We start from the raw sequence: 57,671 nt of genomic DNA, 5'->3' as shown, positions 1-57,671 counted from the left end.
TCACCGGTACGGCCAAAATTGTTGAAGTCTGCAGTGATCGCACCGGTCTTCTCATTGAGAGTGGCGTCGCTGAAGAGTGCGTCAACGCCAAACGGGAAGATGAAGCGGGACGAGCTGCGACGATTGGATTCGTTCTCCAGCGTGGTCTGGCGCACCAGACCAACTAGTTCGGCGAAATCGCGAAAACTGCTGAAGCGATCGCGCAGATAGTCGAAGTCAGTGCCTGCACTCAGGCCCTGCATCGTTGCGAGCCATTCCGTCCACTGGCTTTCACTGTCATCGGACGCTGCTGCGATCCGTTCCATATCATCGTTGCTGAAAAGAATAGCGCGCAAACCCAATCGGAAGCGCATTTTATAAGGGTGAAGCTTGTCGGGTGCCCTCGGCGAGAACGCGGTGTCCGCATCCGTGCGATGGAACGCTTCCGCAACGTTCAGAAACTCGAGAAACAACAGCCATGGCGTCTGACGTGGCCACAAGCGATGACCAAATAGCGCCTCCTCCACCCAAACGGAACTCTGTCCAGGCGCGCCGGATGCGCCCGCGACTTCGGCTCTATTGGCTTGCGCCAGGAAATTCATATCCGAATCCCCAGCTGTCGTGTGGCGAGAGCGCCATCCGTGCCTGCGCTTAGGATCGACAGCAGTACCGAACGCCCCGCGTTGATCTCATAGAAGTCGGAAAGCACGCGGGTCTTGAAGGAAATAATGTCCTCGTAGCATTCTTTCGAAAAGCTTGAGGGCAGCGCACCTTGGGCCACACGCATTAGAAATTCGAACCGCATCAGGGTGAGCGGAAGTGCGGCATCATGGTCTTTGCGCAGATGAACATGCAAGACGGGTACGTGGCGATCGGAATCGAAACTGAAGCTCAACCCAGAGCCGTTGAAATCGAGCTCGAGCGGGACAGCGTTGAGATAGAGGTCGCTAACCCGCGCGGTCGTAAAATCAAGACCGGTCGTCAGAAAGAGTCTGTCCAAAGTGCCAGCTAGCATGCCTGTCCAGACACGATTAAGGCCCTGAACCAGACGCGAGAGCAGCGCCGGATTAACGACGTTGCCCGCGCGGAGGGGAGCGAGCATTTGGCTGCGATACACGCCGGCTGACTGGAACACACTCAGCTGCCAGGGGTCGAACCTCGGATGGTCTTCGGTCAAACGAAAAAAAAGCCGTATGCGCTCCCCAATTAATCCGGCATGGAATTCATCGGCGGCGCCGCGATCCTCCTCGGCCTCAAGATAAGCTTCTCGCAGTCGCTCGAAGCCTGGATTGACCCCATAGAGTGGGTCGTCGCCCACGAGCCGTTGATGATGGGCTTGGAGATCGGTGTCATTTTGGCCAAATACCAGCAGCGCATCGAGCGCGTTGCTGGTCTCGAGCCCGATACGAAACCCGGTGAAGAAGCGGAAAACCGCATAACGCTCGCGCCGCGCCTCGGTCAGATTTGCGCCAAGCAGATTGTCGTAGAGACACGCCTCATGGTGCCGGCCGTCACGCACCAGTTCGCGAAGTGCGTCTGGGCGTGCCACCCCGTCGCCTCCTTTGTAGCCAAGCAAGGCATTTACCAGGAGCAGCAGGATCTCGCGAATCGAAACGTGAAACCCATTGCTGTCACACAACTCGCCTAGCGCTTGCAGCCGTTCGCGAATGCGAGGCTCATGGAGCAACCGAAAATTTTTGGTCAGAGGCGACGAAAAGCTAAAGGCCGGGTCGCTCGCCTCAACATCGAAGCACTTCCACTCCGGTCGAGCGAGCAAGCAGTCGAGTGCGCGTTCCAGCAGCTCTCGCGTCGACATGCGGCTCAGGTTCAGGAACAGCAAAGCCGCGCCTGTTTGGCTGCGCTGATCGCGCGTCAGCAGCGTTTCGATAAGCGGCTTTAGCCGTGTGTCGGCGCCTTCAGGTAGCGAATCGAACGCCTGCACGAGCTTGCCGTCGTTGCCGGCTACCACGAAAAATTCCAGAGGTTCGGGATCAAAGACCGAACGAGCAAAGCGGTTTAGCAAGTCAATTTGATCGGTCGTCCACGGCTGGCGCTGTTCGGGCGTGAAACCGCTTAACTCAAATATGAAGTGAAGGGTTCGTTCGCCATCTGGCGTCTCAAGTATGACCTTGCCGTAATTGCTACGATCCGTTCCTGCCTTTCGGCTCTCGTCGCCGGTCAGCCGGTACCACAACTCGCTACACAGGCTTGTTTTTCCATCGCCTGCCGTGCCGGTTAGGATGACGTTAGTTAGCTTTCCCTGCGTCGGTGCGATCGCCTTGGAGAGCGCGTCCGCCTCAGGATGTTCGAAGGCGAGCGGCGCTACGCCATGCGCCTGAGCCTGCTGTGAAACAGTTTCGGCATACATACCTTCAAGCTTGTTGATAGGACCATAGCTGCGCAGGAAGGAAATCCAGCGCTCGCCTGACGAGCCACGGTCCTGTAGGGAACTCGTCACAGCTGGCAAATCATACAGCCGTCGCGCGGCGTGGGTTCTGTCTCCAAGCCGCCAAGCACATCGACAAGCGGTCGCTGGCTGCGCCGCGCGCGTTTACGCTCCTGAGTGCGTTCCCAATTCTCTTGGATCGCAGCCATACGTTCAGGCCGCTCGAGCTGTTCCAGTGGCTCGTCGGTCCAATAGAAGACCTGAGCGTTCACGCGGTTGGGCTTCTCGTAGCTCTTGGCTTCTTCGAAGAGCTCCGGATAATGTTGTTTGAGGCGCACCCACTCAATCTTTTGCTGGTAAAAGCAGAAGAAGCAGCCCGAACGGGTGCGCCCCCACTCGGTATAGGGCGGCATACCAAGCCCGGAATCAGTCAGGATGCGCACCACACCGGCGTAGTCGATCCCGTCGTCGCGGAATGGAAAAACCGCGCGAATGTTTGGCTTATGGCTGATATACCCCACGCGATCCTCGTCGGCACGAATGCCGACATAGTTGATGCAGGGCTCGTCTCCGATATACGCCTCAAAAGGCTTGAGCTTGAGGTAATCGGTGCACCAGCGCCGCCGCGCGGAGGGAAGCACTCCTCCCTTGCTGCGCAGGATATCGTCGAATCCCTGACGCGTGGTGGTACGGATTACCCGCTGCCCAAGATAGGATTCGAGCCGCTCAATATAGGCGACCGTATCGGGCAATTCCTTCCCCGTATCGTGGAAGATGTATTCCATGTTGGGTACGCGGTCGCGCAGGTGGATTGCCAGCGCGGTGCTGTCCTTGCCGCCCGAAAGGCTTAAAATATGGCGGACTGACGGGCCGTCCCAATTGATCACGATGTCCATCCTGTCTTTTGTGAAGTCGCTGCGTCGGCGTCTTCGTCGCTGGTGGCGGCCAGAAGCAACCGCGCGGCCGCGATCCGGCCGATCCGGCCTGTTCGATCAAGCAGCGGCGCCAGCTCAGCCTCGGCACGCTTGATCGCCGCCTCCTGCTCGACGGTGGTGCGGAAAACCCGCTCGACCTGACGGCCATCAGCGCAGGTCACCGCGATGCGATAGGCACTATCATCATCGCCTTGACCCGGGAAGTGGATCGTCTCCACCTGACGGAACCGTCGCGCAAAGAAGGCGAGCCGTTGGTGAAACTCCTCTTCATCGCTGTCGGTCCAGCGTTCGGGCGGCTTGCGCGCGACGAAGCTTGCGATCGACTCGAGCCAAGCGGTGTCGTCTAGCTTTTCGTCAGCAAGCCGCAGCACGAATGCACGCAATTCAGGTTCGACCAGAGCGCGAACGAGCGCGCGGCCCCGCAAGAGTACCGGGGCGCGCAGCTTTTCGAGATCCTCATCGGCCTCAAGCGCCGCACCGAGAGCCGAGGACAGGCGATTGAGCAGACGCGGATAGGCGTCGCGCAGCTCGCGAATTGCCCCTGCCATCGCCTTCACATACCGGACCACTGCTTCACTTCCAGGAAGGGTCTGCGGGCCAATCGCCTCCAGATCGAAAGCTTTGGGTAGGTCAGTGAAAAGGAGGGCGCTGGGGTCGCGTCCGCTGAGTAGCGCCGTGCGTGCAGAAAGCGTCGCGGGAGCCAGTCGGCGGGTCCGGCGCGAATAGTCGGGAAGCTGCTTACCCACAAACGTCATCAGCGGCCGAACGATATCAAGCAGCGCCGGGCGTTCGCTCAGCCGGGCTTCAAGCGCTGCCCCGAGCTGGACATAAAGCTCAGCCCGCACCCCTTCGACTGCGCAATGCTGGAACTCGAAATGCTCTGGCTCCTTTGTTATGCGAGTAAATTCAGGGCCGCCGACCTGCTCAAGATAAGTGCCGTCTTCGTAGACTGCAGTCTCGTGCCAGCGCGCGCGCAAATAGATCGCGATCACCAGCGGTATGAGTCCGTCGCGCATACCGAAAGTCGCGCCACGCAGGAGAGCTGTCAGCACTTGATAACCCACGGGTTTGTCCGTGGCCTTTAGGGTGTTACCTATTGCATTGAGCGCCGGCCCGAAATTCAGGCTGTCCTCATCCGGGTCTGGAATACGAATTTCCCACCGGCCCTTGTGCTGAACATGGATGCCGCCCTGCTGCAGCACAGACAAATAGATTGCGCGTTCGGGCGGGGTGTTGTGAGTTGGCAGGCCAAGGCCGGGCTGATCGGCACTGGTGGCTAGCGCTTCGATGAGAAGGCCCCGTGCGCGCGCAGCAGCCGTGCTCAAGGTCCGTCGATTGATAAGTTCGTTGCTTACCCATGGGCACTGCGAAAAGGCACGATCGCACAGATCGGAGAGATGCGAGACGAAGCTGCGAGACGACGCGAACTGCCGCTCACCGTCGCGGTCACGCCAGCGCATTCCGATGGCCGCGCTGCCGCGCACATCGAGCAGGCCGCCGAGCGTGCGAGCGAGTCGCTCCTCGGCGAGTGCCAGCTGCCGCGAGACCTCCGTACGGGCGATACGGTCGCCAGCCAGCGCGGAAGTATGATCGCGCACCCAGCGCCAGGCGAGTACGTCGCGTAGGAGTGGGTCGAGACCGGATGTGTGGCCCGGCAGACCTACAAGGGTTGTCTCAGGAAGCGTGCAATGCGCGAGGCGATCCCAGGCCTCCTCGCGTGCTTGCTCCGTGGTTGAAAGCAGCAGCACCACTCGACCGTCCGGAGCCTGAGTGTCCGGTACGATTGCGCCTTGAACCTCCTCCTCGAACCGAGCGCTGTCGACACAGACCAGCTCGAAATGCCGAAGTGCGCCGCGCTCGACATAATGGCGCCTGGCGACGATCGGGTCATTGCGGATCAATCGCTTCAAATGGTCGAACGTCTTGTCGATTGGACCGATCGCACGCTCAGCCGCGGCGAAGGCCTCATCTAGATCAACGCTCGTATGCGGCCACAAACACAAGGCACCAGCAGCACCCCTGTCATAAAGGATGCGAGCTTCGTGCGAGAGACGGGTGATCGCCGTCTTCGCGCGGTCGTTGGCGCGCTTGTCCACCCCGGCCACCGCGAGAAGCACGGCCTCACGCGTCGAAGGGAGTGATGGGTCATCGATGAGGTTGAGAAGTGCCACCGTCTTGAGAACGGCTTCTTCGTCCGCCCCGTTCGTCTCGGCTGAACGCAATATTTCTCGGATCTGGTTCCAGCGCGTCGCAAGGGCGCCTGAACCAAGTACGCTGGCGAAATTTGCAGCGAGATAGTCGAAAAAATCTTGCAGTCGATACGGCTTGAACCCTTCGATCGCATGCTGTGCATGCGCCATTAATCCGCAGGGTTCAGAGGAGGACAGGAAACTAAACAGCGACCGCTCATTCTGGCCGAAGCGGCGCATTGCACGGCTGATCACGGGCAGCAACGTCGCGTCGAGTGGAAGCAACGCCGGTGCGAGGTCGATCATCGCCGCGCGATTGACGCCGCTGCCATACCAATTCTGTTCGAGAGCGTTTGCCATGGTGCGCTCTGCCGCACGCACCAGGGAGGGAGGGCAAGCGTCGACATCCACGTCCAACGCAGCCGCAATCAACGTTGCGGCCTGCTCCAGGGGCGGCGCGAACACCACCTCCTCGTAGCGGCCGGCCACCTTCTCCCATTCGCGCCGATGCGCGCTTGTCAACCGGCTCGCATAACCGGCGATCGCTTGGTGTACGATTGCCATAACCATCACCGGCTGATCGCCGCTGCGGGCAGCATATTCGGCCAGATGCTGCAGCAGATAGATGTCGTCGGCTTCAGTCTGGGCGGCTGCAAATTCGAGATTTTTGCCGAGCTCATCGAGGATCACAAGAATGCCAGCAGCCTTGCCCTGCGCTACAAGCGCCGCACGCAATGCGTCCAGTGCAGCTATCACGCATTGTGGCTCGGGGCCTGCATCGAGCGCGCTGCCAAGCGCGCGAGGGATGCGAGCGAAGCACCGCTCGGCAGAAGCACGCAACGCGCGCATGACGCTTTGGCCTACTGGCTCACGCTCGCCAACAACAAGCACGGGTTCGAGGCGCTGCGCCGCGCTATAATCCTGCAGGTCCCGTGGCAGCAGTTTCTTGTCGGCGAGCCCTAGTCGGGCGAGCGCCAGTGCGAAACTTGACTTGCCCGAGCCATAGTCGCCGGTCAAGCGCCAAGCCCGCGCGGTCGAACCGCTTCGAAAGCCATCGGCAAGTCGCTTCGCGATGTCACGGATGAATGGAGTTACGACGTAGTAAAGACTGGCCTGAGGGTCGCCAAAATCCCGCTCTATCTGCACCGAACGCAGATGGTGTGGGCGTACCTGAAGCAACGCTGCGAAACGACCCTCCGGCGCGAAAGTCTCGGTTTTAAGCATCGGTCAGCTCCGCAGCGGATTGATGGCGAAACAAGTCGCGCAACAACCCGGTTGCAGCCGGGACCGCCGGCCGGCGCAACATAAATTGGTTGAAACTCTCGATGAGCTCGACTCGGGCGCCGCGGCCAGACGCAAGTCGCATCACACGCGCTAACACCTCATCTTCCGGCATCCGGAAAACACGGCCTGGTGACCTGTGGCCAAAAGCGATTGACGAGAGCGAGACGGTCTCTTCGAACTCGAAGGAGTTGCTCCACCAGTCGTGCAGGCAATACGAAAACAGAGCGTCGCTAATCATTGGCTTGGGATCGAGATCGAATGCGAACACCGGTTCGCGTCGACCCTGTAGTGTCTCGCGATCGCCGGCACGCGCCACCAGCCCGAGCGACGACAAGGGACTGTCAATCCCCTCCTCGCCGCGGCCATTGCGGCCCCGCAAATAGGTGTGAAGCCAAACATCGAAGTGTTGCCGGGCGCTAACACTCGAGAGGGGGCGGGCGGCCCGCTCTGCTTCGCGCGCAAATGCAATCATAACCTCAGACGTGGTGAAGAACCGCTCGCTCCAACGGTTGATCAGCAATTCCCAGGCGAAGAACGGACCTTCGCGTAGCGTGGCGATGTTCCAGTGGAGCAGCCAAAGAGTTTGTTCATCCTCGAGAAACCGGTCATAACCGCCAACGCCGAGCAACGCTTCGCCGAGCTGTGTGAGCCTCCACTTGCCGTCGTGGCGGGTGGCGATGCCATAGGCCTCCACCCAGACTCGCAGTGATTCGACCATGTTCTTCCCAAGGCCAAGCCGCACCACCCCGCGCAGCGGATCACTGAATACGTCGTCGCCATCCTGGATGGCTTGCGCCGCCTTGGGCAGCCAAGCAGTCCTGAGTGCGAAGCTCTGGTGCCCACCAAACCGGTAGGTCAAAGAATCCGGTGCAGACTTGTTCACGTTTTATCCATTACCCTCATACCGCGAGGACGCTATCAGGCCTATGACCTGACCACCACCCTCGATGGCAGAATCCTGTGCATCACCGGCGTCGGCGGCACTGCGCCAATCCGTTGGAAACCCTTGATTCGCGGCAAGCTGCGCGAGAGGGCGAATGAGCTGATCATAGCGATCCTCGATCCATTGCTGGGTAAGCCCTACGAGTTGCGGCGGATCGACGCCGAAAAAGCCAGCGTAGGCCTCGGCTAGGCCGGGCGGCAAACCGGGCTGGCGAAGAATGCCGGCATGCAGGCCGGCAAGCCTCGGCAGATATAGGTCAAGCGCTGGGAGATGATCGGATTTGTTGCGGTTTGCGGCCGGAATGATTGGAGCCAGATTCCAGAATTCGTCATGAACGACAAACGACCACGGCAGGAAATGGTCGACTTCGAACCGTTCACCGACTGTCTCGCCGCTGAAGATGTCCACTACTCCCGCATCGCCGGCCTGGGCGATCATCTGACCCCACTAGGCGCGAGCCGGGCCAAGCGAACGACGGCGCGGCAGTTCGAGCTTGTTAATGATGCCAGGAACATTCGGGTTGCGCGCCTGAAGGTACCGAGCGAGCTGCTGCTCGGCAAAGCCAAGCACGAGTGCACGGTTCGCCCCGAGCCAATCGCGCCAGCCCGGTGCGAGCTCCACCAGCACAGAGTCGCGCACCTCGATGAGTCGATAAGGACCGCTATGGGCTTGACCAAAGGCCCGATCGGACACTGCCATGAGTTCGCGCGAGCCGCGCCGATCATACGGGGTCTCGCGGGCTGCTTCGGGAAACCAGCTGCCCAGGAAGCGGCCGGGCACGAAGCGGGCAAGCTCATCCTCCCACTTCGGCAGCGCTGGCCACGCGCCGAGCGCCCTTGATAGTCGCGGTGCCGAGGTTCGCGCTCCCAGACCCGAGCTTGCCTGAAGAGAGCGCACGCAATCCTGGAGCCGATCCACCTTGCCTAGCGACAGGCGGAATAGTGCCACCGCCGCCCACCCGCGCATGACCATCGCCTGTACTATCCTTCCCGCGGGCAACGCGCGTTCGAATTCCGGTAATAGATCGATGATCGCGAGCAGCCAGAAGAATTTGTACGAGGAGGTTGTGTCCCGGAACACGGTCCCAAGCTCCCCCGTCCTTAAGGCGGGGGCGGAGAGCGGACTTGATAACGGGATTTCGGTAACTGGAGGACCTGTCGTCGCGTCCGACATCAGTTGAACCTTGCAGGCAAGCGGACGCTGCCAATCGCCACGCCTTGAGCCACGGCCAAGCGCTCACGCAGCTTCGCATCGGCCTTTCGTTCACCGAGCATATATTGCAGAAGTGCAAGGGCGAGAGTGGCGTTGGCGGTAATCATTCGGTTGCGGCGATCGTCCCAGATCAAACCCTTGAACGGCGCCTTGGTCAGTTCGAGTGGGACTTTCTTAACAAGCTTGAAGGTGGCGGCGAGCGTATGCTCCTTCTGCATAGAGGCAATCAGCCGCATTATGATCGTGAGGCCAACGGGGCGAAACATCAGCCGATGCTTTGGTGCGGCGCGGCCCGCCGGTATTAGGTCGCGGAATGTCTTGCTGCGCATCGCTCTGTCAAGCTCGGCATCGAGTGCGATGAGCCGCTCGAGATAATCCAGTACTTCGCCCGCATAGCGGTTTATGATGCGGTCGGGCAGGCGGACGCGCGTGGCGCGCTTCAGTTCGTCGTCGCCACGTCTCGCGCCGATGTCACTCAGCACCAATTTGATAAGATCGTAAAAATGACCAATCGAAGTCAGTGCGGGTGCTTGGGCGGGAATGCTCGGCGTGAAACGGTCGATGTCGATCTGTCCTCGATTGAATAACATCTGCTCATCTACGAACCGACGGGTGAGGATCGCGGCCAGATCGACCTCGTCGAGCGCAATTATATCGCGCTTTGCCACCGGGACCGCTTTCTTGTTGATCGCAACGAATAAGCTGCGGGTTCGCCGCACCCCCTTGGCGTCGGTTCGGTGCGCCACGAACAGGACCGACACGCGATCATCACCAATCTCGGCGTTCGTCTCGAGCGCGCGTCTGATGCCCGCCAGCCGATGTTGACCATCGAGCGCGAAAAGATTCTCGTTACCGTTGAACTCAAGATAGCCGAGAGCATCGCGATCGGTGTCGTCGATATCCGAGAGGCGATGCGCGTTATTGCGCACCTCCACGTCGAAAGGGTGCCATTGCGGATGTCCACCATGGACACCCACCACGAGTGAATTGAAGAACCGATCCTGGGTCTTGATCAGATAGTCCGAAATGTCTTGGGCTCGCGTTTTGTCATCTAGGCTGCGCTGAATCATCTCGCTGAGCTTGGGATTGTCGTGGATTTCCCGGGCATAGCGCACCCGCTCTTGAAGGTCGGCCAGCCTCATCAGCGTTGCGTAATAGACCCAACTGCCGAACTGGCCCTGAATGGCCGGAAGGTAAAGCGCGCTACTCATTGCCATGCATTTCGGCTTGCTTTCACCTCAGCGCTGAAATCCCGCACAGAGTAGGGAGGCATCAGACTGTCGTTCAGTGCGCGTTCGATCTCTCGCAATCGTGCCTTGTCGGCGTCATGCTGCGCGAAGCAGAATTCTGCCTCACCCCAGAAAACGTTCAAGAATTTGCGGATCTGCTTGCGGCCATGTGCACTGTTCCGCTCGATCAGATATTGCCTGTAGCGGCTTCGTAGATTTTCGGTCTCTCCAGCGTATAGCGGAAACTGAACTTGCGGCAGGCCGCTCAACGTGTGACCCACAATAAAGCAGTATAGCCCTGACGTCTCCGGAACCGCCGTGGCACCGCCATTGCGGAATGGGACTACCTCCCAGTTGAGTGTATGGTCCTGCGAGAATTTCGTCCATCGGCCTGGATAAGGAGCGCATCGGATGATCCGCATTTCATCAACTGCGATTTCCTCCAAGAATGCTTCCACGATTTGCCCCCCGGCAGCACTCCCCAGTGATTCTCACCAGAGGGTCAAGTTTTTTCGAACCAAATAAAAGTCCGCGTATCGGTGATAGTAGGATGTTCTACCCTGGCGCAAGTATCACTCAGTTGGTTACTTGTGCAACCACCCCGTCTCGCCCTGCGAGGGCAGAAGGGAGCGGCAGGTGCGAATGATCCCCAGGGGCATCAAAACAGGGAAGCTGGCGGGCCTCTTCTGGCTTCTAAAACAGGATAGCGACCTTTCGGCCCAATGATCTAAATGTCTGAGCCGACCAAGATGAACTTCATGTGCAATTCGTTTTGGTAGATCGACCTATCCACTCATCCATGCAAGTCTACATTTGACGCGGATCCAATTAGAAATGTTCACATGAATCGGGCAAGAACGTTCCAGCAGAAGGTCGATCTTCCGGGGATTCTCGGACAGTTTTTAGGCAACGCCAAGCTCGAAGATCTAGTTGTCGAACTCGTGCAAAACGAAGTTGACGCTGCCTCGTCAAAGACAGTCATCAGCTTTTCCGACACAGCGCTCATCTGTGAAGGTAATGGGGCCTACATCGACGGTGAGGGCTGGGAACGACTAGAACTCGTCCTCGGCGCCGGCGGCAAGACTCGTGCCAAGCATGACGGGATCGGCGCGAAGAATCATGGTCTGAGGACCGGCTTTCGGCTTGGAGACGAGATTCAAGTCCGCTCGAACGGGGAGCGAGTGGACCTCGTCCTCTTCCAATTCCCTAAATCACGAGAGCTGGATCCGGGGGTCTGGCCGCGCATCCCCGACTTGTCCGGCCCGCCGCAGGGAACGCGGATTACCATCCCCTACCGGACCCGAAGCCTACACGTTCCAAGCGGCGAGGAGTTCGACCTGGCTCCGCCGACCACTGAACGGCTACGCACGATGTTCGACGAAGCCGTCCGCGATGTGCCGTCTCGGCTCATTGCTACGGTTCTAGCGGGCAAGCGATACGAGCTCGAGTTAGTTTGGCGAGGGTTGGAGTCCCATCGGTTTATCTTCGAATGTAAGCCGGCCAGGCTCCGCGGATGGCCCGGCCTGCTACGGCGAACATGTGAACATATCGATGTAGAAGACAACACGGAACTTCTGATTCGCGAGGCGGTCGCCGAGTTCCCAATTACGCTTGCTCGTGATGATCGGGCAAAAGTCCCGCGCTTCTTCCGCCGCGCCGAGGGCATCGTCGGCGAGATTTCGTTGGCGATCGATGCAACCGGGCGCCCGTACGGCTGCGATGGCAAGCTTCGCTATCCAATCAGCTATCCGAATGGGGCGTCGGACGCGTACTCGGGCCACGGTTTTCACGTCTCGGCGCCATTCATTTCAGACACAACGCGTCACGGCCTCGCCTCCTCCAGCGAGCGCAACTACCGTCTCCTCGCCGCCGCCCGGAGTGCCGCAGCGCAGCTATTCAAACGGCAGCTGATACCAAGATATGGGCCAGCCGTGCTGGAGCTCGTTCGGCAACCCAGCAGGCCAGATCCAGCCGCCGAAATCGCACTCTGCGAGACCGTCCTAGCGGCCAAAGCACTTCTGATTTGCCCGAAATCGGACCGCGGCGAGATCGGTCGGCAGCGCTTTCAGCGCGGCGACGACCCTTTGGTGGCCGCGTTCCACGCTGATCACCCTAATGAGATCGTTCCGCAGCTCTTCGTCCTCGCGCCTGTGCGAAGTCAGTTGCTGGCCGCTGGGACGCCGACCCATGTCGTCGAAACGCTGCGGCTACTGGCGGGTGGCACCACCATCTCAGCGTGGACTGACCTCGACGCAGTTCGTGAACTCATACCTGCAAGTGCCGCCGCGCGCGAGGCACTTCAAGCTGAAGGAGTATCATCCGCCCAGGTCCGTGCCACTGAAAGGCGCTTGGCGCTGGCGCAACGCGCGTTAGATCGCGGCACCCTGCCCGACGGCTTAGTTGAAGCGCTCCGGTCCAACGCGCTCCTCCCTACGGCATCAGCAGGTTGGATGCCTTGGCCTCAGGTGTACTTCACACGGCAGCCAGCGCCGGCAATTCCAGGCCTTGTCACGTCGCCCACAATTCATAGGGGATTGGCGTCACTCCGGCTCCTCCGCGAAGGCCCGATAAAACTGCAGCGGTTCAAGATAGACACCTATCTGGAAAACGCGCGCGTGGCGGACCTTCCGGCATCGTCGAAGGAGCGCTTCTTCAGCTGGTTGGCGAAAAATCATTCGGCACTGCTCCCACAGACCCTGACGCACCTTGCCAAACAGGCGATCTGGCCTTCCGAAAATGGTGCGTTCTTAGCGCTCGACGAGCTTCTGTCACCGAAGTCTCCGCAACTGGCCGATCTCCTCAAGAAGGTCGTGCCAAGCCCCCGAGCCGACCTTCGGATTTTTCCGGGTATGAGGCGTAGCCGACGAGGTGTGCTCTATCTGCGCGCGTGGCCGTCGGAGGGCGAGCTTCAGAATTGGTATAATAAGCAAGCGGTGGCAATCGAAGACCTCAATCGCGGGGAACCTGACGCGCACTCCGATGTCGCGGCCGCGGTTGAGCAACTTGAACTCGACATGCAGTACCTCCTCAGCGAGCCTCAGCTGTGCGGTTTCGTACCGATCATCGCAGCAGCCCATCGCACGATCGATGGCACCGGAAACCTTGCCACCATTCGAGTTCTACACGATCGCGGCGCGTTGGCGGTGCTCGTCTGCGACCTTGACCCGCGGCGCCTTACCGGCGGCGTACATCGCGATCTCTACCTGAAACTTGGCGTGAAAGTCTCTCCAGACCCTGACGCTATCCTTGAAGCGCTCGAGAGGCGGTCCGCGTCTGGAGAAACCCTGTTCCGTCGGCTCGATGCTTTTTCCTCACGCGCGAACGCAGATCTACTGGCCGACCGGGCAATTATTCCAGCGGACGAACAAATGCGATGTCTCGGCGATCTCTATCTGTCGCATCCGCAGAACCTCGACCTGTGGGGTGAATGGAAGCGTGCATGGTCGCCACCGGGCCTTTCTCCGGATCGGGTCAGTCTCCTGATCAACTGTGGGGTCGCACGCTTCCTGACCGAGACCCTGTCGCTCGGCTTTTTCACGTGGCTATCTCATCAGGATGCGAAAAAGCAGGCACGCCACCTCGCCCAGGCAGTCCGCCACTTACGCGACCGTCAACACGGCCCGCTTAAGTGGTGGGAAGGCCGTTCGTCGCTGCCTTGCCTGCCAGTGCGCGGACCCGAGGGCGAGATAGAGTTCGTAAGCCATGCACGCGCTACGAGCGTCCGCAGTTCAATCTATCTTCCAGATTTCCCGCCACTGCACGACGCCCTGCTGGCTAATGACCGCTCGAAGCGTCTTGCCATAACCGACGTGGAGGGCGTCAGCGGAACGCTGTTCAGTGCCCTCCGAAGCGCAGGCGTCCGCTCGCTGCGTCGTGCACTTGGTCGTCCTACGACCTTTACCGCAGCAGGGGACGCTTCGCCCGGCGGCTCCGCTCTCCAGTCTGTGCTTCAGCGTTTGCAGTCGGAACGAATGATACTTGAGCTGCCCAAGCGGCTCGAGCGGCACGGCGTTGCCCAGGAACACCTCCGCGGCAGTTGGCGATCACTGCTCCGAAACCTGACCGGCATCCGGATCGCGCAGGATCTTCGCGCGACTTTCGAGCTCACTGGTCGATCCTACACCGTCACCTTCGCGGCCGGCGTTGATCCCAGAACCGGATTGGTTTGGCTCGACGGCAGTAGACCGGTCGGTGTCCAAATCTATGAAGCTATCGGTAATTATTTACTCGGCGATGATGCAGACCCACTTTCGTCGTACGCATTGATGCTTGCTGTGGAGATGCCTTTCGAGGCGTCAGCGCGTGCCCCGGAAGATACCGGCGACGTTGAGGGCGATGCGCTGCCGAGCAATTTGCCAGAACCATCGTCTGGCGAGACCATCGGGCGCGCTGAACGGGGACATGGAATTAGCGAAGCAGACAGGCGCGCCGCCGTGCCTCACCCCGAACCATTCCGGCCACTTTCACACGCCACCAACACACCTAAGACGTCATCCTCGCAATACCGGAACTCGCGCCCACGCGCTCCGGCGTCGACCGAGTATCTCCGCGGCTCGGTCGAGGAATTGGAGCAGATCCTGCGCCTGAAAGAGGATCACTACGCTTGGCATTGCCAAGCTTGCCTCGGCGACCGTGAAGTAGCCCAGGCTACGCCGCCCGATACCTATGTCTCGCTATCGAAATATCGACAAGGTCTGATTGAGGCACACCATGTTCAGCACCTACAGAACGAGGGAGCGCCAGGCGCCGCGAATCTGCTCGCGCTGTGCCGCTTTCACCACGACTTACTGGGAGATCAAGTCTCGCGCCAGGCTGTCAGTGACGCTCTCGGCGCCGCAAAAGGCGCTGTCCGGACTTTTCCCAACGATACTGCTGAACCCTATCAGCTGGCCGGTTTCGTGGCAAAATTGAAGCTGGACGTGGCACCATTTGAAGTCCACCTGTTTTTCACGGACGATCACCGCAAGGCGTGGCTGCCGCCGAAGTAGTTCGATCCTGACGTTAGGCGACGATCTAGAGAGCTGTAAAAGTGTTTAGGATGCCCACCGAAAAAGAACGGGTGTATTGTGACTTGCGGTGCGTCACCGAGGCGAACAGCTCATGGGCAGCGTGGTTCAGGCTACTCATTTCCTGCTGTGACGACTCGGGTGGCTCGCAACAGCCCTCTGGGCGTCCGTTGGCCCCATAAGCGCCCCTGCCCTTGCGTATCAACAAGACCCGCAGGACGTGCTGGAGACCGGGCGTCCGGGCCACCGAGGATCTCACAGTCTGGCGTCTTATAGATCAAAGCTCTGTCAGCTGGCTGCCACTGATGGCCGAGATAGGCGAAAAGTTGCCGTTCGGTTTAGCCGCCAGAACGAGCACGTCCCGCCCTTGGCTTGGGATTCAGATACCGAACATCACAAACGGCGCGTTCTCGCTGTGCTGATGATGTCAAACCCGCCTCCTAACAATGTTGCAGCGAGTGCCGTCGGCACTAGCTCCAGAGGAAGTTTTTTGCGGGTTAAGGATGAACCAACATCGCTTATCCATTCTTCGATGGTTGCACGCTCGAGCTCCCTTAAATTCTCAACGTGCAGCTCTGTGGAATGCCACCTCTTCATCATGAGGCCACTGGGCGGCAATACTTTTCCAAGCCACAGAGGCGTCACAAGTCTATTAAGTACCTCTGGCCATTCGAGAGATGGCTTATTGTGGTGCGCACTAAGCGCTAGCGCCGACCACTGCAAATAGGATTGCAATTTTTCCTTATTGCCAAGGACTTCAATGCTCTTGGCTAACGTCTCCGTCATCTTGTCGAGGCTGTCGCCGTGGAACAGGGCCAGGATCGTCGTGGCGCCGTATGTGTTCTCTGTATCTGCGAGCGTTCGGACGGCTATCGTGCGGGTACGCATGAGATGGTCGACTATCATCGGCCAGAGAATGTCCCCGAACATTGCCCGAGGAAAAAGGAGGCTTTCCGCCAGGCGATCAGCCAGCCAACTCGTATCCGCTGCGTAGAGCAATTCCTCGACGGCTGAAGCAGAACTTGCATCTTCCACAGCAAGCTGGACAACGAGGTACTCGTCGATCCAGGCCTTGAGGTCAGTTCGATCGTTGGAATCGGGCATAATCCAAGTCTGCCGATCATCATGCCGGAAACGGCTGCTTCGGGAAAGCCAGACCTTTCCCTCACGAGAGGCGCGTTCGAGGATTACTTCCATCTCAGTTGCGGCCGCCAGCCGATTTGCTGCGACTGCTGCCTGTCGCATGACATCGAGGGGAATGGGGTTGAAGTCGGGTCGAGTTGGTCGGTTGCGGCGATCGCCTAGTGTCATGCGCAGCCATTTGACCGCCCATTCGATATGCTTTCGAATTTCATTCTCAGCAAGGGTTGTGAGGATCGGACTCGGTTCGACGACATGCTGCCGAATCTCGATCACCGGCATGACACTGGATAGATTGCCCCGCGCACACGCAATGCCGTCTGTGACGATGCCGGCATTCGTAATTGAAAGAGAGACCGGCGCCTGATCGTTCTTTCTGCACGCATATTGGACGTTGCAGCAAGGTTCAGGGGTCGGTCCGCTAACGATCTCGCGGCTACGCCGCGAAGTGCAGAACAGGGTAGCACCATAGCGCAACGCTGCATCGCGGAAGTCGCTGCGGGGCAATCCATGTTTTCCATTCGCGCTCACTAGCACTGCGCGCGGTCGCAACCATTGCCAGACGGCATCATAAGCGTTGTCACGATCGACAAAGGAATTGGACCCATGATGCGGCGCTTTCACGACCTCGCAGCCTAGTCCCACGGGATGGCGTGCCATGAGATAGGTGAAGTTTTCGAGGTCTCCAGTGAACAAGAGGCGTCGGTGGACGACGCCAAGGCGAACCTCGACAAGGAGCACAATCGACGTGTCATTTAGTACGGAGTTTCCAAAAAACTCGGGCTCCACCCCCCTTTGTGCTGCCTGCCTAGCGAACTCTGCGGGGGTGGAGGGGCGCGGCGTCGGGGGAAGGTCCACGGGCACCTGATCAGGCCCGATCTCGCCAGTCGAGATCGCGAAACGAAGGTCCGCAAAGGGGTCTTCGATAAGTGAATCCGAGGCGGCCTCGGCTAGCAGCCATCCGAGTGGTGTGGGGTGCTCGAGGAAGAGGCTCAGCGAATCCTCGCCAAGCAAGAGGCGTTCGATGAGGCGGGCTGCAGGTGATAGGACCTTGATGGAGAGGCCGCCGTCAGGACTGGTCCAGCCAGCACCTTCGACGGGCCAAGATATCGCACTGTGTGCGCCAATCGCCTCTTGCAGCGCTTGGGTCTGATCTAAGCCGCGCTCGATCCGCGCCGGAAAAAGCCAGCCATGGCGACGAAACGCGGGAAGGCATGGGCCCCAATAGCGGTGGATTGGCAGTCGGTCTGCCAGCTTAGCATAGGCGAGCAACCCGTCGACATGGTCAGCATCGCAGTGGCTGAGTACTGCTAGGTCTATCGCAGTTGCCCCGACACGATTGAGCGTCTCCCTAATCCGCCGCTCGCCCGCCGCAGGCCCGCCATCGATAAGGATGGTGGATGCGCTTCCCTCTTCGGGTGTCCAATGTAGCAGCAGCGAGTCGCCATGACCGACGTTGATAAGTTCAACCATAAGCTTGGCATTAGGCGCCTTTGTCATTCACGAAACTCGCGGAGTTCTGCTGAGGAAGAGGAGTTCCTCCAATTGTATGTCATGGATTGACGAGTATCACATCCGGGAAAAGCGGATACAGGGTCTCCGCGCGGTTGCGGGCGGCGTCGGCTTGTCGCCTACCATGTCGGCCCGCGCGCTGTAACCGCGTAGGCGCCGCTCACCGCCGCGTCGTAGTAGCTCTCGATGATTTCGTAGCCGGTTGACCGGGCAAACGCCTTAACAGCCTCGCCCTGGCGCCTATCACTGTCTTTGTCGGCGCCAACGTTGGCTGCGGACGAGGTGGGAGATAGGCCACAGCCTGCCTCAAAGCCTTGCTAGTCATAGCTTGTCTACCCGATGGTGTCTCATTTGCTTGAGCACTCTAGCGTTCACGAGCGGAACGCAGTGTGTTCAGCCTCCGATCGTTCAGACTCCGTTTCCCCTTTGTGTCTTGGCGCGTACGCCTCGAACGCCTGCCTCCCCTTTGCGGCCCATAGCTCGCGCGCATGGTTGCCTCCATGGCTCTGCAGCTTGGCGGCGATCCAGAGCATCGCGCCGTAGATGGTAGCGCGATCATCCTTAGTGAGCTCGACAATGCCTGCCTTGACGACGAGCCCGCCAAGTTCGATGAGCTGCCGTGTGCGCTTGCGGCGCTCGACCTGCCAGGTGCGCATGTCATTGCGAGCCATTACCGCTTGCCGGCGATTGTGGGCTGCTCGGTTGCGCTTGAGCGCCGCGAGGGTTGCGCTGAGATGCCGAAGCAGCTCGCCGGGACCGGCTCTCGAAAAACATCACTCCACGCTTGGCCCATGCCTCACGCTTTGCGGTGTCTTTCGTCTCAGTGATTGCGACCAGCGCGCCGGCCAGTTCATCGGTACTGAGCTGATCGGCGCCGGTGGCGATCACCAGCTCGCCAAGATGCTGAACCTTCCGCGTTTTGAGTTCTCGCGCTTTGTCTTCCAGCGCCTTCAGTTCGGCATCGAAGTCTCGTGGTTTGCGCATGGCTGTCTCCAACGGTTGTCGATGTGGAGATGATAGTTGAGCGCCCCCCGCAAGGCTTCAGGGCTGCCGAGACAGCCCGGGACGGGCTGGTCCATCCCGAGAATTTTTCGAGGGAGGGCGCGCTTATACGTCGTGCCGACGTGCGCTTTGACGTGCAAATGATCTGGTCGCGATGGCGATCTATCATCTTCACGTCAAAGTCATTGGCCGCAAGGCAGGGAGCAGCGCTGTCGCGTCGGCCGCCTACCGCTCGGCCTCGCGGCTGCGCGACGAGCGCATCGAACGCAGCCATGATTTTTCAGCCAAGCGCGGTGTCGTCCATTCCGAGGTGATGCTGCCGGAGGATGCACCCGAGGCCTGGCGCGACCGCGAGAAGCTGTGGAACGATGTCGAGGCGTTTGAGGTCCGCAAGGATGCGCAGCTTGCCCGCGAGGTGGAGTTTGCGCTCCCGCGTGAACTGAGCCAGGCGCAAGGCATCGAACTGGCGCGCGACTTTGTTCAGGCTGAGTTTGTCAGCCGGGGCATGGTCGCCGATCTCAATGTGCATTGGGACAGGACAGAGGATGGCAGTCCAAAACCGCACGCTCATGTCATGCTGACCATGCGGTCCGTGGACGAGAATGGTTTTGGGTCAAAGGTTCGAGACTGGAATGCTACCCAGCTGGTTGAGCGCTGGCGCGAGCGATGGGCGGAGCTGGCCAATGAGCGTCTGGCCGAACTCGACATCGACGCGCGCATCGATCATCGCAGTCTTGAAGCGCAGGGCATTGCCCTGGAGCCGCAAACGCAGATTGGTGCTCCGGCCCAGCGCATCGAGGGCAGCAGCTTAGACGCGGGTGACATTGAAGCAGATCGCGCCGAACTGCATCGCGAGATCGCGCGCAACAATGGCGCGCGCATCATTGCCGATCCATCCGTAGCGCTCGACGCCATCACCCATCAGCAATCGACCTTCACCCAAAAAGACATTGCGAAGTTTGCGCATCGCCACAGCGATGGAATGGAGCAGTTCAACGAGGTCGCGGCAGCCATCAGCAACGCCCCCGATCTGGTCGAACTCGGCAAGGACAGGCACGGCGAAGACCGGTTCACCACCCGGCAGATGATCGAGACCGAGCAGCGCCTTCACCGCGCGGCAGAGCGTATCGTTTTGGACGAGCGACATGCGGTGAGTGACGCACATCGCGAGGCAGCGCTGGCATGGGCTGCGCAACACGGGCTTGTCCTGTCAGGCGAGCAGACCGATGCGCTTGCGCACATCACCGAAGGTCGCGGTCTTGGTGTCGTTGTCGGCTTTGCCGGAACGGGCAAGAGCGCCATGCTGGGCGTTGCGCGCCAGGCCTGGGCAGCTGCGGGCTATGAGGTTCGAGGCGCGGCACTCTCCGGCATCGCGGCCGAGAACCTCGAAGGCGGATCAGGAATTGCATCGCGCACAATTGCCAGTTTGGAACTTAGCTGGGGACAGGGCCGCGATCTGCTCAGCGCCCGTGATGTCCTGGTGATCGACGAAGCTGGCATGGTCGGCACGCGCCAGTTGGAGCGCGTGCTCTCCCATGCGGCGGACGCCGGAGCAAAGGTGGTCTTGGTCGGCGATCCGCAGCAGTTGCAGGCGATCGAAGCAGGCGCTGCATTCCGTTCGATCCACGACCACCACGGCGGCGTCGAGATCGGCCAGGTGCGCCGGCAGCGCGAGGACTGGCAGCGCGACGCAACGCGCGACCTGGCGACCGGCAGGATCGGCGCAGCGATCAGCGCCTATGACGCACAAGGCATGGTGCACCAGGCTGTGACGCGCAACGAGGCGCGAAGCGATCTGGTCGAGCGCTGGAATCGCGACAGGCAAGCACAACCATATGCAAGCCGGATCATTCTCACCCAAACAAACGACGAGGTGCGCGCGCTCAACCAGGCAGCGCGCGAGCGGATGCGCGCTGCCGGAGATCTCGGTGACGATGTTCAGGTGGATGTAGAACGCGGCGCACGGAACTTCGCGCGTGGCGATCGCATCATGTTCCTGCGCAACGAGCGTGGCCTCGGCGTCAAGAACGGCACGCTCAGTATGATCGAAGAGGTCAGCACACAGAGCATGACCGTGCGCACTGACGACGGCAGGTCGGTACGTTTCGACCTGAAAGACTACGCGCACATCGACCACGGCTATGCCGCGACCATTCACAAGGCGCAGGGCATGACCGTCGACCGGACCCATGTGCTGGCTACGCCAGGCATGGATGCGCATGGCAGCTACGTCGCCCTGTCGCGGCATCGAGACGGGATGGACCTGCATTATGGTGGCGATGACTTCATTGCGCGGGACCGGCTGGACCGCGCCCTGTCACGCGACCGAGCCAAGGACATGGCGTTGGATTACGAGCAGATCGACCCGGCGCAGCGCTATGCCGAGCGGCGCGGCATCACGTTCCGCGAGCGCGTGGTCGAGATAGTGCGCCGGATTGTTCCGGAAAAGCTGCGCGACAGGATCGGCGAGCTGCTGGACGGATTGCGCTCGCCCGCAGACGCCGAGCCCGGCCAGGACCGTGGGCGCGAGCCGGAAAGGGAGAATGTTGGGGCGTTAAGCGCAGACGGCGGTGCGGCGCATGAAAGAGATGTTTCGGTCAGGGGAGCGCAGCGCGACACGGATGCGGCGGCGAGCCCCGAAGCGGCGCTGCGCCGCGCTCGCACGAACGCGCTTGTGCGTCACGCGCGCGCCATTGACGCGATCCTGAGCAGCGGAAATGTGGATGGGGAGGGCAGCCCCGAGCAGATGCGCGAGTTGCGGGATGCCCGCAGCGCTTTCGAGAAGGTCCGGCCGCATGGCTGGCGCGATACCGAAGCTGCCTATGTCAAGAACCCCGAGTTGGTTCGTGAAGCGACGGCCGGCCGGGTCACTCGAATCGTGCTGGCTCTCCAGCTTGAAACCGAAATCCGCACCGGACTGGATATCAATCCGGGCCGCCGCGCAGACGGTTTCGTGGAACGTTGGCAAAAGCTCGAGCGAACGAGCCAGGGCCAATACCAAGTCGGCGACATGTCGGGTTACAAGTCAACCCGCGCGGCCATGTCCGACATGGCCAAGAGCCTCGAACGCGATCCGCAACTCGAATCGCTCCTCGCTAGCCGCAAGCGCGAGCTTGGCATTCATACCGATTCCGGCCGGCGCCTCGCTGCGGAACTCGCATTCAGCCATGGCATCGGCAGGGGACGCGGCATTGGGATCTGAACACGTCCGATTCGCAGCCGTTTCCACGCTGGGGCAAGACGACCCGGAAAACCCTCTTGCGCGTACGCAAGTGCCTGTCGTCTCTGGATCAGGAGCAATCAGAACCAACCAGCTAGAGGCAGTGCGACCATGCCTGAACCAGACCGGATCATCCGCCTGAAAACCGTCCTTTTCCGGACCGGCCTGTCTCGGTCCACGATCTATCGCAAGATCGCCGAAGGCACCTTTCCACGCCAGATACAGATCAGTATCCACGGTGCAGGCTGGCACGAATCCGACATCAGTCGCTGGATCACCAATCCCCTCTCGTGGCGTCCGCAAGACCAGGGCGACAAGTTGTGATGAGAGTGATGCACAACTGCGCGGAAAGCTGGGCTTCATCGAGACGCAGCCGTCACGGCGGCGAGGCAATTGCTTGAACCCATGTGGACCATGTCCATTAGGACCATCGCCGAGGCGAACGAACACGGCAAACCAGGAGCGATAGTCGGCCTCGCCCACCAAGATGGGTTACTCAAGCAGGGCAACTTTGGATCGAACCGCACACAACTGGCCGCTTATCTGCTTTCCCAGCCCACGCCGGATCGGTCGCCGCCCCTGAGACTGACACAGCAAGCGCTCAGCGCAGCGGCCGTGACAGCGGCCACCGATCAGGCCTACTTCGAGGCAGACTTCTTCCTCACCGCCTATGAAGGGCTGTCAACTAACGGTTGCCCAATCGATCTGGCAATCGTCGCCGGATCGATATTTGTGGTGGCGGCGAGGTCATCCAGCACAGACCGGATATGCGGCCAGGGGAAATCGCCTGGATGTTCCCAGTGCTCACCGTCACGCAGGATCACCTTGAGCTTGGCCAAAATGCCTTCGATGGACGTGGCCGCTGTCTGCGGTAGATCGTCCAGAAGGGCGCTTTCGGCTGTTTCCGATTGTCGGATCAGTTCGTCTGTTCTCGAATAGCCGATCTCAGCATCAGCAGCGTCCCAGCGCGCCTGGTGTGCCGCGAAATCCGCGAGCGCCCTGCCCCACTCGACTTCGTTTTCAGGAGAGTAGGCATCGTTCAGGCTCTCTATGGAATGGAGCGTCACGTCCGTACCATCGGCAAGCCGCACCTTGGCGCAGGGAAAGCCGACCGTCCTGGCGAGGAGTGTCTCCAACCGCTGCTGTTCGCGGCACAACGCCAGTGTCTTATCGTGGATCTTTTGCCAGTTCCCACACAGACGAAGAGCAGGATCGGCCGCGCTGCTGCCGTCCGTCAGTTCGGCGGCCCGCGTCTTTCCATGGAAGGGCCAAGCCGCCGCGGCCGCGGTCGTGCCCGCTAGCACGCGCCGCCGGGTGACGAAAAACGCACTCATGCTATTGTCGGAATCAGCCATGATCCGAGCTCCTAACAGCTGGGTTGCGGTGAGGCCGCATCGAGTGTTCGCGCATTCGGTGCGGCCGCTTTCTTAAAACGAAAGGATTATTGGTTTTTAGAAAGCCTCTGTCAACGTTTTCCGAAAAAGCTTGCGATTTTCATGAGTTATTACCAGTTTGCGACATGGATTCTGCTCAATGTCGCGCCGCACGAGCGTTGCTGAAATGGACGCAAGAGGATCTCGCCGCCCGCTCCGGCGCGAGTGCTGTTACCATTCGCAATTTCGAAAACGACCGTTCTGTTCCTCAAACAGGAACGCGATACCTCCTCCAAAAAACGCTTGAGAATGCCGGCGTCGAGTTCATTCCTGAAAATGGCGGTGGTGTCGGCGTGCGTCTGTCACGGCGTTCCGAAAGGACGTAGGATCGGTGAAGTAGCTCCCGGTAGGCAAGGCAGCGCGTCCATTGGCCGACAATCATTCGATTGCGGCGGCAGTCAGAGGGATCAAGATCAACCGCGAAGACTTCGGCGAGCAGCAGGAAGGTTTCGGGGGCGAACGGCGACTGCGCAGACCGGTTCATGCAACTGCCTTCGCTCGCAGAGGTTCGATGTTGCCCTTGCCTGCAATGATGCCGGCAAGCCGATCGGCCCAAAGCTCCAAGGCGTCCCGTTTCTCGCTCATATAGTCGTAGCGCGCATATACCCGCGACGTGATCGTACTCTTGGTCGCCGAAACGTGGTTCAACACTTGCCCGACGATGAACGGCGAAATGCCGATTTCTTCCATGCCCGTCGCAGCAGATCGCCGAAGGTCATGCGGCGTCCACGGTGCAATGCCCATGATCATTGCTACGCCGCGCTTGCTGATCTCTTCTCGCTTCACTGCCTTCGGGACAGATGCGCCGGTGACGGCTGCACGGGCGCCCGGTCCAGGAAAAACGAAAGGCGGTACCGCCCTGCCCTTGCGCTCCGACAGCGCCTTCACGTCTGCGATCTGATCGCCCATGATCCGGATTGCCATTTCGCACAGCGGGACAACATGGTCGCGGCCGTTCTTCGCGCGCCTGGCTGGTATCGTCCAAAGGCCGCGTGTCAAGTCCAGTTCGCCGTGCTCCATGCCGGCGATCTCGCCAACACGCTGTCCGGTAACCAGGCACAGGCGCAGAATGCGGCGGGTGCTTTCCCGCATGTCGGCTTCGGGCAAGGCTGCCCACATCGTCTTGATCTCGTCGGCCGTCAGCACGCGGTCGCGCTCGACCGTTTCGGTCGGCCTCGCCATACCTTCGGTCAAGTTGCTGTCCAGATCGCCACGACCGCGCCCCCATCGGATCATGGCACGAATGTCCTCGAACACCCGGTTCGCCTCGACGGCCGCGCCCCGATCCTTCACCGCGTCGATCGCCTTGGTGATGTCGCGACGATGCAGGTCCGCGAGCTTCACCTCGCCGATGCAGCCAGATGATGCCTTCTCGACCTTCTTTCCGTCAGCATCATAGCCGGACACATTCTTGCGCAGCCGGCGCGCGATCTCATCGACCGACCGCCGCGATGATGCCCGGCGGGTGAGATAGCTCTCGACCAAATCAGAGACGGTCATCGAGGCGGCATGCGCCTTCTTGGCGGCCACAGGGTCGCCGCCCTCTTGCACGCTTGCACGAGTGTCCTTGGCCTTCTGGCGAGCGCCCTTGTCGGTGCCGAGCGGTGTCTCGGGATAGGTGCCGAGCTTCAACCATTGCCGCTTGTCGGGCGGCCCGTAAACCACGAACCAGGTCTTTTGCCCACCCGCCGAGACGCGCAGCACAAGACCTTTGACGGTCGTATCGAAATAGTCGGCTTTTCGGCCGGAACCGGCCTTGGCGGCCTGGCAGAACTTGTCGGTGAGTTCGAGTTTCGGCATCTGTCCAGCGACCAATCTTGCTACAACCGGTTTGCCCGGGGTTCCGTGAGTGATCTACAAAATAATCTACAAAAAACCACGCGCTTTGTCGATACCGGCTGCGACAGGTCGCGACGGGATGAGACACTAATTAGTTGTTATTAAAAGAATTTCCGAAATTCAGGCTGTCGCACGCTGATCCAGAAAATCGCATTAGAAACCCTCTGTTAACCGGTTGGTCGCTGGTTCGAATCCGGCCCGGGGAGCCACTTAATCCAGAAATGTCTTTAAACCCAAGCACTGCAAGGGTTTCCGCCTCCCAGAGGTACACTGCGGGGTACACTGGGCTATGACGATCGGCGTGAACCACATTCAGAAGCGCGGCAAGGCCGGATGGGGCTACAGGCGCAAAATCCCTGGAGAACTTTGGACCATTTTGGGCACGCGAGAACACCTCGTGCCCGCTTGGTGCCACTTACCAGGAGGCGCTAAAGAAATACCCTGCGGTTCATGCAGAGGCCGAGAAGTTTTTTGTCCGACGCGGTCAAGCGCGCCAACTGCCCCGACAGCGTGGGATCAGTTCCGCGACGAAATAGCCGCTGCTGGCAAAATGGGATTTGGCGAGGTCATCGAAGCGGCGCGATCCTATGGCGAATTCGGCGTGGCCTGAAGATCACGTCGCCTTCCACGCAGCGGCTCGATATGCCGATCCGTTCCGCTCAATGTCGTCGAGCAAGCCGTCTCTCGAAGAAACCAAAGCCGATAGTGATCAATGCCGCCAGCAGGAAATATCCTAGCGCGGCGGCGAACAGAGGCTCGTAGACCCGAAATGTCTGCGCGCGAACGAGGTTCGCCGCACCCATGAGTTCGAACACCGTGATCGTCGACGCCAGTGCGGTCCCCTTCAAAAGCAGGATATTCTGGCCGCCGATCGCCGGCAAAGCCAACCTGAAAGCCTGCGGGAGAAGGACGGAAATCATGATCCGTGTTTTCGACAGGCCAAGCGATTGGCCGGCCTCACGCTGCCCTTCTGGAATGGCCTGTATCGCCCCTCTCCAAATCTCGCCACAGTAGGCCGCGGTGTTCAGGGAAAGGGTAAAAAACGCATAGAAGTCCGCGCCTCGCAAAATGGGCCAGAGCGGGCTGTAGCGGATCGAGGGGATCCCCGAGAGAATTTGGCCGATACCGAAGTAGCAGAGGTAAAGCTGGACCAGGAGCGGGGTCCCCCGGAACGCGAGGATAAACGCAACCGCTGGATATCGCAGCCATTTGCTGTTGGATAGCCGGGCCAGTGCAACCGGGATGGCAAGCAAATTGCCGACCACCGCACAGCCGAGGAACAGGATTATGGTGACCTGGACGCCGGCCAGAAGCTGATTGGCAAGGTAGGCTCCAAACTCAGTCACGCTAGCCCCGCCTCCCGCCACGGACGGTGGCTGTTTCGAGGGCATGGAAAAGCATCGCCGATATGCCGGACATGGCGAGGAACACGAACGCGATCGCGCAATAGAACATGAAGTAATCGCGCGTCGCGCCGGCAGCCATCTTGCCGGCGAGAACGAGCTCGGTAAAACCGATCAGGCTGACCAGTGAGCTTTCCTTCAAAACGACCAGCCACAAATTGCCAAGCCCCGGCAAGGCCAGGGGGACCATTTGCGGCACGGTGACCAGGAAGAAGGTCTGGCGCCGTGTCAGACCGAGTGCATGGGCTGCCTCGACCTGACCTCGCGGGATGGCCACGATCGCGCCGCGCAGGACCTCCGTGCTGTAGCCGCCTTGAACGATCCCAAGCGACAGGGTCGCGGCGACAAACCCATTGACCTGGAATTCGGAAGTCAGTCCCGCCAGGCTCACGGCCCAGCGCAACGCGTCCGTCGCGGTATAGTAGACGAGGAATATGATGAGAATGTCCGGTACGGACCGGATGATTGTCGTATAGGCAACGGCTGCGGAGACCGCCACGCGGTTCTTCGAGATCTTGGCCACCGCACCCATGAGGCCGAGGGTCAGGCCCACGAGATAGGCGCTGATCGAAATTCCAAGGCTCAGGCAAGCGCCAAGAAGCAATTCGTCGCCCCAGCCCTTGTCCCCGAAGCTGAGCAGGGTTGCCCAAGACACGGTCGAGTTCATACAGCGCGTTCCAGTTCAATGAAGATGGCGACGGCCGCCCCGGGCCGGCCGTCCCCCGGGCCTGAACCAGATGATCAATCGCCGTAAATGTTGAAATCGAAATAGCGCTTGGTGATCGTCTCGTACTCGCCGCTGGCGCGCACCGCCTTGAGTGCTGCATTGAGGCGGTCCCTCAGAGCGGTGTCTTCCTTGCGCAGGCCGCCGCCGTCGCCGTATCCAAACATTTTCTCATGCGGCAGCGTCACCTTGATTTCATAAGCCTGGCCCTCCGGCTTCTTCAAGAAATCCTGGATCTGGATGCCTGCCGCAGCCATGAGATCCACGCGTCCGGCCTGGATGTCCGCGATTTCGTCATCGAGTGTTGGATAGATCTTCACTTCGGCAATGCCGTTGAACTTATCCTGCATGTAGGTCGCCTGCAGGCTGGCACTCTGTGCCGCGACCGCAATCCCCTTGAATGTCTCCGGCTTGGTCACGTCGAACTGCCGCGTATCCGCCTTGGCGCCGACAAGCACGTTGGGCGAATAGTAGTACTTGTCGGTGAAATCGATCACCTCCTTGCGCTTGTCCGTGATCGACATCGAGCTCCAGATGACGTCGAACTTCTTGGCCAGCAGCGCGGGAATGATGCCGTCCCAGGCGATATCGACGATCTCACATTTCGCCTTCATCTCTTTGCAAACGGCATTCATCAGGTCGATTTCCCAGCCCTGCCAGGTGCCGCTGGCATCCTTGACGGAGAAAGGCGGGTATGGCTCCGCGGCGACACCGAAACGGATGACATCGTCGGCCGCCGACGATGAATTGGCGGCGCCAAATACCGCCACGATCAGTGACAAGGCGAGTGCAAGCTTTTTCATGATTGTTCCCCTTTTTGTTTATGTGGATTTGTATCTTCCGCAATGATGATGCTGGTAGCCGGGCATCTGCCGATCTTTCGACGTCGGCCCGTGGCCAGCCGGCAGCATCGAGCATCGTGGACTGGTTCGGATGTCGGCGATGCGAACTTGGCCATTCGGCTCAGTCGACCTTCTTTCAGGGCGGTGTTTGAAAACGCTAACAGTTCAAATGATCTCGATCTAATGCCCCCTGCCGTGCGGTTCATCACCAATAGTTATGACGATAGCCCCTTCGAGTGACGCAGTCCGGCGACCGGCAAACGATCGCCGCTCGTTGATCCGCGCGTGCGAGGACAGGGCTGAATTGAACGGTTCACGACGCCGCCATTGATCGCGACTATGAGTTTTCAGCGATAGTCCCGCGTCCACGGGAATAAGCTCGCGACTGTCCACCAAATTTCTGATGTGGCATCGTCGGCCGGTTCCGGGATGGCCGGCCGCAATGCAGTCGGCCCGCGGCCCGTTCGCTCTAAGGTGGTCACATGAATAGCAGCCCTTGCCGGTCCATCGAGGAGATGAGCGAAAAGATCGCTGCCGGCCTGTCGCCCGTGGAAATCGTGGAGGGCTGCCTCGAGCGCATCCAGGAGCTGAATGAACACATCAAGGCGATGATATTCGTGGCCGAAGCTGATGCCCTGGACGCCGCGCTTCAGGCCACACGCGAAATCAGATCCGGTCACAGGCGCGGCCCGCTGCATGGCGTGCCGATCGCGGTCAAAGACGTTATCGATGTCGAGGATTGGCCGACAACGGCTGGCTCCCGGTTGTTTCGGGACCACGTGGCGACGGAAACGGCAACATGCATTGCCAATCTTCAGGCGGCCGGCGCCATCATCATCGGCAAGACGAACCTGCACGAACTGTGCGTCGGCGGTCATGACAACCCTTGGTTCGGCAAGGTCGCCAACCCGCTTGATCCGGACCGTGGGACAGGTGGCACGAGCAGCGGGTCGGCCGCAGCGGTCGCGGCCGGTTTTTGCCTGGCAGCGGTTGGCACGGACAGCGGCGGGTCAAACCGATCCCCGGCTGCTGCAACCGGCTTGTTCGGTTACAAGCCGACGAATGATCTGATCGCCGTACAGGGCGTCATGAGCATAGCGCCTTCGCTGGACTGCATCGGCGTTCTTGCACGCTCGGTCAGGGACGTTCGCCTGATGACCGAGGCGCTTGCCGGAAAACGGCTCGCCCCGTCGGCAAGCGGGGGCAGCAAAACGACAACGGGCATCACGATCGGCATCTGCCCCGAACTGCTTGGCGCTCACGTCGACACGTCAGTCGATATCGCGTTGGCTACCATGCTCGATCGTCCTGAAGTGCGCACGGTCGAGATCACCTTCGACGACAGGGAGGCGTTCGTTGCCGCGGGACTGACAATCCTCCAATGTGAGTTCGCGCGAATCTACCGCAATGCAATCGAGCAGAAGCCGGACATGGTCGGCGACGCGGTTCACTTATTCCTGCAGGGCGGCATTCGCATCCATGCCGGCGCCTATGATAGCGCCATCGAAATCCGTAACGGCGTGCGAGGCCGGTTTCTGGAGAAAATCGCGGGCCTGGACGCTCTTGCCATCCCTACGGCGCCTGGATCGGCGCCGCGGCTTTCCGACGAACTCACCGAGGTGAATGGGGAAATGGTGCCGTGGGGAATGGCCGGCGGCCGCTTCCGCCGCTGGGCAAACATGCTTGGCATGCCGGCGTTGGCTATTCCTTTGTTGGTTCCTGACGGGCTCCCGGTGTCGGCGCAACTTGCCGCAGGTCCGGGTCGGGACGCCGGTTTGCTCGACCTCGCCGAAATGTTGACAGGCAACTGAAATCAGCTCCGCCAAATCGCTGAAAGTTCATAACCTCCAGGAATAAACTTCCTTCGCGCGCCTCTTGGAACATCCGGCCCTTCCCATTAATCTTGGCGTTCGCAGCTCGCTGTTTCGCACAGCGATCCAGCTGCCTGGCAAGGTAAGCGGGCATGAAATTTGGCGAAAAGGACACCGTCACGAAGGAGGCAGAGTTTACGCCTCGCGAGATCGAGGTCTTCGCTTCGGTCATGCTGCATGGAACAACCACCAAGGCGGCCGACGCACTTGACATCACGCAGCCGGCTGTCAGCAAGATGCTCCAGCAACTCAGCGAGAAGGCGGATTTCCAGCTGTTCAGGAAAAGCCGGCAGCGGCTGATCCCCACCCCTGAAGCACACATGCTCTATGCCGAGGTGAAGCGCGTTTTCGAGTCCGCGCGCGGCATCTCGCGCGCCGCGAGGGAGATACGCGAGTTGCGAAGTGGCAGGCTGAACATCTGCGCGCTCCCGGCCTTCGGGTCCACGCTGCTGCCGTCCATCATCACGAGCTTCTCAAAACAGCATCCATCCGTGTCGATTTCCCTGGATATCCGCAGCTCCGCCACGGTGGTGCAGCGGGCGAGCCGCAATCAGCTCGACATCGGAATAGGCGTAACGGCATCGGACGAGAATTCTTCAATCGTCAGGCGAGCGCTGACAGCGACCCCACCGGTTTGCGTCATGCCGGCGGGTCACCGTCTGGCTGAGCTCGACGTGGTGCAGGCAGAAGATCTCGACGGTCTCGACTTCATCTCGATGGGCTCCGCCGATCCGATGCGGCAGCAGCTCGATGCCTTGTGCGAAGAACGCGGAGTGGGACGTCTGTTGAAGATAGAGGCCAGCCTGTCCAGTGCGTGCATCGCCCTTGTCGCGTCGGGGGCGGGCGTGAGCGTCGTCGACAGGCTTTCGGCGTGGCTGGCACGCGACCTGCCGATCGAGATCAGGGATTTCCGGCCACGTCTCGATCTGAACCTCAGCGTCTACCGGCCTTGGGGTGTCATTGCATCGACGGCGGCGGACGCCTTCACCGAGCATCTCATCCAGACGACGCGAAGCTTTATGAACGGCGTAGAGGCAGGAATCACCGCCCTGGGTCCTCGCCGCCAGGCCGACAGAACTGTTTTCATTCACCGCTGAAAGCCTCTAGCGGAGCGGCAGGCATTCGAACAGGCGGCCGATATCGGCTTCGTCATTGTAGACATGCGGCGACACGCGCATCTTCGTGCCGCGCAGCGTGACGTGCACGTCAGCCCGCTTCAGCTCTTGTGCCGCATTCGGCGCGAGACGGCCCCCTATGTCGAGGATCGCGATATGGGGCGTTGGGTGTCGCGGACGCGCGACCGGCAGCCCTCTGCTTTCCGCCTGCGCCCAGACAAGCTCATTAAGGTGACGCAGGCGCTCAAACACGCGCCCGACGGTCCAACCGCGGATGAACTTCATTGCGGCGATTGCGATGGGCAGGACCGCGAAATCGGAGCGTTCCCCCATGTCGAACCGCCGCGCGCCGGGAAGAAACTCGGCCACGGCCACCTTGTGGAAGTCCGATTTGTCCCCGCCCATCCGGTTCCATGAATGATGCTCCAGAGTGCGCCCCTCTGTGTGCCAACGCCGGTCGGCGTAAAGGAATGCGAGGCGATATGGCCCCAGAAGGAACTTGTAGGTGGCAAAGACGAGAAAGTCCGGTCGGACGCGCCGGACATCGAAGGGTATCGCGCCAACCCACTGGGTTCCGTCAACGACAAGACTGGCGCCCGCTGCCCGTGTGGCGGCGGCCACCGCCTCCAGGTCGATCGCCACGCCCTCGAACCAATGCACCAGCGTCCCCGCAACGACCGCGATGGGACGGCTCGAGTCTTGGATTGCCGATACGATCGCGCTGGTCCAGTCGCCGTCGGCTGGTTGCGGGACGATATCAACGCAGGCGCCGGCGCGTTGCGCGAGGTCATACCAGACATATCTGTGCGAGGTGTGTTCGTTCTCCATCAGAAGGATGGCCGAACCTGCCGCAACCAAAACGTTGGCGGCTGCGATAGCCATGCCATAGCTGGTGGCGGCCACAATGGCGATCTCATCGGCATCGGCGCCCACCATTGATGCGGCGAGTTGCCGCGCCTCTTCCACCTCGTCGTAATAAGAGGCGATGGTCATTTTCCAGGGTTCGGCTTTCACCCTGACGCCGGCCTCGCCGGCCGCGACGGCGGCGGTCGGGATCGGAGACATGTATGCGGTATCCAGATAAGCTGTCTCGCGGGGAATGGAGAAGAGATCTCGTTGGCAGCTCAGCATGGCATCACAACCTGAAATCAATTGAGGTGCCGAGTCCGGCGTTGCGGGCGGAGATATAGACAAGATTGGCAAGCTCGATGTCTTGCGCCGGAACGCCGAGAGACCGGAAAAGCGTGATCTGATCGTCGCCAGTGCGGCCGGGTTTCGCACCTGCCAGCACGTCGCCGACCTCGCCACGGATATGATCGACGCCGATCACGCCGGTTTCAATCGCCTCGATCAGTTCTCCCGCGGCCGTCAGCGCCATAGGCAGGTAGTCGACCCAGATCTGCGCTCTGCGCACACAGTCGAGGTCGAGCTCGCGGCATGAAGCGACGCTCGCCCCGACCGCATTGATATGGACACCAGGCGGAAGCCATTCGCCGCACAGCACCGGCTTTTCGGAAGATGTCGTGGTGCAGATGATGTCGGCCTCGCGAACGGCCTCGCCAGGGTCGCGATGTGCCTTCGCCTGGAATCCGGCGGCTGACTGCTCCTCGGCGAAGTGCTGCGCCTTTGCAAAGTCGCGACCCCAAACATGGATTGCATGGATCGGCCGGACGTCCGCAATAGCCGCGACATGCCGGCGCGCTTGCTCGCCATATCCGAACAGTGTCAGCGTGGTGGTGTCTTCGCGCGAAAGTGCCCTGGTCGCGACAGCACTGGCCGCCGCGGTCCGCCAAGCCGTAAGCTCTCCCCCGTCGATCAAGGCTACAGGCCGTCCATGATCCTTGTCGAACAGGAAGACACCGCCGCGATGAGACGCGAACCCATGCGCGAAATTGTCAGGAAACACGGAAAGCACCTTCGCCCCGAACAGCGGCCGGTCATCCAGCGCAGCATACATAAGCGACAGACAACTCCCGGCCGCACCCGGCAGCTCAAGTGTGCGCCTGATCTGCTGGCGCGCCATGCCGCTCGATGTTTTGCGCAGTGCGGCCTCGGTCGCTTCAAGAGCCAGGGATAGGCTCAAAATGTCCCGGATCGCGTTCTTGTCGATCAGGAGGAATTCCGGCTCGCCACTCACCGTGCAGTCTCTTCCATTCCGCGATCCCCGATGCGCCGATAAGCGTAGCATTGCTCTCGCAAACGGTTGCGCCCGAATTTGATAACTTCGCACGAGAAGTTGCCCGTGCGGGCTAATGGGCCGACCTGGGCAGCCGCAGATGGCTGGGACATTGGTTCATAACTTTTGGCCATGAACGGCAGCGACCAGTTCAATTGACCGCAGTTGGCACCCATTGCAATGTTTTCAGGCAACCGAGGATGTTGTGCGGGGTTGCAAACACATCGCAGGCGCCGATCGAATTAAGAAGAGCGGCGTCAGCAGTACTGTCAAGAACTCCAGCAACATCTCTCAACGATATAGCGGCATTTGCATCGATTCGTCTTTCAGAGATTACTCGTATCGGATGACGTCATTAGCCCGGGAATTTTTGGAGGTCATCTTTATGCGTGTCGTGGTCATTGGTTCCGGTATCGTCGGCAGTTCCGCCGCCTATGAATGCGCCAAGGCGGGAGCAAGCGTCGTCGTGCTGGAGGCCGGACGGATAGCAGGCGGCACGTCGGCGGTAAGCTTTGCCTGGACAAATGCGACGACCAAGCAGCCCCGGCCGTATTTCGATCTGAACGTCTCGGGAATGCGCGCCCATCTTGAACTCAAGCGCGACTTCGGCGTCGCTCCCTGGTTCACCCAGACCGGCAGTTTCGATTGGCGAACAGTGCCGGAGTCGATGGACGATTATTTCGAGAACTTCAGGCAGATGAAGGAATGGGGCTACGGCGTCGAGTGGATCGACAAGAAGCGCGTCGCCGAGATGGAGCCCGATATCGATGCCTCCGCCTTCGGCGATTGTCCAATCTCCTACTATCCGGAAGAGGGCTGGGTCGATCCGGTGCTCTACTCGGCCTGGCTTTTGCGGGCGGCGAAGGAGCGCTGGGGAGCACAGGTCAAACTCGGTTCACGCGTGACCGAGATCGAGACCGAAAGCGGGCGCGTACGGGCAGTTCGGACGGCGAACGGAGGCCGACACGCTGCGGATGCCGTCGTGAGCTGCACCGGCGGCTGGTCTAGTGAGAGGCTCGGCGATGCCCAGGGTATTCCACTTTCCTCGACCATAGGCGTGCTCGCCTTCACCCCGCCGGTGGCGTTGACGCTCCGAAGCCAGCTGCATGCCGACGATCTGGATATCCGTCCCGACGGAGCGGGGCGCATCATGATCCATAAGGTCTCGGTAGACATGACCCTGGAGAAGCCGGAGGTGCTCAGCCCTGCCGGGAACGAGGCGGCGACGCTCCTGGATGCGGCGACCAAGGTCCTGCCTTCGCTCCGCGACGCAGGTGTGGAAGCCATTCGCACGACGGTCCGGCCGTTCCCGGAGGACGGCTACACCTGTGCCGGCGCCATGCCGGATATCGTCGGCCACTACATGGCCGTAACGCACAGTGGTGTGACCATCGGCCCGCAATTGGGCAAGGTGGTCGCCGACGAAGTCGTGCGCGGCAAAATCCATGACGAAATGGAAACGTTTCGTCCGCAACGCTTCTTCCAGGCCCACGCCCAGCGCTCCGCTGTCGCGCACGTCTGATCCCGCTCAGCAGACCGCTGGATTGCGTACGGCGGCCTGCTTTTGACCAACGCAACCAGGGGCCTCCGCCATGGGGAACATCGAACGATTCGACAAGAACGAACGGCTTAGCCGTATCGTCGTTCACAACGGCACGGCCTATCTCTCGGGCTTGACGGCCGATGACAAGAAAACCGGCACGTCTGACCAGACGAAGGAGATATTGGAAAAGGCGGATCGCCTTCTGGCGAGCGTCGGTTCGGATAGATCGAAGCTGCTGGTCGCGCAGATCTGGTTGAGGGATGTCGAAGACTTCGACGCGATGAACAAGGCTTGGGTCACATGGCTCGACGGCGTGGAGCCCCCGGCACGCGCCACGGTCGGGGCGAGCTTCGCCTTGCCCGAGATCCGTGTCGAGATCCAGCTTACCGCAGCGATTTGACACGTCGCCCGCCACGTCCAGGCCAGCGAGTCCAATCAGATTCGTCAGGGACATGCTTGCGCACCGGCCTTCGCGGCGCGATAGATGCGGCGGTTTGGGGAGGAATCATGCGAAAAGTCCTGGCATCGGCATTGCTGCTGGCGGCTGCGGCGTTCGCGACCGGCGCTCATGCGCTGGACAGCAGCGGCACGCCCGTCGTCGTGACACCCCTCGCCTCGCGCACGACCACCGCTTCCGGCCAGCCGATCACGCTGCCGCAGAAGAACGTGCAGGTGCTGGTGTCGACCTACGACATAGCGCCGGGCGCGACCTTGCCGGTGCACAAGCATCCGTTCCCGCGCTACGCCTATGTCGAGGCCGGCACGTTGAAGGTCACCAATGTCGAGACCGGCAACAGCAACACCTACAAGACTGGCGATTTCATCATCGAGATGATCGGGCAGTGGCATCAGGCCACCAATATCGGTGAAGGCCCCGTCAAGCTGCTGGTGATCGACCAGGTCGAGGAAGGCACCAAGAACACGGTTTTGCGCCAGTAAGCCACCGCTGCTCCGGGTCCTCGAACTGTCTCGCCACGGGAGCGCGCCGCGCTAAGTCGTTGGCCCAGCTCCCATCCGGTTCCGCACGACCGGGCTGACGATGCTATGCCGGTTGCCCGCCTTACCGGCGGAACCGGATTCCCCCTGTTGGGTTTTTCGCGAAATCCCTTTGCTTGGTGAATGCCTTTTCCTGGAGCAAACTCCCTGCCGGGGCTCAAGGAGCAGAAATGAGAGCACGAACAGCGACGGTCGGCGATCTGGAAGACGTGTTTCGCCATTTGTCCAAGCGGATGTCCGACGAATACATCGCCGCCGGCAAGGACAGCAAGGTCGCCTACGACAATCTGATGATGAACCTGAAGGAGGGCCGCGCCCATGCCCTTGTCGACAGCGACGGGACCGTAGCAATCGTCGCCTGGCACGAGCATGGCGACGCCGCGGACACGCTGTTCGCCGCGCGCGAGGGCTTTTTCAGGGCCGCGACCGTGCGTTTCTGCAGGCGGCATATCAGGCAGATCCAGGCGCTCGCCGGCAATCTCCCTATTCACTCCCGCAGCTGGCTCACGGGACCGGAAATCGCAAAATGGTTTCGCACCATCGGCTATGTCGAACGCGGCGAGGAAAATGGCGCCAAACTGTTCGAATTGCCGCCGGCCGCGACCCGGCCGGGCTAGGCAAGCAGGTTTGGTGCACCGCGAGTCCAGCCGCCATTGCACCGTGGCACGGCTCGCCTTCGCGCGGCCTTAGCCCCAGGCGCCGACCATTTGGCGTGTCGTGGCGTTCAGCCGATTGAAGGCGTTGATCACGGCGATCTGGATGACGAGCCCGGCAAGCGCCTTTTCGTCATAGTGCCGGGCGGCCTCGTCCCATACCTCGTCCGTCACGGCATCCGTTCTGTCGGCCAGCCTTGTGCCGGCTTCGGCAAGGGCAAGCGCGGCGCGTTCGGCATCGGTGAAGTACGGCGTCTCCCGCCAGGCCGACAAGGCAAAGATGCGTTCGTCCTTCTCGCCAGCCTTCTTGAGTTCGCGCGCATGCATGTCGACGCAAACCGAGCAGCCATTGATCTGGCTGGCGCGCAGATGGACGAGCTTGCGCGTCACATAGGGCAAATCGGCCGCCTCGGTCGACTTGTCCAGCGCCAGCAGCGCCTGCAGGGCGCCGGGGATGAGCATCACGGGGTTCTTGAGCCTGGCTTCCACGGTGTTTCTCCGTTTGAAAAGTTTGGTCAGGGCGCGGTTTGCCATGCCCGGAAGCGGCGCATCCGGGGAGACTTGTTGTGGTTCGCCGGCCATGGCGACCGGTTGGTCGAGGAGAGTCGGCTCAGCCTTGCTTCGCAGCCACCTGCTCAAGTCGCTCAAGAATACGCGGCCAGCCGCTTCCCATGCCGACATATCCACGCTCATCGGCCGGCCGGAACCCCGAGTGCTCCATCCGCACCCGGGTCGCCGCGCCCTCAGGCGTGAGCGACCAGGTCACCACGGTTTTCAGTCCGCTGTCGGATTCGCTTCCGTCGCCCCAGCTATAGGCAAGCAGGCGTGGCGCCTCGACTTTCAGCACGACGCAGTTCGTCACCCCGGACCAGCCCGGTACCGGTGAAGCGCGGAACGTGAAGCGATGCCCCTCTTGCGGCGCGAAGTCATTCTGCATGAGCCATTCTGCGACGAGTTCGGGCACTGTCAGCGCACGCCATATCTTCTCCGCCGAATGCGGAATCAGCCGTTCAACGACGATCGATTTGGTCTGTGTCATGCCGTGCTCCTCTTAGTCGTCGTCGAGCCACCGCTCGCGATCAATAACTCGATGGCTATGGGTTAACTCATAACCATGTAGTTATAAGACTGTCAAGCAGGGAAATGCCCCCTGGTCCAATGCGCCGTGCCGTTCCTGCTTTCGCGCCCGCCGCGCGGGTGCTACGGGCTTCTCACAACATCATGGACAGGATCACACCTTGACTGAAGAAGCCCGCCCGCCGCTGATCGAAATCTGTGTCGAGGGCATTGATGGCCTTCTGGCCGCACAGGCCGGCGGCGCCGACAGGGTCGAACTGTGCGCCAGCCTCGTCGAAGGCGGCATCACGCCGAGCTTGGGAACCGTGCGCGCCGCGCTCGACCAGGCGATTGTGCCGTTCCATGTCATGGTGCGGCCGCGTGGCGGCGATTTTCTCTACAGCGAAACCGAGTACCGTTCGATGCTGGCCGACGTAGCCGCCCTGCGCGACCTCGGCGTGCCCGGCGTGGTGTTCGGCTGCCTCACCGCCGAAGGCACCATCGACGAGCGCCGCATGAGCGAACTGACGGAGGCCGCCGGCGGCCTTAACGTCACGTGTCACCGCGCTTTCGACATGACGCGCGACCCGGCCGAGGCGTTGGAAGCGCTGATCCGCTGCAAGGTCGGCCGCGTGCTGACCAGCGGCCAACGCGACACGGCGATGGAGGGCCTGTCGCTGCTGGCGGACCTGGTGCGACAGGGGGGCGACCGCATCGTCATTCTCGGCTGCGGCGGGCTCGATCTCGGCAACATTGCCGAGGTGCGGCAAAGGACCGGACTGTCCGAAATGCATTTCGCCGTCCTTAAGGACGTGCCCAGCGCCATGCGCTACCGCAATCCCAAGGTCGGCATGGGTGGCTCCGATCTCGACCGCGAGTATCGCAATACGCTCACCGATACGCCGCTTGTGGCAGCGACGATCGCGGGGGCCAAGGCATGACCGCCCTCTCCCCGATCAGCCGTGTCAGGCAAAGCGACGAAGCGGCCATACTCGCGCTCAACAACGAGCATGCCGCCGAATTGTCGTGGCTTGAGCCCGAGCGCCTGTCTTTCCTGCTTGGCGAGGCGTTCTATGCGCGCCGCATCGGCGCGCTCGAAGCCTTCATCATGACCTTCGATCAAGGGGCTCGGTACGACAGTCCGAATTTTCTCTGGTTTCGCGAACGCTACGAGCGCTTCGTCTATGTCGATCGCGTCGTGGTGGCGGCGCAAGCTCGTGGCCGCGGCCATGCCCGCCTGCTCTACCAAGACCTGTTCGAGCACGCCACGCGCGCCGGCCATGCACTGGTCACATGCGAGGTCAATGCCGACCCGCCCAACCCGGCTTCGGACGCCTTCCATGCAGCGCTCGGCTTCACCGAGGTCGGCGACGCGGTGATCCATGGCGGCAAGAAGGCGGTGCGCTACTACGTCAGGCGGATCATCGCCTGAGCGCTGCTCCTTTCCAGGTCTCTGCCACTACTGGAACAACGCCGCTGCACTGACCAGCGTCGTCCAGAACCCCCACAACAGCGGGATGCCGACCAGCAGCCAGGCAAGGACCAATTTGACAGAATTGCTGTTGTCTTGCGCCATGATCACTCTCCTTACGCTGCAGCCGGTTCGGCCTTCATGTGGAACCGTGCATCCACCGGCCGCATCATCAGGTTGAGCAGGAAACCGACGACGAGCAGGCCGGCCATGATGTACATGGTGACCGTGTAGGCATCGGCCTTCGCTACTCCTGCATCGATCTGGTACTGCCTGATGTAGTTGACCAGGACCGGCCCCAGCACGCCCGCCACTGACCACGCCGTCAGCAGGCGGCCATGGATGGCACCGACATACCGCACGCCGAAGACATCGCGCAGATAGGCCGGAATGGTGGAAAAGCCGCCGCCATACATGCTCAAGATGACGCCATAGAACAGCACGAACAGGAACACGTTGCCCGACTGGCCCGTCCACGGCACCACTGCATAAAGGATCACGCCCAGCACGAAGAAGACCGCGTAGGTCGTCTTGCGGCCGATATAGTCGCTGGTCGACGCCCAGAAGAAGCGGCCGAGCATGTTGAAGATCGATAGCAGGCCGACGAAGCCGGCGGCGGCGGCCGGCGTGATGCGTCCCGGGAACATCTCCTGGCTCATGGCGGAGGCTTGGCCGAGGACGCCGATGCCGGCCGTCACGTTGAGGCACAGCACGCCCCACAACAGCCAGAACTGCGGTGTCTTCAACGCGTCGTCGAGATGGACGTTGGCGGTTGTCACCATCGTGTTTTGTGTCGTCGGCGGCGTCCAGCCGGCCGGACGCCAGCCATCGGGCGGCACCCTGACGATGACAGCGCCGATCAGCATGAAGATGAAGTAGACAATGCCCAGCATGATGAAGGTTTCGGCGACACCGATATGCTGCGGGGTCGAAAACAGCTTCAGCAGATAGACCGAAAGCGGCGAAGCGATGAAGGCTCCGCCGCCAAACCCCATGATCGCCATGCCGGTCGCCATGCCCGGCCGGTCGGGAAACCAGGTGATCAGCGTCTTGACCGGCGAGATGTAACCGAGCCCGAGGCCGATGCCGCCCAGGACGCCGTAGCCGAGATAGATGATCCACAGTTGATGCAAGGTGACGCCGAGCGCCGACACGATGAAACCGCCGCCGAAACAGCAGGCGGCCGCGACCATCGCCTTGCGCGGGCCGACGCGATCCAGCCAACCGCCGCCGAAGGCTGCCGCGAGGCCAAGAAACAGGATCGCGATCGAAAAAATCCAGCCGAGTCCGGTCAGCTTCCAGTCGTCGGGCGCCGAATCGGTGATACCGATCAGTTTCGACATCGGCAGGTTAAAGACGCTGAACGCGTAGGCCTGACCGATGCAAAGATGAATGCACAACGCCGCCGGCGGCACCATCCATCTGCTGAAACCGGGCTCGGCGATCGTGCGCGAGCGGTCGAGCCAGCCGCCGGCGTTTTCCCTGGTCGTTGCCATTCCATCCTCCCATGCAATGCTCCGATTCGAATAAACTAGGCGGAGCACGGGGCGGGACAACAAGGAATAGCTGCCATAATACCAATGTCTAAGGACATCGGGCTATCCGGCAAGCAGATCGCCAGGTCACCCCTGGCTATATTAGGACGAACTTACCAAACAAGCTGCCGGACAGGCGGCATCGAGCGAGGCTGACCTTGGCCGCTAGGCAACGCAAGGGAGGGACACTGCGGCGTCACTCACCAGTTGCGGTTCAGCCACTCACGCGACGGCCGCTCGATGACATAATAGCTGCAGAGCGCGCAGGCAAAGACCCCAGCCAGCATCAGCCATGGGTCGCTGCCTCGCTCATAGACGAATTTGTAGAATGGCTGCTGCCACAGATAGAGCGAATAGGACCATAGACCCAACGTCGCCATAGGCCAGGACGACAGCAGTCCAGAAAACAATCTCGTGCTGAAATCGAGAGCGTTGACGGCAAGCGCCAGGAGCGGCACGGCGACCAGATAGTGGATCGGGGTTGGTACCGGGTCCATGAACAGAAGCACCGCCGAGATGGCCGCCGCCACCGCCACATAAGGGCCCTTCAACAGGGCCGGCAGCTTGCCGTCGGTCTTCAGCAGGCAGATGGCGGCCGACAGCAGGATCGACGCAATATGCACGTCGGTGCGCCAGTATGTGGTCTCGTAGTCCATGTGCAGGAACCAGTACGAAACCGCACCGTTTGCCGTGGCCAGCACCGCCAGCACCAGGAGCAGCGGGATGACGCGGCTACGGCTTGCGACAAGTGCGCTGATCGCTGCCAGGATGATGTAGGCATGCTCTTCGACACAGAGCGACCAGATGTGGTCGAGCGCGCCGGCGCGGTTCACGAGAATTCCGGCATAGTTGTAGGTGAATGTCAGCGCCGTCAGCGCCGCCTTCCATTTGAAGGCGACGAACGTGCCCGACAGCGCAATCATCGAAACGATCACGAACACCAGCAGCGCGGGATAGATGCGGGAGAAGCGGCGCTTGAAGAATTTCTTCAGCGGGTAGCGCTCGACGAACAGGATCTCGGCCATCAGCCGGCCGCTGAGCACGAAGAAGAATTCGACGCCCAGTACGCCGAGATTGATCCCTGCAACGGGAAAGAAATGGCCAATGAGCACCAGCGCGATCGAAAGTCCGCGCCAGCCGTCGAGATAGGCCAGTCTTGTCCTGGCGGATCTGTCGGCGACGGATCTTGGCGGCACAACATGCGTCGCGGAGATGTCGGTCATGCCGCTCCCTTCGCATTGAAACATGCGAATAGGGTCGCAGGTCGTGATGAACACTCCGAACCCGGCTCGCGTTTGATCGCCGGCATAGTGCAGTGCAATATCGCTTTGTGCAAGTGCGAGATTGCCACAATGCGCCCATCTGCGGAAAAGGGGCGAGAAGTCCCTCTCCTGCCTGACAGGAGCAGGAAGGAATCAGGCGTTGGCGGCGGCCACCGCGCGCTTGGCCATGACCGCGACCAGATTGGCACGGTAGTCGGCGGAAGCGTGGATATCGCTCATCAGCTTGGTCGCCGGCACCTTGACGCCGTCGAGCGCCGAAGCCACGAAGTCCTTCGCGAGCGCGGCCTCGATCTCCTTCGAGCGGAAGACGCCATCGTCGCCGGCCCCGGTCACGGCCACCCTGACGCCGTCCACACCCTTGGCCACGAACACGCCGACAATGGCGTAGCGGGAGGCCGGATTGCGGAATTTTTTATAGGCTGCCTTTGCCGGCGCGGTGAAGGTGACGGCCGTGAGGATTTCGCCGTCCTCCAGCGCCGTCTCGAACAGGCCCACGAAGAACTTGTCGGCCGCGATCTGGCGCGTGTTGGTAATGATGGTGGCATTTAGCGCCAGCATGGCCGCTGGATAATCGGCCGCCGGGTCGTTGTTGGCGATCGAGCCGCCGATCGTGCCCCTATAGCGTACTGCCGGATCGCCGATCAGCGATGCCAGATGCGCGAGCGCCGGGCAGGCGTGTTTCAACTTGTCGTCGCTGGCAACATCGAAATGCGTGGTGGCGGCGCCGATCGTGACCGTCCTGCCGGACACTGTCACGCCTTGCAACTCCTTGATCCGCGACAGGTCGACGACATCGGAAGGGGCCGCCAGCCGCGTCTTCATGGCCGGGATCAGGGTCATGCCGCCCGACAGCAACTTGGCGTCGCCGCCCGTGACGAGCTTCGCGGCATCGGCGACTGAGGCGGCGCGGTGGTAATTGACTGCGTACATTTGGAGGCTCTCCCTGGTGAAGAGTGGATAGTCAGTAGTCAGTAGTGATTAGTGAGTAGCATTGGTCGGTAATTTGGTGAATAGCGGGTGATCAATTGCCGCGGCAACCGCGTTTTTGTTCACTACTCACTATTCACTACTCACTCTCCTTTCAGTGCTTCGCCGCCGCACGGATCGCGGCCCACACCGTGGACGGCGAAGCCGGCATGGCGATATCCGCGATTCCTATGGCGTCGGTGATGGCGTTGATCACCGCCGGCGGCGAGCCGATAGCGCCGGCCTCGCCGCAGCCCTTGATGCCGAGCGGATTGCCCGGACACGGCGTGTTCGAGGTCGAGACCTTGAACGAAGGCAGGTCATCCGCGCGCGGCATGGTGTAGTCCATGTAGCTCGCTGTCAGAAGCTGGCCGTCGGCATCATAGTGGGCGCCTTCGAGCAGTGCCTGGCCGATGCCCTGCGCGATGCCGCCATGCACCTGGCCCTCGACGATCATCGGGTTGATGATGTTGCCGAAATCGTCGGCCGCGACGAACTGGATAATCTCGGTCGTTCCGGTCTCCGGATCGATCTCGACCTCGCAGATGTAGCAGCCGGCCGGAAAGGTGAAATTGGACGGGTCGTAAAACGCCGTCTCCTTCAATCCCGGCTCCATGCCACCGGGCAAATTATGAGCGGTATAGGCCGCCAGCGCCATCTGGAACCACGGCACGTTTTTGTCGGTGCCGGCGACCTTCAGCGCGCCGTTCTCGATGACGATGTCGCCCTCGTCGGCCTCGAGCAGGTGCGCCGCGATCTTCTTGGCCTTGGCCTCGACCTTGTCCAGCGCCTTGGCAATCGCCGACATTCCGACCGCGCCCGAGCGCGAGCCGTAGGTACCCATACCCATCTGCACCTTGTCAGTGTCGCCATGGACGATCGAGACGCTGTCGATCGGCACCCCAAACCGTTCGTTGACCAGTTGCGCGAAGGTCGTCTCATGGCCCTGGCCATGGCTGTGCGAGCCGGTCAGCACCTCGATGGTGCCGGCGGCATTGACGCGCACCTCGGCCGATTCCCAAAGGCCGACGCCCGCGCCGAGCGAGCCCACCGCGGCCGACGGCGCCAGGCCGCATGCTTCGATGTAGCAGCTCATGCCGATGCCGCGCAGCTTGCCGTTCCTGGCGGCCTCCGCCTTGCGCCCGGCAAAGCCGGCATAGTCGGCGGCCTCCATGGCCGCGTCGAGCGAGGCGCCATAGTCACCGGCGTCATAGTTCATGATGACCGGCGTCTGGTGCGGAAACGTGGTGATGAAGTTGGTCCGCCGAAGCTCCGCCGGCGAGACGCCGAGTTCCCGCGCCGCGGTCTCCATCGTGCGCTCGATGAGATAGGTGGCTTCGGGCCGCCCTGCCCCCCTATAGGCATCGACCGGTGCCGTGTTGGTGTAGACCGTGCGGACATTGGCGTGGATCGCCGGGATATCGTACTGGCCCGACAGCAGCGTCGCGTAGAGATAGGTCGGCACGCAGGACGAGAACAGCGACATGTAGGCGCCAAGATTGGCCAACGTGTCGACCTTGAGACCGGTGATCCTGTTGTTCTTGTCGAAGGCCATTTCCACTGTCGAGACATGATCGCGGCCATGCGCATCGGAGAGGAAGCTCTCGGTGCGGTCGGCCACCCATTTCACCGGCACGCCGGTTTTCTTGGACGCCCACAGGCAGACGATCTCTTCGGGATAGATATAGATCTTGGAGCCGAAACCGCCGCCGACATCGGGCGCGATGACGCGCAATTTGTTTTCCGGCGCGATGTTGTAGAAGGCGCTCATCACCAGCCGGGCGACATGCGGGTTCTGCGAGGTCGTCCAGCAGGTATAGTGGTCTTCCGCCCTGTCATAGTGGCCCAGCGCTGCCCGCGGCTCCATGGCGTTGGGCACCAGCCGGTTGTTGACGATTTTCATGCGGGTGACGTGGGAAGCCGCCTTGATCGCCGCGTCGGTCGCCTTGGCGTCGCCGATCTCCCAGTCGAAGATCAGGTTGTTTTCGGCTTCCGGATGGAGTTGCGGAGCGCCCTTTTCGAGCGCCTTCGTCGCATCCACCACCGCCTCGAGTTCATTGTAGGTGATCTCGACCGCTTCGGCGGCGTCGCGCGCCTGGCCCTTGGTGTCGGCGACCACGACGACGACCGCATCGCCGACATAGCGAACCTTGTCGACCGCCAGCGGCGACCAGGCTCCCATCTTCATCGGGGAGCCGTCCTTGGAATGGATCATCCAGCCGCAGATGAGATTGCCGATGCCATCGGCCTTCAGCTCCTTGCCGGTCAGCACGCCGATGACGCCCGGCATGGCTTGAGCCTTGTCGACCTCGATCTTCACGATCTGGGCATGCGCGTGCGGGCTGCGCACGAAGGCCGCATGCTTCATGCCGGGTACCACCATGTCGTCGACATAGCGACCGGCGCCGGTGATGAACCGCTTGTCTTCCTTGCGCGCCACGCGAGCGCCAACACCTTCAATGCCCATCAGAAATTCCTCCCGAATTGTAAGGCAGTAGGTGAGTAAGGCAGTAGGGCAGTAGGGGAATTGGCTCTGGTCCGTACTGCCGTACTGTTCATCTCACGCCGCTTGCCTGACCTTGCCGCTCATCCCCTCCGATGCGGCGAGGATCGCCTTGACGATGTTGTGGTAGCCGGTGCAGCGGCAGATGTTGCCCTCGAGCTCTGCGCGCACCGTCGCTTCGTCGAGGCCCTCGGGGTGGCGCTTGATCATGTCGGCCGCCGTCATGATCATGCCCGGCGTGCAGAAGCCGCATTGCAGTCCGTGATGCTCCTTGAACGCCGCCTGCACGGGATGCAGGTCGGCACCGTTGGCAAGTCCCTCGATCGTCACCACGCTCGATCCGGACGCCTGCACCGCGAGCATCGTACAGGACTTCACCGCCTTGCCGTCGACATGGACGACGCAGGCGCCGCATTGCGAGGTGTCGCAACCGACATGGGTGCCGGTGAGGCCGAGATTCTCCCGCAAGAAGTGAACCAGCAGCGTCCGGTCCTCGGCCGCACCGCGGACCTGTTTTCCGTTCACCATCAACGAAACGTCCGACATGAATCCTCCCTGGGTATCACCTTGGTCATCACGCTGCCGACGCGGTGTTGGCTTCGGCCATGCGTTATTCGTACACCGCACAAGCCGTAAAAAACAGCGCGGCGCAAAAGCCGGATCATTGTACTTTCGGCCATGGCAGGGCGAAACACGCATTCCCCTCGCCCCATTGCCAAAATGCCGATTGGCGGCAACAATGGCTTTCGACGTTGGCGCAAGAAGCACATCAACAGCCGCGCACAGGCAGCGTCGGAGGAAATGCGGGAGAACGTCGCTGACCGTTTCACGGACGCGCTACGCATGCGGTTTGTCGGCGCTGACCACGGACGAGCCCGACCCCGACGTCTTCGCACGCGCGGTGGCGGCGGAGGCGGCCGCCATCGAGGCCGGCTTCGCCCTGTTATTCTTTTCCCAGCGCCTTGTCGAGGCCGGCGCCCTTTCGCGCGCAATCGCGGCTCATGCGCCGGCGCTCCACTACGCCGGCTGCTCGACCGCCGGCGAAATCACGCCGCAGGGCCTCGAGGAGGGCCATATCCTCGCCATGCTGCTCCCTTCGGCGTCGTTTACCGCGGTCAGCACCACGGTCGACAACCTGTCGTCATCGGGCTTGGACAGGGTCACTGGTGATGTCGAGGATCTGCGGCGCACGCTGTATGGGCGCATCGGCGGCGAGCGGGCTGGGAACACCTTCGCGCTCTGTTTCATCGACGGACTGTCCTATGCCGAGGAAGCGGTGAGTTCGGCCATCCATTGGGGCCTCGATGACATACCACTGCTCGGCGGTTCCGCCGGTGACGACCTGAAATTCGAGACGACGAGCCTGATCTCCAACGGCAAGGTCACCTCCGACAGCGCCATCATCGTGCTGGTCGCCACGGAAATCCCTTTCCATGTCTTCAAGACCGACAATTTCGTTCCCACCGACGAAAAGCTGGTGGTCACCGCCTCCGATCCCGATCACCGCATCGTGCGCGAGTTCAATGCCACCAATGCGGCCGAGGAATATGCCGCTTCGGTCGGTATCGTCGCGCAGACGCTGACGCCGCTGAGCTTCGCCTCGCATCCGGTGGTGGTGAAGGTAGGCGGTGAATATTACTGCCGCTCCATCCAGAAGATGCATGCGGACGGCTCGCTGTCGTTCTTCTGCGCCATCGACGATGGTGTCGTGCTGTCGATCGCCCAACCCAAGGACATGGTGGAATCGACCCGCGCGGCTCTGCTCGACGTCGAGGCGAGGCTTGGCGGCATCGACATGATCATCGGCTTCGACTGTGTCCTGCGCCGGCTGGATGCGCGCAACCGCCAGGTCTTTCGCGAGATTTCCGAACTCTACCGGGTCAACAACGTCATCGGCTTCGGCACCTATGGCGAACAATACCGGTCGATGCATCTCAACCAGACCTTCACCGGCATCGCCTTCGGCGAGCGCCCGGCCGCCGAGTGAGCGCTGCCGTGCCCCTCAAGGACATAGACGATCCCGACAGGCTGAAGAAGATCAACGCTGCGCTGGTCAGCCGCGTCGAGCGCTCGATGGACCAGCAAGGCAACGCTTTCTCGCTGTTCCAGACCGCGATCTCACTGGAAAGCAGGGTACGCGCCCGCACCGAGGAACTGCACTCGACCTTGCGGCGGCTGGAACAATCGAACATCGACCTCAGCGCCGCCAAGGAAAATGCCGAGCAGGCGAACCTGTCCAAGACCCGCTTTCTCGCGGCGGCCAGCCACGACGTGCTGCAGCCGTTGAATGCGGCGCATCTGTCCGTCTCCGCCCTTGCCGAAGTGCAGACCAGCGACGAGGGCCGGAAACTGGTACGGCAGGTCGAGCGCTCGCTGGAGACGATGGAGGACCTGCTGCGCACGCTGCTCGACATTTCCAAGCTCGATGCGGGTGTGGTCCAGCCCGACATTGGCGACGTCAGCCTGGAGGCGCTGTTCTCGTCGCTGCGGTCGGATTTCCAGCCTGTGGCCGAACTGAAGGGCCTGTCGCTGAAATTCCGCGCGGTCAACGCCGTGGTTCGCTCCGATCGCACGCTGCTGCGCCGCATCCTGCAGAACATCCTCTCCAATGCGCTGGGCTACACCCGCTCGGGCGGTGTCCTTGTCGGCACCAGGCACCGCGGCGATGCCATCCGCATCGATGTCGCCGACACCGGCTGCGGCATTCCCGACGACCAGCGCGAGGCGGTGTTCGAGGAATTTCATCGCGGCATCATGCCTGCCAATGCCGAACTCGCCGGCGGCGGCCTCGGCCTTGGGCTGGCCATCGTGCGGCGCATCGCCGGCGCGCTCGGCCATCCCGTGACGTTTTCCTCGAAGGTCGGGCGCGGCACGATTTTTCACATCGATGTCCCCGTCGGCATCGGTGCCACGGCGGACGCCGTCGCCAGCGCTGCAAGCCTGGAGCGGCCGCGCGGCTACGGCTTGTTCGGCACCAAGGTTCTGCTGGTCGAGAACGATGTCGAGGTGCTGCAGGCGATGACCTCGTTGCTCGAACGCTGGCAATGCCTGGTGCGCGCCGCGACCTCGACCGACGACGCGCTCGACATGCTCGGCGACACGGACTGGGTGCCCGACATCGTCATAGCCGACCAGCATCTCGACGGCGGCGATCTCGGCACCGCCACCATATCGAAGGTCCGCCGCTATCTCGGCCGCGCGGTGCCGGCGCTGATCGTCACCGCCGACAGTTCCGAAGCCGTCGCCAAGGCGGCGCGGGCCGGCGGCATCGAGTTGATGCGCAAGCCGCTCAAGCCCGCGCAACTAAGGGCGCTGCTGGCACATCTGCTGGCTTAGACCTGCCCCTCAAAACCCCGCCTGATCCCTGAAAAGCTCCGCATTGTCCAGCTTCGAAACCTCGATCACCGCTTGCGTGCGGCTGTAGACGTTGAGCTTGCGCAGGATCTCCGAGACGTGCGCCTTGACCGTGGTCTCGCCCACTTGCAGCTCATAGGCGATCTGCTTGTTGAGCAGGCCCTGGCGCAGCATCTGCAGCACGCGCAACTGCTGCGGCGTCAATGTCGAAAGGCGCTGCACCATGTCGGCGCGGTCGGTGCTGTCGGCGTCGGGGGGGCGGCCCTCATAAGTTTCCGGAACATAGATGGCGCCTTCCATAACCGAGCGTATAGCGTTGGCCAGATCGCTCTTGCGCGCCGATTTCGGGATGAAGCCGGCAGCACCGTAGGACAGCGCCTCGGAGATGATCTTGGGCTCCTCGTAACCGGACACGATGACCACGGGCAGGCGCGGATAGCGGGTCCGAAGCTGCAGCAACCCCTCGAAGCCGTGCACGCCGGGCATGCTGAGATCGAGCAGGGCAAGGTCGAACGGCTTTGTCCCGGCCAGCAGGTCGAGTGCTTCGGCGATCGAGCGCGCCTCCACCGTGTCGACCTCCGGATAGGCCATCTGCACGGCGCTGTGCAGCGCCTCGCGAAACAGCGGATGATCGTCGATGATCAGGAACCGGGCGCTGTCAGTGGCTGCTGTCATGTGGCTCGTTTCGGTTTGCCGGCCGCAGCATAATCCCGCGACCATGGCTGACTTATTGGCAAATAGTCTATCCCAGCGGACGATGCATCGCCGCGAAAGTGATGGAAACTCCGGATTCTTTATACGGCCGGCCGGCCAATGCTTTATGAAAAGCGACGCCTTGCCCGGCCTCTCAATTCGGCCGAAGGTGCCCGCGGCCCGACATCCAACTGCAGAGACAGACCATGACCGCCTTTGTCCTCCCCGCTCCGCCAACGCCCTCGGTCGCAGTGGCCGGCTCGAACGAGCGATTTGCGGTGCGCCGCATCTTCTGCGTCGGGCGCAACTACGCCGCGCATATCAGGGAGTTCGGCAATGACGAGCGCGATCCACCCTTCTTCTTCACCAAGCCCGCCGATGCGGTGGCAGACTCCGGCGCCACGATCCCCTACCCGCCGCTGACGACCAACCTGCACCATGAGATCGAACTGGTGGCCGCGATCGGCAAGCCGGGCTTCCGCATCCCGCGCGCCCAGGCGCTGGATCATGTCTGGGGCTATGCCGTCGGCATCGACCTCACCCGCCGCGATCTCCAGGACGAAGCCAAGAAAGCGGCGCGGCCCTGGGACTGGTCGAAGGCTTTCGACCGCTCCGCGCCGTGCGGTCCTCTGGTTCCCGCGCAAAAATCCGGCCATCCGAGCCAGGGCCGTATCTGGCTGGCCGTCGACGGCAAGATCCGGCAGGACGCCGATCTCGCCGAGTTGATCTGGCCGATCTCCGACATCGTCTCGATCTGCAGCGAAGGCATGGAATTGCAGCCAGGCGACCTCATCTTCACCGGCACGCCGGCCGGCGTCGGCGCGGTCAACCCCGGGGAGACGATGACCGGCGGCGTCGACGGCATCGGCACGATCGAAGTGACCATCGGCCAGCCAAATCGGTGAGTGCATGAGCGACATCGTCCTTCACAACTACTACCGCTCCTCCACCTCCTACAGGGTGCGGATTGCGCTGGAGATGAAGGGGCTGACCTATGACTACGTGCCGCATCACCTGCGCCATGGCGAGCATCTCGAACCGGCCTATCTCGCGGTCAACCCGCAGGGCCTGGTGCCGGCGCTGATCCTGGGCGACGGCACCCTGCTGACGCAATCGCTGGCGATCATCGAATTTCTCGACGAGACGACGCCCGAACCACCTCTGCTGCCGAAGGACGCAGTTGGGCGCGCCCGTGTCAGGATGCTGGCGCAGATGATTGCCTGCGATATCCATCCGGTGAACAATCTGCGTATCCTGACCGCGCTGCGAACCCTGTTCGGCGCCGGCGACGAGGATGTCGCCAACTGGTTCCGGCACTGGGTCAAAGAGGGTTTCAAGCCACTCGAAAACCTGTTGGGGGCTTCGCCCGAGACCGGCACGTTCTGCCACGGCGACACGCCGGGGCTGGCCGATATCTGCCTGGCGGCACAAGTCACCAGCAATGCCCGTTTCGGCGTCGATATGGCGCCCTACCCAACGATCTCGCGCATCAACGCCGCTTGCATGGCCCTGCCGGCCTTCCAGAACGCCGCGCCGCAAAACCAGATCGATGCCGAGTAACCTTCATTCGGCAACGCGCAGCGTCGCCATCGGCGTCTGCCCAAACTGCCGGCTTGTCTGGCGGAATCGATTTCCGCTTGACCGGCCAGGGAATCGGCTATCGTTCCCGGAAGTGCGCGCAAGGTGGAGTTGCCGATGAAAGCCGTCGTCTTCGAAAAATTCGGCGAAGAGCCGACGATCCAGACCGTTCCCGATCCGAAGCCGGCGCCGGACGGCGTCGTCATCAAGGTCGAGGCGACAGGCCTATGTCGCAGCGATTGGCACGGCTGGATGGGCCATGACGCCGATATCCGCCTGCCGCATGTCCCCGGTCACGAACTGGCCGGCGTCGTGGTAGCCGCCGGCAAGCAGGTGACCCGCTGGAAGGCTGGCGAGCGCGTCACCGTCCCGTTCGCCGTCGGCTGCGGCCATTGTTTCGAATGCACGTCCGGCAATCACCAAGTCTGCGAGCACCAGTCCCAGCCGGGCTTCAACGCCTGGGGCTCGTTCGCCGAATATGTCGCCATCGAGCACGCCGACACAAACCTCGTGCGCCTGCCCGACGAGATGGAATTCGCCACTGCCGCCAGCCTCGGCTGCCGTTTCGTCACCTCGTTCCGCGCCATCGTCGATCAGGGCCGGGTGACGCCGGGCGAATGGGTAGCGGTGCATGGCTGCGGCGGTGTCGGCCTGTCGGCGATCATGATCGCCAGCGCCATGGGTGCCAATGTCATCGCCATCGACCTCACCGAAGAGAAGCTCGACTTCGCCAGGAAGATCGGCGCGGTGGCGACCATCAACGCGGCGACGACCCCGAACGTCGTCAAGGCGGTCAAGCAGATCACCAATGGCGGCGTGCATATGTCCATGGATGCACTCGGTCATCCCACGACCTCGTTCAATTCGATCGCCAATCTGCGCCGGCGCGGGCGCCATGTGCAGGTCGGCCTGATGCTGGGCGATCACGCCCGCCCGCAGGTGCCGATGGACAAGGTGATCGCGTTCGAGCTCGAAATCCTCGGCAGCCACGGCATGCAGGCCTACCGCTACCCCGCGATGATGGAGATGATCCGCACCGGCAAGCTGAAACCCGAGCTTCTGGTCGGCAAGAAGATCAGCCTTGAGGAAGCGCCGGCTGCACTGATGGCGATGGGCGGCTTCGAAGGCATCGGCATCGGTGTGGTGACGAAGTTTTAGCCAGCGGCGCCGGTTGCGGGCCGTGGCAAATCCCGCCTGGCAAACTTTTTGGCGCCGAATACGCACAGCACCACGCCGAGCGTGATGACGACCATCAGGGGACTGACCTGCTCATGCAGCAGGGACGCCGCCAGGGCGAGGCCAAAGAAGGGCTGCAGCAGTTGCAACTGCCCCACGGCGGCGATGCCGCCTTGCGCGAGGCCGCGATACCAGAACACGAAGCCGATCAGCATGCTGAACAGCGAGACATAGGCAAGCCCGATCCAGGCATTGATCCCGACCGTGGCGAAGGACGGTGGCAAGGTGACCAGGGTCACCACCAGCATGACCGGCAGTGACAGCACCAGCGCCCAGCAGATCACCTGCCAACCGCCCAGCCTGCGCGACAGCGCGGCGCCTTCTGCGTAGCCCAGGCCGCAAACGACGATTGCGGCGAGCATCAGTGCGTCGCCAACGGGTGAGGCCGTCATGCCTTGCGCAAGGGCAAACCCACCCACCAACGCGCTGCCGAGGCATGAGAACAGCCAGAAGGCCGGTCTCGGCCTCTCGCCCCCGCGCAGCACGCCGAAGATCGCGGTCGCCAGCGGCAGCAGGCCGACGAAGATGATAGAATGGGCAGAGGTGACATGCTTCAGCGCCAGCGCTGTCAGTAAGGGAAAGCCGACCACGACACCCAACGCGACGATGACAAGCGACATCAGGTCATGACGCTCCGGACGCTTCTCGCGGAACACGAGCAGCAGCGCGAGGCCAAGCAAGGCGGCTATCACCGCGCGCGCCGACGTCAGGAACGTCGGATCGAAATCCATCACCGCCACACGCGTTGCCGGCAAGGAGCCGCTGAAAATCAACACGCCGATGAATCCGCTCACCCAGCCGCTCGTCGTCTTATCCATTGAGGCACTCCATCCGTTGCGCCCTCTATCGGGCCCATACCCATGGCGCCACCAGAGACAATGCAGTACAATTCAACAAAACTGTCATGGTTTGCCGGAAGGTACAGATGGACGAATCAGCGAGATTCGACAACAGCGGAACCCTTGTCGAAGGCGTCATGGCCGCGATCCGCCGGCGAATTGCCGCGCGCAGCCTCACGCCCGGCGCCCGATTGCCCTCTATCCGCGCCTTCGCCAAATCCATGCAGGTTTCCAAATCGACAGTTGTCGAGGCCTATGAGCGACTGGCGGCGGAAGGCGCGATCCGTTCCCGGCCAGGCTCCGGCTTTTATGCCGCCGGATCGCTGGCGCCGCTGTCGCTCGCCGAGATCGGCCCACGGCTCGACCGCGCCGTCGATCCGCTCTGGGTTTCGCGGCAGTCGCTGGAAGCGGGCGATGAGATGCTGAAGCCCGGCTGCGGCTGGCTGCCCGCCTCGTGGATGCCGCAGGCAGCGCTGCGCCGCGCGCTGCGCACCGTGGCGCGCGCCGATGATGTGGCCCTTGCCGACTACGGCACGCCGCTCGGGCTGCCGCCGCTGCGCCAATTGCTGGCGCGGCGCATGGCCACGCATGGCATCGAGGCTTCCCCCGAACAGATCATGCTGACGGAATCGGGCACGCAGGCCATCGATCTCCTGTGCCGGTTCTTGCTCGAACCCGGCGATACAGTGCTGGTCGACGATCCCTGCTATTTCAATTTCCACGCACTGTTGCGTGCCCATCAGGCCAAGGTCGTCAGCGTCCCCTATACGCCATCGGGACCGGATATCGACTTGTTCGCGCAGGCGCTGGCCGAGCATCGGCCGCGCCTCTACATCACCAACTCCGCCATCCACAACCCGACCGGCGCGATCCTGTCGCCGGTCACCGCGCACCGGCTGCTCAAGCTCGCCGATCAATCGGACCTGACCATCGTCGAGGACGACATCTTCGCCGATTTCGAACACGCTCCTGCCCCAAGGCTCGCGGCTTTCGACGGTCTCGAGCGTGTCGTCCATATCGGTAGTTTCTCCAAAACGCTTTCGGCCTCGATACGCTGCGGCTTCATCGCCGCGCCCCGTGACTGGATGGAAGGGCTGGCCGACCTCAAGATCGCCACCACCTTCGGCGGCGGGCGGCTCGCGGCCGAATTGGTGCTGACCCTGCTCAGGGATGGCAGCTATCGCAAGCACATGGACCTGCTGCGCGCCCGGCTCTCACGCGCCATGATCGAGACAGGCGCTCGGCTGAAGGCGATCGGGATCACGCCCTGGATCGAGCAGCCCGCCGGTCTGTTCCTCTGGTGCAGCCTGCCGGATGCAGTGGACGCAGCCGAGGTTGCCCGCCGCGCGCTTGCGGCCAATGTCGTGCTGGCGCCCGGGAACGCGTTCAGCCTGTCGCAATCAGCCAGCCGATTCCTGCGCTTCAACGTTGCGCAATGCGAAGACGAGCGGATTTTCAAGGTGCTGGAGGCAGCCATGCCGCGCTGACGGCTGCGGCGCGGCTTGCGCGATCAGGACTTCACGCAAATGTCGCGCACACAACTCCGCAGCCAGCGCTGCGCCGGATCGGCATCGAGCCGCGGATGCCAGAGCATGGAAATGGTGACCGCCGGAATGTCGACCGGCAGGGAAAAAGTCTGCATGCCGGCGCGCGCGCCTTGCGTATGCCGCTCGGGCACGCTGGCGATCAGCTCCGAGGCGCGCGCCATCGCGAGCGCGGCCGAAAAACCGGAAGCCATGCACACGACCATTCGTTGCAATCCGAGCCGACTCAAGGCCTCGTCGATCGGCCCCCTTTCGCGGCCCCGCCGCGAAACATTGATGTGGCGGCCAGCCGCATAGCGTTCCGGCGTCATCGCGCCCTGGCCGAGCGGATGGCCGCTGCGCACCGCGCAGACGAAACGGTCGCGAAAAAGCGCCTGGATGCGCACCTCCGGCCCGGTCTCGCCGGCCACGCCTACTTCCAGGTCGATCGCCGCTTCGCGCAGTGACGCCATGTCCTTGTCCGACTTCGGCGCGAAACGCAGCCGCACGCCCGGCGCATCGGCCTGGATCCGGGCGATCAGGCGCGGCCCGAACTCCTCGACGAAGCTTTCATTGGTGCGCAGCGTGAAGGTCCTCTCCAGGCCCGGCAGATCAAGCAGCCTCGCCGGGCGCAGCAGCGTTTCCGCATCCTGAACCACACGACCGACCTGCTGGCGCAGTTCCTGCGCGCGTGGTGTTGGAACAAGGCCGCGACCGGCCCGCACCAGCAGCGGATCTCCCGTCGCCGCGCGCAGGCGCGCCAGCGTGCGGCTCATCGCCGAGGGGCTGAGCCGTAATCGCGTCGCCGCACGCGCCACGCTGCCTTCGTCCAGCAGGACATCGAGGGCGACGAGCAGGTTGAGATCGGGCGGCGACATGGTTCGATCCTAGCACGAAATCCGCTGATGTGGCGTGCAACGCACGAATAGAATGCAAATGCTGCGCGTTCCGCCACATCCTGCAAACGATTAGATCTTCGAAGCTTCTACCCGAAGCCGACAAAGGGAGATCGCCGTGGCAGTCACTGAGCAACATCGCAACGAGCACGCATCGGTCGCACAGAAAATCCCATCGGCTGGATGGGCGCTGGCGAGCCTGTCGCTGGCCACGCTGCTGTCGTCGCTCGGCACCAGCATCGCCGGCGTCGGCCTTCCCTCGCTGATGCAGGCATTCGATGCCTCGTTCCAACAGGTGCAATGGGTCGTGATTGCCTATCTGCTCGCCATCACCATCCTGATCGTCAGTGCCGGGCGCCTCGCCGACATGCTCGGCCGGCGGCCGCTGCTGCTTTTCGGCATCGCGCTGTTCACATCGGCGTCGGTGCTCTGCGGCCTCTCGCCGGCTTTGTGGCTGCTGATCGCGGCGCGGGCGGTGCAAGGGCTTGGCGCGGCGCTGATGATGGCGCTGACATTGGCCGTTGTCGCCGAGACGGTGAGCAAGGCCAGGACCGGCAGCGCCATGGGCCTGCTCGGCGCCATGTCGGCCATCGGCACCACGCTCGGCCCTTCCATAGGCGGCCTGCTGATCGCCGCTCTCGGCTGGCGTTCGATTTTCCTGGTCAACGTGCCGCTCGGCATCCTGACCTTTGCAATGGCCTGGCGTGCTTTGCCTGCCGGCAACCGGACGGCGTGGACCGGTCAAGCCGGCTTCGATGGTTTGGGCACGGGCCTGCTGGCCCTGACATTGGCGGCCTACGCGCTGGCGATGACGCTGGGTAGAGGCAGTTTCGGGCTCATCAACATCGGCCTGCTGGTCGCGGCTGGCATCGGCATCTTCCTGTTCGCCACGGCGCAAAGTATGGCGAAAAACCCATTGGTCGAGCTTTCCGCCTTCCGTGATCTCTCGCTGAGCGCCAGCCTGGCCATGAATCTGATCGTCGCCACCGTGATGATGGCTACCTTGGTGGTTGCGCCGTTCTATCTCTCGCGCGGGCTCGGACTGGACGCGGCAAACGTCGGACTGGTGCTCTCGACAGGCCCGCTGGTTTCGGCGCTGTCGGCGTTGCTCGCCGGACGCCTTGCCGATCGCTTCGGAGCCAAAAGGATGATGGTCGCGGGCCTGCTCGGCCTTGCCACGGGCACGTTCCTCCTGTCCCTGGCGATAACGACACTCGGCATCGCCAGCTATGTCGTCCCCATCACCGTGACCTGCTTCGGTTATGCCCTGTTCCAGACAGCGAACAACGCCGCCGTCATGCGCAGCGTCGGCGCCGGTCAACGCGGCGTCATCTCCGGCCTGCTCAATCTCTCGCGCAACCTTGGCCTCATTACGGGCGCCTCCGTCATGGGCGCCATATTCGCCGCCGCATCGGCCGGAGGACGTGAAGCCGGCGGCCAAGGCATGCTGACGTCAGCGGCGGCGGCCAGCGGAATGCAGGTGACCTTCCAGACGGCAACGGCACTGGCGGTGGCGGCGCTGGCGCTCAGCCTTTTGCCGAGCCGGCGGGCGGAGAATGCCTGACGAAGATCAATTCAGGGGGCTTGGGCGAATGCCGCTCAGGCCCCTGCCCGCTTGCGGCGCTCATAGAGCATGACCAGCGTCTCGGCCGTCAGCGCCGGCTTTTCCTCGCCCTCGATCTCGACGGTGTTGGCGGCCTTCATCAGGTATTGGCCCGGCCCCCTGTCCTCCATGGACAGCAGCGTGGTGCGCAGCCGGATGCGTGCGCCCACCTTGACCGGCGCCAGGAAACGCACCTTGTCGAAGCCGTAGTTGAAGGCGGCCTGCGTGTTCTCGGGCACGATTCCCATGCCGAGCGCCAGCGCGCCGATGATCGACAGCGTCAGATAGCCATGGGCGATCGTCGTGCGGAACGGGCTTTGCCGCCGCGCCCGTTCGGGGTCGACATGGATCCATTGATGATCGCCGGTGCATTCGGCGAACTGGTTGATACGGTTCTGGTCGACTGTCGTCCATTCCGAGACGCCAAGCTCCTGCCCGGACATCGTCCTCAACTGCTCGTAGGTCGGCGGCGTCTTAGGCCGTTTTTCGGTCATTCCTGTTTT

49 protein-coding genes (1 of these 49 cut by a window edge) are annotated in these 57,671 nt (G+C 61.8%); 19 read left to right on the top strand and 30 right to left on the bottom strand.

What is annotated here, in order from left to right:
- From FJ953_RS04890 to FJ953_RS04850, 9 genes are all read right to left on the bottom strand, one after another.
- Positions 1-581, bottom strand: partial view of a hypothetical protein gene (locus FJ953_RS04890; protein WP_140623362.1) — the beginning only. Its footprint begins 988 nt before the window's first position; the window shows 581 of its 1,569 coding nt (coding positions 1-581); the start codon lies at positions 579-581; the stop codon falls past the left edge of the window.
- Positions 578-2,437, bottom strand: a complete 1,860-nt coding sequence (locus FJ953_RS04885) for a hypothetical protein (RefSeq protein ID WP_140623360.1) — start codon at positions 2,435-2,437, stop codon at positions 578-580. Before FJ953_RS04885 ends, FJ953_RS04890 begins: the two co-directional genes overlap by 4 nt.
- Positions 2,434-3,261 carry a phosphoadenosine phosphosulfate reductase family protein gene (locus FJ953_RS04880; protein WP_140623359.1) on the bottom strand — a complete coding sequence of 276 codons (828 nt, stop codon included), beginning with the start codon at positions 3,259-3,261 and terminating at the stop codon, positions 2,434-2,436. Before FJ953_RS04880 ends, FJ953_RS04885 begins: the two co-directional genes overlap by 4 nt.
- Entirely contained in the window at positions 3,249-6,713 is a 3,465-nt protein-coding gene (locus FJ953_RS04875; RefSeq protein WP_140623357.1) for a hypothetical protein, read from the bottom strand. The genes FJ953_RS04880 and FJ953_RS04875 overlap by 13 nt, the downstream gene beginning before the upstream one ends.
- A complete protein-coding gene (locus tag FJ953_RS04870; RefSeq protein ID WP_140623355.1) occupies positions 6,706-7,656 on the bottom strand; it encodes a DUF4007 family protein in 951 nt (316 codons plus the stop codon). Before FJ953_RS04870 ends, FJ953_RS04875 begins: the two co-directional genes overlap by 8 nt.
- A 3-nt stretch (positions 7,657-7,659) precedes the next feature.
- Positions 7,660-8,154 (bottom strand): HNH endonuclease domain-containing protein, encoded by a 495-nt coding sequence (locus FJ953_RS04865; protein ID WP_140623353.1) that lies wholly within the window; start codon positions 8,152-8,154, stop codon positions 7,660-7,662.
- Positions 8,155-8,163: 9 nt separating this feature from the next.
- Positions 8,164-8,796 carry a hypothetical protein gene (locus FJ953_RS04860; RefSeq protein ID WP_140623351.1) on the bottom strand — a complete coding sequence of 211 codons (633 nt, stop codon included), beginning with the start codon at positions 8,794-8,796 and terminating at the stop codon, positions 8,164-8,166.
- 92 nt (positions 8,797-8,888) lie between these two features.
- Entirely contained in the window at positions 8,889-10,145 is a 1,257-nt protein-coding gene (locus FJ953_RS04855; RefSeq protein ID WP_140623349.1) for a DNA sulfur modification protein DndB, read from the bottom strand.
- A complete protein-coding gene (locus FJ953_RS04850; RefSeq protein WP_140623347.1) occupies positions 10,136-10,603 on the bottom strand; it encodes a hypothetical protein in 468 nt (155 codons plus the stop codon). Before FJ953_RS04850 ends, FJ953_RS04855 begins: the two co-directional genes overlap by 10 nt.
- Before the next feature lie 396 nt (positions 10,604-10,999).
- Between FJ953_RS04850 and FJ953_RS04845 the strand changes: the two genes are divergently transcribed.
- Positions 11,000-15,145, top strand: coding sequence for a hypothetical protein (locus FJ953_RS04845; RefSeq protein WP_140623345.1), 4,146 nt, complete (start codon positions 11,000-11,002; stop codon positions 15,143-15,145).
- 411 nt (positions 15,146-15,556) lie between these two features.
- On the opposite strand, the gene FJ953_RS04840 is transcribed toward FJ953_RS04845, so the two are convergent.
- The 3 genes from FJ953_RS04840 to FJ953_RS04830 form a co-directional block, all read right to left on the bottom strand.
- A complete protein-coding gene (locus FJ953_RS04840; RefSeq protein ID WP_140623343.1) occupies positions 15,557-17,803 on the bottom strand; it encodes a hypothetical protein in 2,247 nt (748 codons plus the stop codon).
- 383 nt (positions 17,804-18,186) lie between these two features.
- Positions 18,187-18,471, bottom strand: coding sequence for a conjugal transfer protein TraD (locus FJ953_RS04835; RefSeq protein ID WP_140623494.1), 285 nt, complete (start codon positions 18,469-18,471; stop codon positions 18,187-18,189).
- 1 nt (position 18,472) lies between these two features.
- Complete coding sequence (locus FJ953_RS04830) at positions 18,473-18,799, bottom strand: conjugal transfer protein TraD (protein ID WP_140623341.1); 327 nt, start codon at positions 18,797-18,799, stop codon at positions 18,473-18,475.
- A gap of 172 nt (positions 18,800-18,971) precedes the next feature.
- Between FJ953_RS04830 and traA the strand changes: the two genes are divergently transcribed.
- Together traA and FJ953_RS04820 are read left to right on the top strand one after the other, a co-directional pair.
- Positions 18,972-22,019, top strand: coding sequence for a Ti-type conjugative transfer relaxase TraA (traA, locus tag FJ953_RS04825; RefSeq protein ID WP_140623339.1), 3,048 nt, complete (start codon positions 18,972-18,974; stop codon positions 22,017-22,019).
- A gap of 129 nt (positions 22,020-22,148) precedes the next feature.
- Positions 22,149-22,361: an AlpA family phage regulatory protein gene (locus tag FJ953_RS04820; RefSeq protein WP_140623337.1), complete on the top strand. Its 213-nt coding sequence runs from the start codon at positions 22,149-22,151 to the stop codon at positions 22,359-22,361.
- Positions 22,362-22,705: 344 nt separating this feature from the next.
- On the opposite strand, the gene FJ953_RS04815 is transcribed toward FJ953_RS04820, so the two are convergent.
- Complete coding sequence (locus FJ953_RS04815; RefSeq protein WP_140623335.1) at positions 22,706-23,392, bottom strand: hypothetical protein; 687 nt, start codon at positions 23,390-23,392, stop codon at positions 22,706-22,708.
- 89 nt (positions 23,393-23,481) lie between these two features.
- On the opposite strand from FJ953_RS04815, the gene FJ953_RS04810 reads away from it, so the two are divergent.
- Entirely contained in the window at positions 23,482-23,796 is a 315-nt protein-coding gene (locus FJ953_RS04810) for a helix-turn-helix transcriptional regulator (protein ID WP_246674708.1), read from the top strand.
- Between the two features lie 154 nt (positions 23,797-23,950).
- On the opposite strand, the gene FJ953_RS04805 is transcribed toward FJ953_RS04810, so the two are convergent.
- The 4 genes from FJ953_RS04805 to FJ953_RS04790 all read right to left on the bottom strand — a co-directional run bounded on the left by FJ953_RS04805 (position 23,951) and on the right by FJ953_RS04790 (position 28,239).
- Positions 23,951-25,270 (bottom strand): site-specific integrase, encoded by a 1,320-nt coding sequence (locus FJ953_RS04805; RefSeq protein ID WP_140623333.1) that lies wholly within the window; start codon positions 25,268-25,270, stop codon positions 23,951-23,953.
- 698 nt (positions 25,271-25,968) lie between these two features.
- Entirely contained in the window at positions 25,969-26,655 is a 687-nt protein-coding gene (locus FJ953_RS04800; protein ID WP_140495744.1) for an ABC transporter permease subunit, read from the bottom strand.
- A gap of 1 nt (position 26,656) precedes the next feature.
- The gene (locus FJ953_RS04795; protein WP_140495743.1) at positions 26,657-27,379 is read right to left on the bottom strand and encodes an ABC transporter permease subunit; all 723 of its coding nucleotides are present in this window, start codon (positions 27,377-27,379) and stop codon (positions 26,657-26,659) included.
- 74 nt (positions 27,380-27,453) lie between these two features.
- Positions 27,454-28,239 carry a transporter substrate-binding domain-containing protein gene (locus tag FJ953_RS04790; protein ID WP_140495742.1) on the bottom strand — a complete coding sequence of 262 codons (786 nt, stop codon included), beginning with the start codon at positions 28,237-28,239 and terminating at the stop codon, positions 27,454-27,456.
- Between the two features lie 554 nt (positions 28,240-28,793).
- Here FJ953_RS04790 and FJ953_RS04785 point away from each other — a divergent pair.
- Both FJ953_RS04785 and FJ953_RS04780 read left to right on the top strand, forming a co-directional pair.
- The gene (locus FJ953_RS04785; protein WP_181171552.1) at positions 28,794-30,089 is read left to right on the top strand and encodes an amidase; all 1,296 of its coding nucleotides are present in this window, start codon (positions 28,794-28,796) and stop codon (positions 30,087-30,089) included.
- Positions 30,090-30,241: 152 nt separating this feature from the next.
- Complete coding sequence (locus tag FJ953_RS04780) at positions 30,242-31,246, top strand: LysR substrate-binding domain-containing protein (protein WP_140495740.1); 1,005 nt, start codon at positions 30,242-30,244, stop codon at positions 31,244-31,246.
- A 6-nt stretch (positions 31,247-31,252) separates the two neighbouring features.
- On the opposite strand, the gene FJ953_RS04775 is transcribed toward FJ953_RS04780, so the two are convergent.
- Positions 31,253-32,458, bottom strand: coding sequence for an aminotransferase class V-fold PLP-dependent enzyme (locus FJ953_RS04775; RefSeq protein ID WP_246674706.1), 1,206 nt, complete (start codon positions 32,456-32,458; stop codon positions 31,253-31,255).
- Positions 32,400-33,401: an ornithine cyclodeaminase family protein gene (locus FJ953_RS04770; RefSeq protein ID WP_181171551.1), complete on the bottom strand. Its 1,002-nt coding sequence runs from the start codon at positions 33,399-33,401 to the stop codon at positions 32,400-32,402. Before FJ953_RS04770 ends, FJ953_RS04775 begins: the two co-directional genes overlap by 59 nt.
- 214 nt (positions 33,402-33,615) lie before the next feature.
- Here FJ953_RS04770 and FJ953_RS04765 point away from each other — a divergent pair, with 214 nt between their 5' ends.
- The 4 genes from FJ953_RS04765 to FJ953_RS04750 all read left to right on the top strand — a co-directional run bounded on the left by FJ953_RS04765 (position 33,616) and on the right by FJ953_RS04750 (position 36,596).
- Entirely contained in the window at positions 33,616-34,962 is a 1,347-nt protein-coding gene (locus FJ953_RS04765; protein ID WP_246674704.1) for an FAD-dependent oxidoreductase, read from the top strand.
- Positions 34,963-35,032: 70 nt separating this feature from the next.
- Positions 35,033-35,383 (top strand): RidA family protein, encoded by a 351-nt coding sequence (locus tag FJ953_RS04760; RefSeq protein ID WP_140555125.1) that lies wholly within the window; start codon positions 35,033-35,035, stop codon positions 35,381-35,383.
- Between the two features lie 107 nt (positions 35,384-35,490).
- Positions 35,491-35,922, top strand: a complete 432-nt coding sequence (locus FJ953_RS04755) for a cupin domain-containing protein (protein WP_140495738.1) — start codon at positions 35,491-35,493, stop codon at positions 35,920-35,922.
- A 227-nt stretch (positions 35,923-36,149) separates the two neighbouring features.
- A complete protein-coding gene (locus FJ953_RS04750; protein ID WP_140495737.1) occupies positions 36,150-36,596 on the top strand; it encodes a hypothetical protein in 447 nt (148 codons plus the stop codon).
- Positions 36,597-36,665: 69 nt separating this feature from the next.
- Here the strand turns inward: FJ953_RS04750 and FJ953_RS04745 are convergent, their stop codons facing one another.
- Positions 36,666-37,121, bottom strand: a complete 456-nt coding sequence (locus FJ953_RS04745; RefSeq protein WP_140495736.1) for a carboxymuconolactone decarboxylase family protein — start codon at positions 37,119-37,121, stop codon at positions 36,666-36,668.
- A 121-nt stretch (positions 37,122-37,242) separates the two neighbouring features.
- Entirely contained in the window at positions 37,243-37,671 is a 429-nt protein-coding gene (locus FJ953_RS04740; RefSeq protein ID WP_140495735.1) for an SRPBCC domain-containing protein, read from the bottom strand.
- Between the two features lie 199 nt (positions 37,672-37,870).
- Here FJ953_RS04740 and FJ953_RS04735 point away from each other — a divergent pair, with 199 nt between their 5' ends.
- Both FJ953_RS04735 and FJ953_RS04730 read left to right on the top strand, forming a co-directional pair.
- On the top strand, positions 37,871-38,629 hold the full coding sequence (locus FJ953_RS04735) for a copper homeostasis protein CutC (RefSeq protein WP_140495734.1): 759 nt from the start codon (positions 37,871-37,873) through the stop codon (positions 38,627-38,629).
- Entirely contained in the window at positions 38,626-39,120 is a 495-nt protein-coding gene (locus tag FJ953_RS04730) for a GNAT family N-acetyltransferase (protein WP_140495733.1), read from the top strand. The genes FJ953_RS04735 and FJ953_RS04730 overlap by 4 nt, the downstream gene beginning before the upstream one ends.
- Positions 39,121-39,275: 155 nt before the next feature.
- Here FJ953_RS04730 and FJ953_RS04720 read toward each other — a convergent pair whose 3' ends face one another.
- From FJ953_RS04720 to FJ953_RS04700, 5 genes are all read right to left on the bottom strand, one after another.
- Positions 39,276-40,655, bottom strand: a complete 1,380-nt coding sequence (locus FJ953_RS04720; protein ID WP_140623331.1) for an OFA family MFS transporter — start codon at positions 40,653-40,655, stop codon at positions 39,276-39,278.
- Positions 40,656-40,894: 239 nt separating this feature from the next.
- Complete coding sequence (locus FJ953_RS04715) at positions 40,895-41,917, bottom strand: acyltransferase (RefSeq protein WP_140623329.1); 1,023 nt, start codon at positions 41,915-41,917, stop codon at positions 40,895-40,897.
- A 192-nt stretch (positions 41,918-42,109) separates the two neighbouring features.
- Complete coding sequence (locus tag FJ953_RS04710; protein WP_140623328.1) at positions 42,110-42,907, bottom strand: xanthine dehydrogenase family protein subunit M; 798 nt, start codon at positions 42,905-42,907, stop codon at positions 42,110-42,112.
- Positions 42,908-43,058: 151 nt separating this feature from the next.
- Positions 43,059-45,410 (bottom strand): xanthine dehydrogenase family protein molybdopterin-binding subunit, encoded by a 2,352-nt coding sequence (locus FJ953_RS04705; protein WP_140623326.1) that lies wholly within the window; start codon positions 45,408-45,410, stop codon positions 43,059-43,061.
- Between the two features lie 93 nt (positions 45,411-45,503).
- The gene (locus tag FJ953_RS04700) at positions 45,504-45,992 is read right to left on the bottom strand and encodes a (2Fe-2S)-binding protein (RefSeq protein ID WP_140521053.1); all 489 of its coding nucleotides are present in this window, start codon (positions 45,990-45,992) and stop codon (positions 45,504-45,506) included.
- 304 nt (positions 45,993-46,296) lie between these two features.
- On the opposite strand from FJ953_RS04700, the gene FJ953_RS04695 reads away from it, so the two are divergent.
- Together FJ953_RS04695 and FJ953_RS04690 are read left to right on the top strand one after the other, a co-directional pair.
- Complete coding sequence (locus FJ953_RS04695; RefSeq protein WP_140675765.1) at positions 46,297-47,433, top strand: FIST signal transduction protein; 1,137 nt, start codon at positions 46,297-46,299, stop codon at positions 47,431-47,433.
- Positions 47,434-47,441: 8 nt separating this feature from the next.
- Complete coding sequence (locus FJ953_RS04690) at positions 47,442-48,782, top strand: hybrid sensor histidine kinase/response regulator (RefSeq protein WP_140495725.1); 1,341 nt, start codon at positions 47,442-47,444, stop codon at positions 48,780-48,782.
- A gap of 9 nt (positions 48,783-48,791) precedes the next feature.
- Here FJ953_RS04690 and FJ953_RS04685 read toward each other — a convergent pair whose 3' ends face one another.
- A complete protein-coding gene (locus FJ953_RS04685; RefSeq protein ID WP_140495724.1) occupies positions 48,792-49,475 on the bottom strand; it encodes a response regulator transcription factor in 684 nt (227 codons plus the stop codon).
- Between the two features lie 224 nt (positions 49,476-49,699).
- Here FJ953_RS04685 and FJ953_RS04680 point away from each other — a divergent pair, with 224 nt between their 5' ends.
- From FJ953_RS04680 to FJ953_RS04670, 3 genes are all read left to right on the top strand, one after another.
- Positions 49,700-50,398 carry a fumarylacetoacetate hydrolase family protein gene (locus FJ953_RS04680; RefSeq protein WP_140623324.1) on the top strand — a complete coding sequence of 233 codons (699 nt, stop codon included), beginning with the start codon at positions 49,700-49,702 and terminating at the stop codon, positions 50,396-50,398.
- Between the two features lie 4 nt (positions 50,399-50,402).
- Entirely contained in the window at positions 50,403-51,053 is a 651-nt protein-coding gene (maiA, locus tag FJ953_RS04675) for a maleylacetoacetate isomerase (protein WP_140623322.1), read from the top strand.
- 135 nt (positions 51,054-51,188) lie between these two features.
- On the top strand, positions 51,189-52,229 hold the full coding sequence (locus FJ953_RS04670; RefSeq protein ID WP_140623320.1) for a zinc-dependent alcohol dehydrogenase family protein: 1,041 nt from the start codon (positions 51,189-51,191) through the stop codon (positions 52,227-52,229).
- Here FJ953_RS04670 and FJ953_RS04665 read toward each other — a convergent pair.
- Entirely contained in the window at positions 52,226-53,125 is a 900-nt protein-coding gene (locus tag FJ953_RS04665) for a DMT family transporter (protein ID WP_140623318.1), read from the bottom strand. The two genes, FJ953_RS04670 and FJ953_RS04665, sit on opposite strands and share 4 nt — an antisense overlap.
- A gap of 107 nt (positions 53,126-53,232) precedes the next feature.
- Here FJ953_RS04665 and FJ953_RS04660 point away from each other — a divergent pair, with 107 nt between their 5' ends.
- The gene (locus tag FJ953_RS04660) at positions 53,233-54,633 is read left to right on the top strand and encodes a PLP-dependent aminotransferase family protein (RefSeq protein ID WP_140623316.1); all 1,401 of its coding nucleotides are present in this window, start codon (positions 53,233-53,235) and stop codon (positions 54,631-54,633) included.
- A 23-nt stretch (positions 54,634-54,656) separates the two neighbouring features.
- Here FJ953_RS04660 and FJ953_RS04655 read toward each other — a convergent pair whose 3' ends face one another.
- Positions 54,657-55,547 carry a LysR family transcriptional regulator gene (locus FJ953_RS04655; RefSeq protein WP_140623314.1) on the bottom strand — a complete coding sequence of 297 codons (891 nt, stop codon included), beginning with the start codon at positions 55,545-55,547 and terminating at the stop codon, positions 54,657-54,659.
- A gap of 136 nt (positions 55,548-55,683) precedes the next feature.
- Here FJ953_RS04655 and FJ953_RS04650 point away from each other — a divergent pair, with 136 nt between their 5' ends.
- A complete protein-coding gene (locus tag FJ953_RS04650) occupies positions 55,684-57,129 on the top strand; it encodes an MFS transporter (protein ID WP_140623312.1) in 1,446 nt (481 codons plus the stop codon).
- Positions 57,130-57,164: 35 nt separating this feature from the next.
- Here FJ953_RS04650 and FJ953_RS04645 read toward each other — a convergent pair whose 3' ends face one another.
- Positions 57,165-57,662, bottom strand: a complete 498-nt coding sequence (locus FJ953_RS04645; RefSeq protein WP_140555100.1) for a MaoC family dehydratase — start codon at positions 57,660-57,662, stop codon at positions 57,165-57,167.
- Positions 57,663-57,671: the final 9 nt, after the last annotated feature.

It is taken from the genome of Mesorhizobium sp. B2-3-6, from assembly GCF_006442305.1.
GTDB lineage: Bacteria > Pseudomonadota > Alphaproteobacteria > Rhizobiales > Rhizobiaceae > Mesorhizobium.
The sequence above is the reverse complement of the archived record's forward strand: the minus strand, read 5'-3'. Positions and strand labels throughout refer to the sequence as shown.

Excerpts from the sequence above, each read along its gene's own strand:
- FJ953_RS04665 (WP_140623318.1), bottom strand. The coding sequence starts at position 53,125 with ATGGATAAGACGACGAGCGGCTGGGTGAGCGGATTCATCGGCGTGTTG.
- FJ953_RS04760 (WP_140555125.1), top strand. The coding sequence starts at position 35,033 with ATGGGGAACATCGAACGATTCGACAAGAACGAACGGCTTAGCCGTATC.
- FJ953_RS04830 (WP_140623341.1), bottom strand. The coding sequence starts at position 18,799 with ATGCGCAAACCACGAGACTTCGATGCCGAACTGAAGGCGCTGGAAGAC.
- FJ953_RS04795 (WP_140495743.1), bottom strand. The coding sequence starts at position 27,379 with ATGAACTCGACCGTGTCTTGGGCAACCCTGCTCAGCTTCGGGGACAAG.
- FJ953_RS04660 (WP_140623316.1), top strand. The coding sequence starts at position 53,233 with ATGGACGAATCAGCGAGATTCGACAACAGCGGAACCCTTGTCGAAGGC.
- maiA (WP_140623322.1), top strand. The coding sequence starts at position 50,403 with ATGAGCGACATCGTCCTTCACAACTACTACCGCTCCTCCACCTCCTAC.
- FJ953_RS04680 (WP_140623324.1), top strand. The coding sequence starts at position 49,700 with ATGACCGCCTTTGTCCTCCCCGCTCCGCCAACGCCCTCGGTCGCAGTG.
- FJ953_RS04815 (WP_140623335.1), bottom strand. The coding sequence starts at position 23,392 with ATGGCTGATTCCGACAATAGCATGAGTGCGTTTTTCGTCACCCGGCGG.
- FJ953_RS04715 (WP_140623329.1), bottom strand. The coding sequence starts at position 41,917 with ATGACCGACATCTCCGCGACGCATGTTGTGCCGCCAAGATCCGTCGCC.
- FJ953_RS04670 (WP_140623320.1), top strand. The coding sequence starts at position 51,189 with ATGAAAGCCGTCGTCTTCGAAAAATTCGGCGAAGAGCCGACGATCCAG.
- FJ953_RS04805 (WP_140623333.1), bottom strand. The coding sequence starts at position 25,270 with ATGCCGAAACTCGAACTCACCGACAAGTTCTGCCAGGCCGCCAAGGCC.
- FJ953_RS04865 (WP_140623353.1), bottom strand. The coding sequence starts at position 8,154 with ATGATCGCCCAGGCCGGCGATGCGGGAGTAGTGGACATCTTCAGCGGC.
- FJ953_RS04785 (WP_181171552.1), top strand. The coding sequence starts at position 28,794 with ATGAGCGAAAAGATCGCTGCCGGCCTGTCGCCCGTGGAAATCGTGGAG.
- FJ953_RS04645 (WP_140555100.1), bottom strand. The coding sequence starts at position 57,662 with ATGACCGAAAAACGGCCTAAGACGCCGCCGACCTACGAGCAGTTGAGG.
- FJ953_RS04750 (WP_140495737.1), top strand. The coding sequence starts at position 36,150 with ATGAGAGCACGAACAGCGACGGTCGGCGATCTGGAAGACGTGTTTCGC.
- FJ953_RS04710 (WP_140623328.1), bottom strand. The coding sequence starts at position 42,907 with ATGTACGCAGTCAATTACCACCGCGCCGCCTCAGTCGCCGATGCCGCG.
- FJ953_RS04720 (WP_140623331.1), bottom strand. The coding sequence starts at position 40,655 with ATGGCAACGACCAGGGAAAACGCCGGCGGCTGGCTCGACCGCTCGCGC.
- FJ953_RS04740 (WP_140495735.1), bottom strand. The coding sequence starts at position 37,671 with ATGACACAGACCAAATCGATCGTCGTTGAACGGCTGATTCCGCATTCG.
- FJ953_RS04655 (WP_140623314.1), bottom strand. The coding sequence starts at position 55,547 with ATGTCGCCGCCCGATCTCAACCTGCTCGTCGCCCTCGATGTCCTGCTG.
- FJ953_RS04780 (WP_140495740.1), top strand. The coding sequence starts at position 30,242 with ATGAAATTTGGCGAAAAGGACACCGTCACGAAGGAGGCAGAGTTTACG.
- FJ953_RS04845 (WP_140623345.1), top strand. The coding sequence starts at position 11,000 with ATGAATCGGGCAAGAACGTTCCAGCAGAAGGTCGATCTTCCGGGGATT.
- FJ953_RS04875 (WP_140623357.1), bottom strand. The coding sequence starts at position 6,713 with ATGCTTAAAACCGAGACTTTCGCGCCGGAGGGTCGTTTCGCAGCGTTG.
- FJ953_RS04880 (WP_140623359.1), bottom strand. The coding sequence starts at position 3,261 with ATGGACATCGTGATCAATTGGGACGGCCCGTCAGTCCGCCATATTTTA.
- FJ953_RS04820 (WP_140623337.1), top strand. The coding sequence starts at position 22,149 with ATGCCTGAACCAGACCGGATCATCCGCCTGAAAACCGTCCTTTTCCGG.
- FJ953_RS04790 (WP_140495742.1), bottom strand. The coding sequence starts at position 28,239 with ATGAAAAAGCTTGCACTCGCCTTGTCACTGATCGTGGCGGTATTTGGC.
- FJ953_RS04700 (WP_140521053.1), bottom strand. The coding sequence starts at position 45,992 with ATGTCGGACGTTTCGTTGATGGTGAACGGAAAACAGGTCCGCGGTGCG.
- FJ953_RS04840 (WP_140623343.1), bottom strand. The coding sequence starts at position 17,803 with ATGACAAAGGCGCCTAATGCCAAGCTTATGGTTGAACTTATCAACGTC.
- FJ953_RS04855 (WP_140623349.1), bottom strand. The coding sequence starts at position 10,145 with ATGGCAATGAGTAGCGCGCTTTACCTTCCGGCCATTCAGGGCCAGTTC.
- FJ953_RS04730 (WP_140495733.1), top strand. The coding sequence starts at position 38,626 with ATGACCGCCCTCTCCCCGATCAGCCGTGTCAGGCAAAGCGACGAAGCG.
- FJ953_RS04705 (WP_140623326.1), bottom strand. The coding sequence starts at position 45,410 with ATGGGCATTGAAGGTGTTGGCGCTCGCGTGGCGCGCAAGGAAGACAAG.
- FJ953_RS04685 (WP_140495724.1), bottom strand. The coding sequence starts at position 49,475 with ATGACAGCAGCCACTGACAGCGCCCGGTTCCTGATCATCGACGATCAT.
- FJ953_RS04755 (WP_140495738.1), top strand. The coding sequence starts at position 35,491 with ATGCGAAAAGTCCTGGCATCGGCATTGCTGCTGGCGGCTGCGGCGTTC.
- FJ953_RS04835 (WP_140623494.1), bottom strand. The coding sequence starts at position 18,471 with ATGCGCACCTGGCAGGTCGAGCGCCGCAAGCGCACACGGCAGCTCATC.
- traA (WP_140623339.1), top strand. The coding sequence starts at position 18,972 with ATGGCGATCTATCATCTTCACGTCAAAGTCATTGGCCGCAAGGCAGGG.